The organism is Kocuria sp. CPCC 205231 (assembly GCF_040980965.1).
Lineage (GTDB): Bacteria > Actinomycetota > Actinomycetes > Actinomycetales > Micrococcaceae > Kocuria > Kocuria rosea.
Genome location: NZ_JAVKPP010000020.1, coordinates 1 through 41,764 on the forward strand (window position 1 = coordinate 1; position 41,764 = coordinate 41,764).

The 41,764-nt window shown below is 73.4% G+C and carries 46 protein-coding genes and 1 pseudogene; 25 read left to right on the forward strand and 22 right to left on the reverse strand.

What is annotated here, in order from left to right; translation table 11 throughout:
* Window positions 1–96: 96 nt before the first annotated feature.
* The 3 genes from cynS to rsmI all read right to left on the reverse strand — a co-directional run bounded on the left by cynS (window position 97) and on the right by rsmI (window position 2,458).
* Window positions 97–546: a cyanase gene (gene cynS / locus RF640_RS16740; RefSeq protein ID WP_035926675.1), complete on the reverse strand. Its 450-nt coding sequence runs from the start codon at window positions 544–546 to the stop codon at window positions 97–99.
* Window positions 547–602: 56 nt separating this feature from the next.
* Entirely contained in the window at window positions 603–1,445 is an 843-nt protein-coding gene (locus RF640_RS16745) for a formate/nitrite transporter family protein (protein WP_115162401.1), read from the reverse strand.
* A gap of 185 nt (window positions 1,446–1,630) precedes the next feature.
* On the reverse strand, window positions 1,631–2,458 hold the full coding sequence (gene rsmI, locus RF640_RS16750; protein WP_035926827.1) for a 16S rRNA (cytidine(1402)-2'-O)-methyltransferase: 828 nt from the start codon (window positions 2,456–2,458) through the stop codon (window positions 1,631–1,633).
* Between the two features lie 213 nt (window positions 2,459–2,671).
* Between rsmI and RF640_RS16755 the strand changes: the two genes are divergently transcribed.
* The gene (locus RF640_RS16755) at window positions 2,672–4,315 is read left to right on the forward strand and encodes a phospholipid carrier-dependent glycosyltransferase (RefSeq protein ID WP_323632925.1); all 1,644 of its coding nucleotides are present in this window, start codon (window positions 2,672–2,674) and stop codon (window positions 4,313–4,315) included.
* Window positions 4,316–4,324: 9 nt separating this feature from the next.
* On the opposite strand, the gene RF640_RS16760 is transcribed toward RF640_RS16755, so the two are convergent.
* The 5 genes from RF640_RS16760 to RF640_RS16780 all read right to left on the reverse strand — a co-directional run bounded on the left by RF640_RS16760 (window position 4,325) and on the right by RF640_RS16780 (window position 8,603).
* Entirely contained in the window at window positions 4,325–5,347 is a 1,023-nt protein-coding gene (locus tag RF640_RS16760) for a TIGR01906 family membrane protein (RefSeq protein ID WP_081615703.1), read from the reverse strand.
* A gap of 120 nt (window positions 5,348–5,467) precedes the next feature.
* Window positions 5,468–6,745 (reverse strand): Ig-like domain-containing protein, encoded by a 1,278-nt coding sequence (locus tag RF640_RS16765; protein ID WP_368828427.1) that lies wholly within the window; start codon window positions 6,743–6,745, stop codon window positions 5,468–5,470.
* Window positions 6,746–6,898: 153 nt separating this feature from the next.
* Entirely contained in the window at window positions 6,899–7,243 is a 345-nt protein-coding gene (locus RF640_RS16770) for a hypothetical protein (RefSeq protein ID WP_368828428.1), read from the reverse strand.
* A gap of 116 nt (window positions 7,244–7,359) precedes the next feature.
* The gene (locus RF640_RS16775; protein WP_368828429.1) at window positions 7,360–8,058 is read right to left on the reverse strand and encodes a DUF3499 family protein; all 699 of its coding nucleotides are present in this window, start codon (window positions 8,056–8,058) and stop codon (window positions 7,360–7,362) included.
* 14 nt (window positions 8,059–8,072) lie between these two features.
* Window positions 8,073–8,603: a WhiB family transcriptional regulator gene (locus tag RF640_RS16780; protein WP_095650442.1), complete on the reverse strand. Its 531-nt coding sequence runs from the start codon at window positions 8,601–8,603 to the stop codon at window positions 8,073–8,075.
* Window positions 8,604–8,914: 311 nt separating this feature from the next.
* Here RF640_RS16780 and RF640_RS16785 point away from each other — a divergent pair, with 311 nt between their 5' ends.
* Window positions 8,915–9,706 carry a TIGR03089 family protein gene (locus RF640_RS16785; protein ID WP_126349935.1) on the forward strand — a complete coding sequence of 264 codons (792 nt, stop codon included), beginning with the start codon at window positions 8,915–8,917 and terminating at the stop codon, window positions 9,704–9,706.
* A gap of 10 nt (window positions 9,707–9,716) precedes the next feature.
* On the opposite strand, the gene RF640_RS16790 is transcribed toward RF640_RS16785, so the two are convergent.
* Window positions 9,717–10,373 (reverse strand): GtrA family protein, encoded by a 657-nt coding sequence (locus tag RF640_RS16790; RefSeq protein WP_017832397.1) that lies wholly within the window; start codon window positions 10,371–10,373, stop codon window positions 9,717–9,719.
* Between the two features lie 296 nt (window positions 10,374–10,669).
* On the opposite strand from RF640_RS16790, the gene RF640_RS16795 reads away from it, so the two are divergent.
* The 4 genes from RF640_RS16795 to RF640_RS16810 all read left to right on the forward strand — a co-directional run bounded on the left by RF640_RS16795 (window position 10,670) and on the right by RF640_RS16810 (window position 15,213).
* Window positions 10,670–11,833 carry a 5-(carboxyamino)imidazole ribonucleotide synthase gene (locus RF640_RS16795; RefSeq protein WP_181821156.1) on the forward strand — a complete coding sequence of 388 codons (1,164 nt, stop codon included), beginning with the start codon at window positions 10,670–10,672 and terminating at the stop codon, window positions 11,831–11,833.
* 136 nt (window positions 11,834–11,969) lie between these two features.
* A complete protein-coding gene (gene purE / locus RF640_RS16800) occupies window positions 11,970–12,455 on the forward strand; it encodes a 5-(carboxyamino)imidazole ribonucleotide mutase (RefSeq protein WP_051063721.1) in 486 nt (161 codons plus the stop codon).
* 66 nt (window positions 12,456–12,521) lie between these two features.
* Window positions 12,522–14,138 carry an LCP family protein gene (locus tag RF640_RS16805; RefSeq protein WP_017832400.1) on the forward strand — a complete coding sequence of 539 codons (1,617 nt, stop codon included), beginning with the start codon at window positions 12,522–12,524 and terminating at the stop codon, window positions 14,136–14,138.
* A gap of 55 nt (window positions 14,139–14,193) precedes the next feature.
* Window positions 14,194–15,213 carry a peptidoglycan bridge formation glycyltransferase FemA/FemB family protein gene (locus tag RF640_RS16810; protein WP_109222775.1) on the forward strand — a complete coding sequence of 340 codons (1,020 nt, stop codon included), beginning with the start codon at window positions 14,194–14,196 and terminating at the stop codon, window positions 15,211–15,213.
* 10 nt (window positions 15,214–15,223) lie between these two features.
* Here the strand turns inward: RF640_RS16810 and RF640_RS16815 are convergent, their stop codons facing one another.
* Together RF640_RS16815 and glpX are read right to left on the reverse strand one after the other, a co-directional pair.
* Window positions 15,224–16,399, reverse strand: a complete 1,176-nt coding sequence (locus RF640_RS16815) for a hypothetical protein (RefSeq protein WP_017832402.1) — start codon at window positions 16,397–16,399, stop codon at window positions 15,224–15,226.
* 223 nt (window positions 16,400–16,622) lie between these two features.
* A complete protein-coding gene (glpX, locus tag RF640_RS16820) occupies window positions 16,623–17,570 on the reverse strand; it encodes a class II fructose-bisphosphatase (RefSeq protein ID WP_109222828.1) in 948 nt (315 codons plus the stop codon).
* A gap of 292 nt (window positions 17,571–17,862) precedes the next feature.
* Between glpX and RF640_RS16825 the strand changes: the two genes are divergently transcribed.
* From RF640_RS16825 to RF640_RS16835, 3 genes are all read left to right on the forward strand, one after another.
* Window positions 17,863–18,573: a DUF4245 domain-containing protein gene (locus RF640_RS16825; RefSeq protein ID WP_017832404.1), complete on the forward strand. Its 711-nt coding sequence runs from the start codon at window positions 17,863–17,865 to the stop codon at window positions 18,571–18,573.
* Window positions 18,570–19,220: a carbonic anhydrase gene (locus RF640_RS16830; RefSeq protein ID WP_017832405.1), complete on the forward strand. Its 651-nt coding sequence runs from the start codon at window positions 18,570–18,572 to the stop codon at window positions 19,218–19,220. Before RF640_RS16825 ends, RF640_RS16830 begins: the two co-directional genes overlap by 4 nt.
* 77 nt (window positions 19,221–19,297) lie before the next feature.
* A complete protein-coding gene (locus RF640_RS16835) occupies window positions 19,298–20,719 on the forward strand; it encodes a class II fumarate hydratase (protein ID WP_368828430.1) in 1,422 nt (473 codons plus the stop codon).
* A 121-nt stretch (window positions 20,720–20,840) separates the two neighbouring features.
* Here RF640_RS16835 and RF640_RS16840 read toward each other — a convergent pair whose 3' ends face one another.
* Window positions 20,841–21,311, reverse strand: coding sequence for an NUDIX domain-containing protein (locus RF640_RS16840; protein WP_095650451.1), 471 nt, complete (start codon window positions 21,309–21,311; stop codon window positions 20,841–20,843).
* A gap of 61 nt (window positions 21,312–21,372) precedes the next feature.
* On the reverse strand, window positions 21,373–21,888 hold the full coding sequence (locus RF640_RS16845; protein ID WP_368828431.1) for a prepilin peptidase: 516 nt from the start codon (window positions 21,886–21,888) through the stop codon (window positions 21,373–21,375).
* 75 nt (window positions 21,889–21,963) lie between these two features.
* Here RF640_RS16845 and RF640_RS16850 point away from each other — a divergent pair, with 75 nt between their 5' ends.
* Window positions 21,964–22,719, forward strand: coding sequence for a hypothetical protein (locus RF640_RS16850; protein ID WP_368828432.1), 756 nt, complete (start codon window positions 21,964–21,966; stop codon window positions 22,717–22,719).
* Window positions 22,720–22,729: 10 nt separating this feature from the next.
* Here the strand turns inward: RF640_RS16850 and RF640_RS16855 are convergent, their stop codons facing one another.
* On the reverse strand, window positions 22,730–24,079 hold the full coding sequence (locus RF640_RS16855; RefSeq protein ID WP_109243292.1) for a PhoH family protein: 1,350 nt from the start codon (window positions 24,077–24,079) through the stop codon (window positions 22,730–22,732).
* Window positions 24,080–24,269: 190 nt separating this feature from the next.
* Window positions 24,270–25,031 carry an isoprenyl transferase gene (locus RF640_RS16860; RefSeq protein WP_017832411.1) on the reverse strand — a complete coding sequence of 254 codons (762 nt, stop codon included), beginning with the start codon at window positions 25,029–25,031 and terminating at the stop codon, window positions 24,270–24,272.
* 171 nt (window positions 25,032–25,202) lie between these two features.
* Between RF640_RS16860 and RF640_RS16865 the strand changes: the two genes are divergently transcribed.
* The gene (locus tag RF640_RS16865; protein WP_031282470.1) at window positions 25,203–25,913 is read left to right on the forward strand and encodes a hemolysin III family protein; all 711 of its coding nucleotides are present in this window, start codon (window positions 25,203–25,205) and stop codon (window positions 25,911–25,913) included.
* A gap of 76 nt (window positions 25,914–25,989) precedes the next feature.
* Here the strand turns inward: RF640_RS16865 and RF640_RS16870 are convergent, their stop codons facing one another.
* Window positions 25,990–26,361, reverse strand: a complete 372-nt coding sequence (locus RF640_RS16870) for a hypothetical protein (protein ID WP_017832413.1) — start codon at window positions 26,359–26,361, stop codon at window positions 25,990–25,992.
* A gap of 8 nt (window positions 26,362–26,369) precedes the next feature.
* Window positions 26,370–27,248: a mycothiol conjugate amidase Mca gene (gene mca, locus RF640_RS16875; RefSeq protein WP_031282471.1), complete on the reverse strand. Its 879-nt coding sequence runs from the start codon at window positions 27,246–27,248 to the stop codon at window positions 26,370–26,372.
* 204 nt (window positions 27,249–27,452) lie between these two features.
* Here mca and RF640_RS16880 point away from each other — a divergent pair, with 204 nt between their 5' ends.
* From RF640_RS16880 to RF640_RS16890, 3 genes are all read left to right on the forward strand, one after another.
* Window positions 27,453–27,878 carry a DUF4307 domain-containing protein gene (locus RF640_RS16880; RefSeq protein WP_017832415.1) on the forward strand — a complete coding sequence of 142 codons (426 nt, stop codon included), beginning with the start codon at window positions 27,453–27,455 and terminating at the stop codon, window positions 27,876–27,878.
* Between the two features lie 269 nt (window positions 27,879–28,147).
* Window positions 28,148–28,651 carry a transcription elongation factor GreA gene (greA, locus tag RF640_RS16885; protein ID WP_017832416.1) on the forward strand — a complete coding sequence of 168 codons (504 nt, stop codon included), beginning with the start codon at window positions 28,148–28,150 and terminating at the stop codon, window positions 28,649–28,651.
* A 7-nt stretch (window positions 28,652–28,658) separates the two neighbouring features.
* The gene (locus tag RF640_RS16890) at window positions 28,659–28,868 is read left to right on the forward strand and encodes a hypothetical protein (RefSeq protein ID WP_017832417.1); all 210 of its coding nucleotides are present in this window, start codon (window positions 28,659–28,661) and stop codon (window positions 28,866–28,868) included.
* 78 nt (window positions 28,869–28,946) lie between these two features.
* Here RF640_RS16890 and ilvA read toward each other — a convergent pair whose 3' ends face one another.
* Together ilvA and RF640_RS16900 are read right to left on the reverse strand one after the other, a co-directional pair.
* Window positions 28,947–30,194, reverse strand: a complete 1,248-nt coding sequence (gene ilvA / locus RF640_RS16895) for a threonine ammonia-lyase (RefSeq protein WP_017832418.1) — start codon at window positions 30,192–30,194, stop codon at window positions 28,947–28,949.
* 102 nt (window positions 30,195–30,296) lie between these two features.
* Window positions 30,297–31,709 carry an AI-2E family transporter gene (locus tag RF640_RS16900; protein ID WP_368828434.1) on the reverse strand — a complete coding sequence of 471 codons (1,413 nt, stop codon included), beginning with the start codon at window positions 31,707–31,709 and terminating at the stop codon, window positions 30,297–30,299.
* A gap of 112 nt (window positions 31,710–31,821) precedes the next feature.
* Between RF640_RS16900 and RF640_RS16905 the strand changes: the two genes are divergently transcribed.
* Window positions 31,822–32,424, forward strand: coding sequence for a nitroreductase family protein (locus RF640_RS16905; RefSeq protein WP_109243289.1), 603 nt, complete (start codon window positions 31,822–31,824; stop codon window positions 32,422–32,424).
* Window positions 32,425–32,527: 103 nt separating this feature from the next.
* On the opposite strand, the gene RF640_RS16910 is transcribed toward RF640_RS16905, so the two are convergent.
* Window positions 32,528–33,385 (reverse strand): Bax inhibitor-1/YccA family protein, encoded by an 858-nt coding sequence (locus tag RF640_RS16910; RefSeq protein WP_368828436.1) that lies wholly within the window; start codon window positions 33,383–33,385, stop codon window positions 32,528–32,530.
* 213 nt (window positions 33,386–33,598) lie between these two features.
* Between RF640_RS16910 and RF640_RS16915 the strand changes: the two genes are divergently transcribed.
* The 8 genes from RF640_RS16915 to RF640_RS16950 all read left to right on the forward strand — a co-directional run bounded on the left by RF640_RS16915 (window position 33,599) and on the right by RF640_RS16950 (window position 38,992).
* Complete coding sequence (locus RF640_RS16915) at window positions 33,599–33,865, forward strand: hypothetical protein (protein ID WP_368828437.1); 267 nt, start codon at window positions 33,599–33,601, stop codon at window positions 33,863–33,865.
* Between the two features lie 15 nt (window positions 33,866–33,880).
* Window positions 33,881–34,141: a hypothetical protein gene (locus RF640_RS16920; RefSeq protein ID WP_368828438.1), complete on the forward strand. Its 261-nt coding sequence runs from the start codon at window positions 33,881–33,883 to the stop codon at window positions 34,139–34,141.
* 139 nt (window positions 34,142–34,280) lie between these two features.
* Complete coding sequence (locus tag RF640_RS16925; protein WP_176338029.1) at window positions 34,281–36,704, forward strand: S8 family serine peptidase; 2,424 nt, start codon at window positions 34,281–34,283, stop codon at window positions 36,702–36,704.
* A 160-nt stretch (window positions 36,705–36,864) separates the two neighbouring features.
* Window positions 36,865–37,698 (forward strand): hypothetical protein, encoded by an 834-nt coding sequence (locus RF640_RS16930; RefSeq protein ID WP_115162383.1) that lies wholly within the window; start codon window positions 36,865–36,867, stop codon window positions 37,696–37,698.
* A 60-nt stretch (window positions 37,699–37,758) separates the two neighbouring features.
* Window positions 37,759–37,956: a hypothetical protein gene (locus tag RF640_RS16935; RefSeq protein ID WP_368828439.1), complete on the forward strand. Its 198-nt coding sequence runs from the start codon at window positions 37,759–37,761 to the stop codon at window positions 37,954–37,956.
* A 104-nt stretch (window positions 37,957–38,060) separates the two neighbouring features.
* Window positions 38,061–38,573, forward strand: a complete 513-nt coding sequence (locus RF640_RS16940) for a hypothetical protein (RefSeq protein WP_095650459.1) — start codon at window positions 38,061–38,063, stop codon at window positions 38,571–38,573.
* Between the two features lie 69 nt (window positions 38,574–38,642).
* The gene (locus RF640_RS16945) at window positions 38,643–38,828 is read left to right on the forward strand and encodes a hypothetical protein (protein WP_368828440.1); all 186 of its coding nucleotides are present in this window, start codon (window positions 38,643–38,645) and stop codon (window positions 38,826–38,828) included.
* Window positions 38,825–38,992, forward strand: coding sequence for a hypothetical protein (locus RF640_RS16950; RefSeq protein WP_176475293.1), 168 nt, complete (start codon window positions 38,825–38,827; stop codon window positions 38,990–38,992). Before RF640_RS16945 ends, RF640_RS16950 begins: the two co-directional genes overlap by 4 nt.
* 55 nt (window positions 38,993–39,047) lie before the next feature.
* Here the strand turns inward: RF640_RS16950 and RF640_RS16955 are convergent, their stop codons facing one another.
* Window positions 39,048–39,554: a hypothetical protein gene (locus tag RF640_RS16955; protein ID WP_368828441.1), complete on the reverse strand. Its 507-nt coding sequence runs from the start codon at window positions 39,552–39,554 to the stop codon at window positions 39,048–39,050.
* 311 nt (window positions 39,555–39,865) lie between these two features.
* Here RF640_RS16955 and RF640_RS16960 point away from each other — a divergent pair.
* Window positions 39,866–40,210 (forward strand): annotated as a pseudogene (locus RF640_RS16960) (MBL fold metallo-hydrolase); the annotation flags it as partial.
* Between the two features lies 1 nt (window position 40,211).
* On the forward strand, window positions 40,212–40,625 hold the full coding sequence (locus RF640_RS16965) for an MBL fold metallo-hydrolase (RefSeq protein ID WP_368828444.1): 414 nt from the start codon (window positions 40,212–40,214) through the stop codon (window positions 40,623–40,625).
* Here RF640_RS16965 and RF640_RS16970 read toward each other — a convergent pair.
* Window positions 40,622–41,617: an IS481 family transposase gene (locus RF640_RS16970; RefSeq protein WP_368828442.1), complete on the reverse strand. Its 996-nt coding sequence runs from the start codon at window positions 41,615–41,617 to the stop codon at window positions 40,622–40,624. The genes RF640_RS16965 and RF640_RS16970 overlap by 4 nt on opposite strands.
* Between the last annotated feature and the right edge of the window lie 147 nt (window positions 41,618–41,764).

A 41,764-nucleotide genomic window follows, 5' to 3' on the forward strand; every position in this document is an offset into this window, starting at 1 on the left:
CCGAGTCCCCCCGGTGCTCGCAGTTCCCCCGGATCGATCCGGGGGAACTGCGAGCACCGGGGGGACTCGGCGGGCCAGCAGGTCAGGGGCGGGGCGTCACCACTTGTAGTCGAGGAACTTCCCGTCGAAGGTGACCACCACGCGGTCGCCGTCCGGGTCGGGCCGGCGGGAGACGTCGACCCGGAAGTTGATGGCGCTCATGATCCCGTCGCCGAACTCCTCGTGGATGAGCTCCTTCAGGGCCGGTCCGTACACGGAGAGCGCCTCGACGAAGCGGTAGACCGTGGGGTCCGTCATCCGCGCCGGGTCGCTGCCGCGGGACGGCTGCTGCTGCAGGCTCTCGGCGACCGTCCCGTCCAGGCCCAGCAGGTCGCACACCTGCCGGGCCTGCTCCGGGGTCATCGGGTGCTGGCCCAGCAGCGCGGCGGTCGTCCAGACGTGCGGGGCGCGGATCTCGTCGGCGATCTCGCGCCAGGACAGGCCGCGGCGCACCCGGGCGGCGACCACGAGGTCGGCGGCGTCGGACTTGGTCAGGATCGGGGTCATGCGGGGCTCCTCGGGAGTCGGCGAGCTGGTGGGGGCGGGTCGGCCGGATCCGGCGCTCACGCGACCGGGACGCGGTCCTCCTGCGCCGCCGGCCGGATGCGGGGCGCCCCGGTGCGGGCGTGGGTGGCGTAGAGGGTGAGCCCCACGAAGGTCAGCCCGCCCACCAGGTTGCCGAGCACGGTGGGGATCTCGTTCCACACGAGGTAGTCCATGACCGAGAAGTCGCCGCCGAGGAGCAGACCGGAGGGGAACAGGAACATGTTGACGATCGAGTGCTCGAAGCCCATGTAGAAGAACAGCATGATGGGCATCCACATCGCGATCACCTTGCCGGAGACGCTGGTGGACATCATCGCGGCGACCACCCCGGTGGAGACCATCCAGTTGCACAGGACGGCGCGGACGAACAGCGTCAGCATCCCGGCGGCGCCGAACTCGGCGTAGCCGACGGTCCGGCCCTCGCCGATCTCGCCGATCTGGCGGCCGACCTCGTCCGGGGGCAGGGAGAAGCCGTAGGTGAAGATGATCGCCATCAGCACGGCAACGACGAACGCCCCGGCGAAGTTGCCGGCGAACACCAGGCCCCAGTTGCGCAGCATCGAGCGGACGGTGACGCCGGGGCGCCTGTCGATGAGCGCGAGCGGCACGAGGGTGAACACGCCGGTCAGGAGGTCGAAGCCCAGCAGGTACAGCAGGCAGAACCCGACCGGGAAGAGCACGGCCCCGAGCAGGGGCTCGCCCGTCCGCACGGTGACGGTGACGGCGAAGGCCGCGGCGAGCGCGAGGATCGCACCGGCCATGAACGCACGGATCAGGGTGTCGCGGGTGGACATGGCGACCTTCGCCGCTCCGGCGTCGATCATCTTCGTGACGAAGTCGGCGGGCATCACATAGGACATGGCATGGCTCCGTTGCTGGACGGACAGGAGGATGCCGGGTCCCGCGCGGCACGTGCCCCGCTCCCGGCACGTCCCAGTCTGGACGGGCCGTGTTTCCGCACCGTGTCCCCGTCCGCTCCCGGGGGTCAACTCGGCCTCACCGGGGCGCGGCGAGCCTGTGAGGCGACGCCCGGGCCGGACCGCCCCTATGCCTTGCGGGCCGCCAGCACCGTCTCGTAGAGCTGCCGCTTGCCCACGCCCGTGCGCTCGGCCACGCGGCCGGCGGCGTCCTTGAGCCGGGTCCCGGCGGCCACGAGCGCCTCCACCTCGGCCACGAGGTCCTCGGGTCGCGCGGCCTCGGGGGCGGGGGCACCGGCGACGACGACGGCGATCTCCCCGCGCACCTGCCCCTGCCCGCACCAGTCCACGAGCTCGGTGAGCGAGCCCCGCACGACCTCCTCGTGCAGCTTGGTGAGCTCCCGGGCGACGACCGCCCGGCGGCCCGGGCCGAACGCGTCCCGCAGCGCGGCGAGCATGACCTCGAGCCGGTGCGGGGCCTCGTAGAAGACCATGGTGCGCCGCTCGCCGTCGAGCTCCGCCAGCCGAGCGGCACGCTCCGAGGACTTCCGCGGCAGGAAGCCCTCGAACGTGAACCGGTCCGTGGGCAGGCCGGACACGGCCAGTGCCATGAGCACCGCCGAGGGGCCGGGGATCGCGGTCACGGTCAGGCCCTCGGCGGCCGCGGCCTCCGCGAGCCGGTAGCCGGGGTCGGAGACGGTGGGCATCCCGGCGTCGGAGAGGACCAGCACGGTGCTTCCCGACCGGACGGCGTCGAGCAGCTCGGCGACCCGTCCGGCCTCGTTGTGCTCGTGGTGGGTGAGCACCCGGCCGCGCGTGGTGACCCCGAGCCCGGCGGTGAGCCGGCGCAGCCGCCGGGTGTCCTCCACGGCGAGCACGTCCGCGGTCTCGAGGGCCGCCCGCAGCCGGGGCGGCGCGTCCCCGAGGTTGCCGATCGGGGTGCCCGCCAGGACCACCTGCCCGGGGCCCGCGGCGGCGCCGTCGGAGGCGCCGTTCCGGGCGTCGGCGGCGTCGGTGGGGGCGCCGTTCCGGGCGTCGGCGGCGTCGGTGGGGGCGTCGGCAGGAGTGTCGTCGTGGGGTTCCGTGTGCACGGGTCCACTCTACGGCGCGCCCCGCGGGCCTCCTCCGCGGCTCAGCGGGCGCCGGGACGCGTCCCCTACGATGACACCGTGAGTTCCTCGGTGCGCGCCCCAGTCCTGGCGCCGGAGCCTCGGCCGGCGGCACCGGTGGGCACCCTGCGTCGGTCCCTGGCCCCCGCCGCCCTGCGGGAGCGGCTGCTGCCGGCCCCCGCGGCGGTGGCCCGGTTCGCGTGGCTGGGGCCGCTGCTGGTGGTCCTGCTCGGCGGGCTGCTGCGCTTCCACCGGCTCTCCCACCCGGACGCGATCGTCTTCGACGAGACCTACTACGTGAAGGACTCCTACTCGCTGCTGCTGCACGGCTACGAGCGGCAGTGGCCGGAGGGCGCAGACGAGCTGTTCGTGGCCGGCACCCCGCCGGAGGCCCTGGCCACCCCCTCCTACGTGGTGCACCCGCCGGCCGGGAAGTGGCTCATCGCGTTCGGCATGTGGCTCTTCGGCGCCGAGGACCCGCTGGGCTGGCGCTTCTCCGCGGCCCTGGTCGGGACGCTGTCCATCGCACTGGTGTGCGCCGCCGGGTGGCTGCTCTTCCGCTCGGTCACGGTGGCCACGCTCGCGGGGCTGTTCACCGCGGTGGACGGGCTGCACCTGGTGCAGTCCCGGCTCGCGATGCTGGACGTGTTCCTGATGTTCTTCGTGCTGCTCGCGTTCGTCCTGCTCCTGCTGGACCGGGAGCACGGGCGCCGCCGCCTGGTCGCCCGGCTGGGGGTGGCCCCGGGCCGCGACGTCCCGGAGGCGGAGCTGCGGCGCCGCCTGGAGTGGGGGCCGTGGCTGGGCGTGCGCTGGTGGCGGATCGCGGCGGGCGCGGCCTGCGGGCTCGCGGTGGGCGTGAAGTGGAGCGCCCTGTTCCTGGTGGCCGGGCTGGGCGTGCTCACGGTGCTGTGGGACCTCAACGCCCGCCGGGTGGCCGGGGTGCGGCGCTGGCTGCCCGCCGGGGTGCTCAAGGACGGCGTGCCCGCGTTCGTCGCCGTCGTCGGGACGGGCCTGGTGGTCTACGTGTCCACCTGGGCGGGCTGGTTCGCCTCGACGGACGCCTACGACCGCACCTGGGCGCAGCAGCACCCGGGCGAGGGCCCCCAGTGGCTGCCCGCGCCCCTGCGCTCGCTGTGGGCCTACCACTCCTCCGCCTACGGCTTCCACAGCGGCCTGGGCACCGAGCACGCCTACGAGGCGCTGCCGTGGCTGTGGCTGACCCTGGGCCGGCCCACCTCCTACTTCTACGAGGACCCGGAGCGGGGCAGGTCCGGGTGCGCGGTGGAGCACTGCTCGCAGGCGATCCTCAACATCGGCAACCCGCTCCTGTGGTGGACGGCGATCGCCGCCGTGCTCGTGGCCGCGTGGCTGTGGGCCGTGCGGCGGGACTGGCGCTTCGGGGCGCTGACCGGTGTGTTCGCCGCCGGGTACCTGCCCTGGTTCCTGTACCCCGAGCGCACCATGTACTACTTCTACGCGCTGCCCGTGCAGCCGGCCCTGATGCTCATGCTCGCCGGCATGCTCGGCCTGGTCCTGGGCCGTCCCGGGGACACCGTGCGGCGCCGGCGCGCGGGTCTCGCGGTGGTGGGGGTGTTCACGGCCGCGGTGCTCCTGCTCAGCGCGCACTTCGCCCCCGTCTGGTACGCGGAGACCGTCGAGTACGCCCAGTGGCGAGAGCGGATGTGGTTCACCGCCTGGATCTGACCCGCCGGCTCAGCGACCGGCCAGCCGCCGCTTGAGCTCCTGCCGCCGGCGCACCCGGTCGAGGGCCCGGTGCCGGCGGAAGGCCGTGGGCCAGGTGGCGGCCATGACCGCGAGCGCCCCCAGGAGGGCGAGGCCGGCCACAGCGATCGCGGCGTCCATCCAGAACTGGGTGGGGTACAGCCGGATGAGGGTGTCCGAGGCCCGGAAGGTCCAGGACCCGTCCGCGAAGAACAGGGAGTGGAACAGCGCGAAGAACTGCTGCCAGCCGAGCACCGCGGCGACGGCCAGCGCCACCAGCAGCGCCACGGTCAACCACGAGCCGAAGAACAGGGCGCCGGAGGCGGCCCCCGGGGCCTTCGCCCGCAGGTACAGGCACGAGACGAGGCCGAGCAACGCGAGGACCGCGACCACCGCGAGCGCGGCCTGCAGCACGATCTTCACGTCGGTCATGTGCGCGACCTCGGAGCCCAGGAACAGCGGGGCGCCGTCCGCGTCCTGCAGCCCGCCGAGGAACCCGGCCGGGGCCCAGTTCATGACGTAGTCCAGCCCGTAGGAGCCGAAGACCATCCGCTCCTCGGTGGAGAAGCCGTAGGAGTCCGCCGGGAAGCCCGGGCGGTGGTACTCCGCCCACAGGAACAGCGGCGTGGCCACCACTCGCACGGCCGCGGCGAGCAGCGCGAGCGGGAGCACGAGCGCCAGGAGGACCTGCTGCAGCCGCGGCAGCCGCGGCTCGTCCGCCAGCGCGTCCCGGCGCAGCGCGGACCGGCGGCGCGCCTCCGCGTCCGGGTCCTCGTCCCCCGCGGCTTCGTCGGCCCCGACGGCGCGGGCGCCGCCCCCCGTGCGGCCCGTCCCGGCGCCGCGGCTCCCGCCGCGCCCACCGGGGCGGTCGTCGTCGTGCGCGTCCTCGGACGCGCTCTCCGCGGGGACGACGGCGGGGAGCAGGCCCGTCCACACGGGCTCCTCGCGCTGCCGGTCGTCCGCGGGCGGGTCTGCCTGCTGCCAGGGCGCCTTGTCGTTGCTGGGGGTGGCCACGGGCGGGTCCTTCGGTCGGAGGGGGTCGGTGGTCCGGGGCGGGCGGGTCCGCTCCGGCCGGTCCCGATCCTACCCACCGCCGGCCCCCTCCCTCACCAGCGGGGGCTCACCGGCGGGGGCTCACCAGTCGCCCTTCCACTCCTCGTCCGCGTAGTGCTCGAGCGGGATGTTCCAGTCGCCGTACCCGTCGTCGGGATCGGCCTGCGGGTAGCCGGTGCCCACGACCTCCACGACGTCCCCGGGCCGGAACACGTCGTGGATGAACTTCGCGCCCTCGGGCGGCATGCCCACGCATCCGTGGGAGACGTTGGCGATCCCCAGGACGGGCAGCGCGGAGGGCAGCGCCTGGTGCACGAACTCGCCGCTGGCGGTCAGCCGGGACACGTTGGAGGCCCAGAACGTGTCGTACCAGTGCGGGTCCCCCGGCTCCAGTTCCAGCGAGGAGGCCTTGAACAGGTACGTCGGGGCCTGCTCCATGATGACCTTCTGCCCGGTGGTCGAGGGCCAGTCCGGATTGCCCAGGGTCACGGGGAACGTCCCCGCGACCTCGCCGTCCACCCAGGCGGTCAGCGTCTTGGTCTCGTTGTCCACCCGGGCGTAGTGCTCGGCGCCGGTCGAGAAGCTCCGGCGCAGGTCGTGGTTGCCCACCATGCCGTGGCCCACGTCGAGTCCGAGGAGGTCCAGGGAGACCGTGATCTCCGAGCGCGGCGCCCACTTCTCGGCGGGGCGGTAGCGCAGCGTCGTGTCGGAGTACCACCGGAAGGCGCCCGCCCGGTCGCCGCCGCCGTCCACGGTGACGGCCTCTTCGACCTGCTCCTTGTGCACGACGGGCTCGGAGAAGGTGAACTCCAGGACCTGACCGGTGCCGTAGACCCCGCCCTCGGCCACGTTGAGGCGCGCGTCGACCTCGTTCGCCGCGAGGACGGTCGTGAACGTGCTGGTGCCCGTGGTCGGCTCCGTCCCGGACGCGGCGCTCCAGTGCACGACGTAGGGGGTGTCGAAGGCCAGGACCGCGGTGCTGGTCCAGGTGCGGCCGTCGGCGGAGAGCTCCCCGGGCACCGGATCCCCGCCGGCGGCGGGCACCAGCACGACGTCGGTCAGCTCGCCCCCGTCGGCGCGCACCACGACCGGTTCCACGGGGTTGTGCTCGACCGCCGCGTCCGCGGGGGCGACGGTGACCTCGGCCGGTGCGGCCGTGGCCGGCCCGCTCGGGGACGGCGTGGCCGGGGCAGTGGCCGTCGGGGCGGTGGCGGCCTGCTCTGCCGCGGGGGCCCCGGAGGCCTGGGCGCAGCCGGTGGCGAGCAGGACCGTCACGGCCCCCAGTGCGACCAGGCGCCGGGGGGCCGGCAGCGCTCGCGGGGAGGGGGGCGCGGGAACCGGGCAGGAGGACAGGGGCATGGGAAGCGGCACCTCGGGCGTCTGGGGGGTGGGGGGAACGCTGGGGAACTGCTTCCCACGATAGGTCCGCCGGCCGCGCAGGACCGCACCCGCCGCCCCTCGGTCACGAATGTTAACGCCTTCGTGACCCCCGGCGACGTGGCCGGTGCGTCATCACCCGGGGGTCAGGCAGGCGATGCCGTGGGCGATCGGATAGACCGGGTGCACCCCGTCTCGGAACGGGCGGTCGCTCATCAGCCGGTCGGCGTCCACGGGGATCAGCGTCCCGCCCGTGAGGGGGCACCGCAGGAGCTCGAGCAGACCGGGCGCCAGGGCGACCGCCACGGGGGGCACCGGCTCGGGCTCTGGCACCGGCAGCGCCCAGGGGGCGGGGCGGCGGTCGGCCGGTGTCTCGTGATGCCGCGCCGGCCTGCTCTCGTGGCGGTTCTCGGTGCGGAGACCGGTGTGGAACTCGGTGTGGAGTTCGTGGGCCGGCTGCGTCGTTGCAGGGACAGTCATGGGGGGACTCCTGGTGCTCCGGGGGGAAGAGCCGTCCGCACCGGACAGGTGCGGTCTGCGGCTCATCCTAGGGGCGGAGCACGGGCACGGTGCGGAACCGGCCGGGGACGCGCGGTTCAGGCCTCGGGCCGGGCGGAGCCCCCGGGCACGGCGGGCCGGCGCAGGTGCGCCCGGTGCAGGGCCGCGGGCACCGGGACGTCGTTCCACGGCATCTCGGGGGCCGGCTCCGGGGCCGGCCGCGGAGCGCGCTCGGGCACGGCCGGGCGAGAGATGCCGGTGGCGGGGCCCCGGGGGGCCTCCGCGCCGGCAGCCCGGGGGTTCTCCGGGGCGGGCACCGAGGGGCGCTGCGGGGCCGTCGTCGGGCCGCCCGGTGCGGCACGCTCCGGGGCACCCGCCCGGCCGCCGGTCCGGGGGGTCGTGCGGGAGCCCTCAGGACGCGGCGCGTGCGGTGCCGGGGATGCCGGGGATGCCGGGGAGGAGGGTCGCGGCAGGGAGACGTCGCGCAGCACCGTCCGCGGGCGGTCGCGGACGGGCGCCGGGGGCTCGCCCTCCCGGACCGCCTCCGCCACGGCGCCGATGTCCTCGCGCCGGGCCCTCGCCTCCGGCGGCTCCAGCCGGACCACGCGCCAGCCCCGGGGCACCGTGAGCCGGTCGGCGTGCACGGCGCACAGGTCGTAGGCGTGGGGCTCCGCGTGCCCGGCGAGCGGGCCGACGACGGCGGTCGAGTCCGAGTACACGTAGGTCAGAGTCGTGACGGCGTCCCGCCTGCAGGTCTGGCGGGAGCAGAGGCGGGTGGGACTGCCGGAGGAGCTCATGGCCCGAAACTACCTCAGCGGGCGAGACGGCGCAGGCGGCGGCGCTCGCGCTCGGAGAGCCCGCCCCAGATGCCGAACTTCTCGTCCTTGCTCATCGCGTAGTCGAGGCACTCCGCCTGCACGGGGCAGGCCTCGCACACGCGCTTGGCGTCACGCGTGGACCCGCCCTTCTCGGGGAAGAAGGCCTCCGGGTCGGTCTGGGCGCACAGTGCGTCGGTCTGCCACGCGAGCTCGCCCTCGTCCTCGTCCACGGCGTACAGCCCGGCCACGGCGCTCCAGTCGGAGCCCTCGTCGGCCGCCGGTGCCTCGAGCAGGTCGAGAGCGGGGGCCGCTCCGGCGCCGGAGAGGTTCTGGACGGCCTCGTGGGCCCGGAGGTAGGCCGTGGCCTGGTCCTCCATGCTCCCGGCCGCCCGGCGGACGTGCCGCTCGGCGGCCCGGGGGTCGACGGGATCGACGAACCAGTCCTCTGGCACCGAGCGCATGCTCAGCCGACGGGCCTCGAGGGGGCTGGATTCCACGACCTGCTGTCGTGCGGCCTCTCCCATGACTTTCCTTCCATCCGACACGATTGCTCGGGTGCGGCGCAGTACGGGGGTCGCCGACCCTGTGCATCCCGGAGAACGTATCCTTGCTGATCGTCTGCCGGACTTCCCAATTACACGTGTGTAACTAGTACGGAGTCAACCCGTCCCGGGTGACCGCCCATGCCACGATATCCGGGAAGAATGTCTTTGGGAGTAGACGTTTTTCCACGTCACGGCCCGATTTTCGACAGGAATGCCGCAGAGGGCGAAGAATGCGACTCTACGCATATGCCGAACCGCCGCCGCGGGCACGGCAGCCACGAGGAGGAACCATGGACACCCCGACCCCCCGATCTGTCCCCCGCTTGGTGGACAAGCTGCGCAGCAGCAGCCGCCCGGCCCTGATCTGGTACGGCCGGGACGGCGAGCGCGTGGAGCTCTCGGGGCGGGTCCTCGACAACTGGGTGGCCAAGACCGCGAACCTGTGGGTGGACGAGCTCGACCTCGAGGCGGGCGACGTCGTGGCCGTCGGCGACGAGGTGCACTGGCGCAGTCTCGCGGCCGTCCTCGGCTCGTGGACCATGGGGGCCGCGGTGCGCGTGGTCGATCCCCGCGAGGACGCGGCGGAGCCCGGGGACCGGGCCGTGGTGGGCCTCGTCGACCCGCAGGGGGCGACGCCCCCGCTGCTGGACCGGGTGCCCGCCGGGGCGCGGGCCGTGGTCCTGGACCGGCCGGCGCTCTCGCTCGGCCACCGCGGCGAGCTGCCGGACGGGGACGTCCTCGACTACTGCGCCGAGGTCCGCTCCCACGCGGACGTCTACGACGGCCTCGAGGAGCCGGCGCCGGACGGTGCCGCGCTCCGGGCCGCGGGCACCGACGACGGCTTCCTGCCGCACGACCGGCTGATGCCGGCCGCGGGCGAGCTCGCGGCCGGGCGGGAGGACGTGTGGGGAACGGCGTCGGCCGTGCACGTGCCGGGCCGGCGGATGGACGCCGAGTTCCTGCTGCGCGTGCTGGCCGTGCTGGCCGGGGGCCGGGCCGCGGTCGTCACGGACCGTCCGGCGGACGCGGCCGACGACGGCTGGCGGTCCGTGCTGACGGCCGAGAACGCCGTCGCGTTCTGAGCGGAACGGCTCAGCGCCCCTCCGCCGCCTCCGTGCTCCCGTGGCTCTCGTGGCTCTCGTGGGTGTCCGAGCCGGGGGCCGCCGCACTCCCCGCGCGGTGCCGGGCGCCCTCCCGGTGGGGGTGCTGGTGCGCGCGGTGGGGGTGCTCGGCGCCCTCCGCGGGCTGGTGACCCGTGATCAGGGCGATCTCGAGGGCCGCGGTGTCCGCGAAGTTGGGGTCCTCGTCGAGCTCCTCGGTGAACACCCAGAAGCGGTAGGCGAAGTACCGGAAGACGGTGCCGAGGATGGTCCCGATGATCGTGCCGGACACGAAGGACGCGTAGGCGCTGGTGAGACCCAGCACGTAGTAGCTGAAGCCGAGGCAGCCGAGCTCGATGGCCATGCCGATGCCGTTGGCCACGAGGAACTGGACCAGCTCGCGGCGCTTGTCCGACTGGCGCTTGTGCCGGAAGGTCCACAGCCGGTTGGCGACCCACGCGAAGACGATGGCCACGGCCGTCGCCACGAACTTCGCCTTGAGGTGGCCGTCCTCGAACACCGTGTGCATCAGGATCCAGGTGAGCGACGCGTTGATCACGAACGCGAGGGCGCCCACGACGCCGAACTTCATGAGTTCCTTGACGAAGAGGTGCCACAGGGCATCGAAACGGTCGACGAGGCGGTTCACGCGGCTTCAGGTCTCCCAGGTGGTGAGGCGGTGGGCGCCGGCCGGCGCGGCGGTCGACGCCCACGGACGAGCACCCGGGGCGGACCTCGGCACATCCTACCCCGCCCCTCCTGCACGGCACCGGAGAGTTACAGCACAGTCCCCTGGCCGTCGCGGGGCCCGTGCCGGGCAGGTGCCGGGGCCGAGGCGGGAGCACGACGCCGGAGACCAGGCGGCGGGCGGCCCCGGAGGCAGGGCATCCCGGCCCGCCGAGCGGTCCCGGCGGACCGGGATACCCTGGTCGGGTGAATTCTTCTGTGACCGCCCCTGTCGTCGGCGTCGTCGGAGGCGGGCAGCTCGCCCGCATGATGGCGCCCTCCGCCACCGCCCTGGGGATCGAGCTGCGCGTGCTCGCCGAGGGCCCCGACGTCTCGGCGGTCGCCGCCGTGCCCACCGCCCCCGTGGGCGACTACACCGACCTCGACGTGCTGCGCCGGTTCGCCGCGGGCGTCGACGTGCTGACCTTCGACCACGAGCACGTGCCCACCGAGCACCTGCAGACCCTGCTCGCCGAGGGCGTGGACGTCCGCCCGGGCCCGGACGCGCTGGTGCACGCCCAGGACAAGCTGTGGATGCGCGCGGCCGTGGAGCGCCTCGGACTGCCGAACCCGCGGTGGGAGGCGGTCGCCGACGTCGAGGAGCTGATCGCCTTCGGGGAGCGCACGGGCTGGCCGGTGGTGCTCAAGACCCCGCGCGGCGGCTACGACGGCAAGGGCGTCATGGTGCTCGGCACCGCCGAGGACGCCCGCGGCGCCGAGCCGGCGCAGTGGTTCGCCCGCACGGACGGGCCCCTGCTGGCGGAGGAGAAGGTCGGGTTCTCCCGCGAGCTCTCCGCGCTCGTGGCCCGGACCCCCTCCGGCGAGGTGCGGGCGTGGCCGGTGGTGGAGTCGATCCAGGTGGACGGCGTCTGCGACGAGGTGCTCGCGCCCGCCCCGCAGCTGCGCCCCGAGGTCGCGGCCGCGGCCGCGGACGCCGCCCGGACGCTGGCCACCGAGCTGGGCGTGACCGGCGTGATGGCCGTGGAGCTCTTCGAGACCCCCGGCCGCGGCACCGGGTTCCTGGTGAACGAGCTGGCCATGCGCCCGCACAACTCCGGGCACTGGACCATGGACGGATCCGTGACCAGCCAGTTCGAGCAGCACCTGCGCGCCGTGCTGGACCTCCCGCTCGGAGACACCGGGCTGATCGGCGGGGCCGCGGTGATGAAGAACTACCTGGGCGGGGCGAACCAGGACCTCTTCGGCGCCTACCGGGCGGCCATGGGCGCGGAGCCCCGCGCCAAGATCCACAACTACGGCAAGGCCGTGCGGCCCGGGCGCAAGATCGGCCACGTCAACCTCACCGGCACCGCGGACGAGATCCCGGAGCTGCGCCGGCGGGCCACCCGCGTGGCGGCCGTGCTGCGCGACGGGCAGGCCTGACCCGCGTGCCTCCCACGGCCCGTCCAGCCGGGACGGATAGCGTAGCCCCAGACCGGACCGCGATGGCGGCCCCCACCCGCCGAGCAGCGCAGGAGCACCAGTGAACGAGAAGCAGCAGCCCGTCGTGGGCGTCGTGATGGGCTCGGACTCCGACTGGCCCGTGATGGAGGCCGCCGCCACCGCCCTCGAGGAGTTCGGGATCGCGTACGAGGCCGACGTCGTCTCCGCCCACCGGATGCCCACCGAGATGATCGAGTACGGTCAGCGGGCGCACGAGCGGGGGCTGCGGGTGATCATCGCCGGGGCCGGCGGCGCCGCCCACCTGCCGGGGATGCTCGCCTCGGTGACGCCCCTTCCCGTGATCGGCGTCCCCGTCCCCCTGAAGACCCTCGACGGCATGGACTCGCTGCTGTCGATCGTGCAGATGCCCGCCGGCGTCCCGGTGGCCACCGTGTCCATCGGCGGGGCGCGCAACGCCGGGCTGCTGGCCGCCCGGATCCTCGCCGCCGGCGCGGGCCCGCAGGCCGAGGCCCTGCGCCGGCAGCTCCTGCGCTTCGCCGACGAGCTCCGGGAGACCGCCCACGCCAAGGGCGCCGCCCTGCGCACCCGCCTCGACGGCTGACCCGGGCGCCCGCGCTCCCGCCCTCCCGTCCTTCCCCCTGCCCGCCCTTCCCCGCCGGAGCTGCCCGTGAACAGCCACACCCCCCGCGCTGAGCACGATCCCCGCCCGCCCCACGACCCGTCCGCCGAGGGCTCCCGGTCCCGGGACCTCCCGCCCGACGCCGTGACGGCCGTGCGGGGCGTCGACGACGACGCGGCGAGCCCGCCCCGGCTCACGGATCCGCTGCGCCACCCGCAGCACGCCGGGGACGGCACCCGGGCCCGGCGCGCGTGGACGCTGCTGCTGTCCACGCTCGTGGTCCCCGGCAGCGCGCAGCTCGTCGCGGGCCGGCGGGCCGTCGGTCGGGCGGTCCTCAAGGTCGACGTGGTGGTCTGGGCCGCGGCGGCGCTGGCGCTCCTGTCCCTGGTGCTGTGGCGCACTCCCCTGGTCTGGTTCCTGACGAACTCGTTCACGTCCCTGCTCCTGATCGCCGGGCTCGTGGCCCTGGCGGTGGGATGGGCGCTGCTCTTCTTCGACACCCTCCGGCTCATCCGGCCCGGCCTCCTCGTGCAGCGGACCCGCCGCGCGGTGGCCGCGGCCACCGTGGCGCTCATGCTCGTCACCTCCGGCGGACTGGCCTGGTCCGCCTACCTGCTGTCCGTGACGCGCGGTGCGGTCTCGGACGTCTTCGGGGGCGGGCTTCCCTTCCGGCCCGCGGACGGGCGGTACAACATCCTGCTCATGGGCACCGACTCCGGGGAGGACCGCTCGGGCCGCCGCCCCGACTCGATGACGGTGCTCAGCGTGGACGCCGACTCCGGGCGGACCGTGACCGTCTCCCTGCCGCGCAACCTGCAGAACGCGCCCTTCCCTTCAGACTCGCCGCTGGCCGACGTCTATCCGGAGGGCTTCGACTGCGGCGACGAGTGCATCCTCAACGCCCTCTACACCGACGTCACGAACAACCACGCCGAGCTCTACCCGGACGCCGCGGACCCCGGCGCCGAGGCCATGAAGGACGCCGCCTCGGGCGTCCTCGGCATCGAGGTCCAGGCCTACGCGATCGTCGAGATGAACGGTTTCGAGCAGCTCGTCGACGCCCTCGGCGGGATCACCATCGACGTCGGCGGGCGCGTCCCGATCGGCGGCGGCACCGACCTGGTGACGGGCCTGCCGAACGAGATCTTCGGGTACATCGAGCCTGGCGTGCAGCGCCTGGACGGCTACCACGCCCTCTGGTACGCCCGGTCCCGCGAGGGGGCCACGGACTACGACCGCCAGGCGCGCCAGCGCTGCGTGCAGGCCGCGATGCTCAAGCAGCTCAACCCCGTCAACGTGCTGACCCGGTTCGAGGACCTCGCGAACTCGGGCACACAGGTCGTCGAGACCGACATCCCGCAGAGCCAGATCGGCTCGTTCGTGGACGTGGCGCTGAAGGCCAAGGAGCACGAGCTCGTGCAGTACGCCGCCGGCCCGCCGTACTACGACCCGTCCTTCCCCACCTACCCGGACTTCGACCTGCTGCACGAGGACCTCGACCGGGTGCTCGAAGAGGCCACGGACCGCGGCGCGCGGGACGCGGAGGCCCTGCCGGCCGGCACCCCGGTGGGCTCCGGGATCGCGATGGCCGCCCCCCTCGCGGCGGCGAAGCCTCTCGTGGGGACGCAGGAGCTCACGCCCAACGGCACCTGCTCGGTGCCCTGACCGGCCCGGACCGCGGGGCACCGGCGGCGCCCTGACGCCCCGGTACAGTGGGGGCGTGGCGAACATACTGCAGTCGAACGCATGGGCCGGATTCCAGCGGAACCTGGGGCACAAGGTGTTCCAGGCCTCCGGGGACGGATGGCGCTACCTCGCGATCCTCGAGGGCGGCCGGACGGGCCGCTACCTCTACTGCCCGTACGGCCCCGAGGCGCTGACCCCGCAGGCCTTCGAGGCCGCGCTCGAGGACCTCGCCCGCACGGCCCGGTCCGAGCGCTGCTGGTTCGTGCGGGTGGAGCCCGTCGACGCCGCGGTGACGGACGGGCTCGAGACGCCGGAGGCCTCGCTGCGCCGGCGCGGAATGCGCCCGGCCCCCCGGCAGGTGCAGCCGGGGCACACCCAGGTCATCGACCTCACCCAGGACGAGGACGCGATCCTCAAGGACATGAAGTCCACCAACCGCAACCTGCACCGCAACATCGCCAAGAAGGGCGTGACCTTCACGACCTCGACCGACCCCGAGGACGTCGACGTGCTGCTGGGCTTCCTCGAGGCCACGGCCGAGCGCAAGGACTTCGCCCGGCAGCAGGACGCCTATCTGCGCGAGGCCGCCCGCAGCCTCATGCCCGTGGGCGCGGCGGCCCTCTACGTGGCCCGGCTGGACGGGGAGCCCATCGGCGCCTCCCTCGTCTACGACTCCGACGACACCCGCACCTACGCCCACGCCGCGATGGACTTCGAGCACCGCAGGCTCTCGGCGGGGATCCCCCTGGTCGTGCGGATGGTCCTGGACGCCAAGCAGAAGGGCCTGAGCCGTTTCGACCTCTTCGGCACCGCGCCCGAGGACGCCGGCCCGGACCACCCGTGGCACGGCTTCACGAAGTTCAAGAAGTCCTTCGGCGGCCGCCCGGAGTCCTATCCCGGGACCTGGGACCTGCCGCTGAGCCGCGGGACGTACGCCGCGTACACCGGTGTGCGCGCCGCCCGGGAGGCCGCCGTCTCGGCCCGCAAGAGCCTCCCGGGCCTGACCGGCCGGCTCCGGGAGTCCGTCGCCGGGATGCGCCGCCGGGAGTCCTGAGCGCCCGGTCTCAGCGCCCCGCCGCGTCCCGGAGGGCGGAGATGCTCTCGCCGACCACGCGGCGGGTGAGGTCCCGGGCCCGCCGGGCACGCCCCCGGACGGGACGGGACGCGCCGTCGTCGTCCTCGGGCACGTCGTCCGGCTCCCCGAGGTCGGGGGACCACGCCGGGGCCGGTTCGCCCAGGCCCAGCTCCGCGGCGACCGCGGTCCCCGAGGCCTCGGCGGCGGCCTCGGCCACGTCCTCCGAGAACTCCCCCGCCGGGCCACGGCCCAGGGCCTTCTCCCAGGGGCCCAGCACCGGGCGCTCCGTCGCCGCCAGCTCGCGGACCACGAGCGGCACCTCCGTCTCGTCCGGGTCGCCGCCGTCGAGTCGCTGCACGCGCCGCTTCTGCAGCTCGACGATCCCGGTCAGCAGCAGGGCGTCGTCCACGCCCAGGTCCCGGCCCCGGCGGGTGAAGCCGAGCCGGTAGATCATCGCCAGACCGCGCGTGTGCACGAACCACAGGTAGCCCAGGGCGGCCTCGCGGCCGTCCTCGGCGGCCTCGGTGGCCACGAGCAGCAGCGAGTCCTCGCCCAGGTCCTCCAGCAGCTGGGTGATGAGCCGGGTCCGCAGCCCGATGTTCGCGAGGACCCGGCTGCCCGCCGTGACCTCCCGCACCGTCACGCCCGGGGTGCGCAGTGCCGTGCGGCAGCGGTCCAGGGTGGCCTCCGAGAGCCGCCGCGAGAGGTCCCGCTCGGTCTCCCCGAGCACCACCTCCAGCCGCCGGGGCTCCTCCGGCCCGGCGCCCGCGGCGGGCCTGGTGAACCCGGCGGCCTCCAGCGCCTCCGGGGTGCCGGGCGCGCGCAGGGTGTCGGCCTGGAAGCGCAGCAGGACGGCCGAGTGCTCCTCCCGGGCCCAGTCGGCGAGGGCGGCGGCGACCACGGGCAGGTCCTCGGGCCGGTGGACGTGGCAGTGCACGGTCCCGGCGACCACGCGCTCAGCCTCGGAGCGCAGGTAGAGCTGCGCGTAGCCCACGGTGCGCTGCTCGGCGTCGTGGACCATGACGCGGTCGACCCGGAGACCGGGGCCCTCGGCGGAGACCTGGGCCTCGCCGATGCCCCACAGCTGCTGCGGGTGCCCGCCGGTCACCCGGACGGTGGCGTCCCAGGTCTTGCGGTTGGGACAGGGGCTGACCGTGGTGCTCACGTGGGGATCCTCCTCGTCACCCGGGCGCTCCGCCCCGGCTGGGGGACCGCGGTCGGCGCCCGCAGTTCGGCCTCCAGTCTAGGGCCGGGAGGGGCTGGGAGAGGGGCCGGACACGGTGCGACGGGGACGGGAGGACCCCCGCACCGGAGGTCGGTGCGGGGGTCCTGTCACGGCCGTGCCGGCCGGGCCCGGCGACGGCCCGGTGTCAGGCTCAGCGTCAGGCTCAGTGGCGCGCGTACTTCTCCCACTTGGAGGCCAGGTGCTCGGCCTCGACCATCCGCACGGTCCCGGAGCGGGAGCGCATCACGATGGACTGGGTGGTGATGCGGCGGCCGCGGTAGCGCACGCCGCGCAGCAGGTCCCCGTCGGTGATGCCCGTGGCGGAGAAGAAGCAGTTGTCCGAGGTGACGAGGTCGTCGGTGGTCAGCACCGCGTCCAGGTCCAGTCCGGCGTCGAGGGCCTTCTGGCGCTCGTCGTCGTCGACCGGGGCGAGCCGGCCCTGGATGATGCCGCCGGTGGCCTTGACGGCGCACGCGGTGACGATGCCCTCCGGGGTGCCGCCGATGCCCATCATGACGTCCACGCCGGTGCCCTCGCGGCAGGCCGCGATCGCGCCGGCCACGTCCCCGTCGAGGATCATCCGGGTGCGGGCGCCGGTGGCGCGGATCTCGTCGACGAGCTGCTGGTGGCGAGGGCGGTCCAGCACGCACACGGTGAGCTGGTTGATGTTGACGCCCTTGGCCCTGGCCACGAGGTGCAGGTTCTGCTTGACGGGCAGGCGCAGGTCCACGAAGTCCGCGGCCTCCGGGCCCACCACGAGCTTGTCCATGTAGAAGACGGCGGAGGGGTCGAACATCGACCCGCCGTCGGCCACCGCGATGACGGCCAGGGCGTTGTTCATGCCCAGCGCGGTGAGGCGGGTGCCGTCGATCGGGTCCACGGCGACGTCGGAGGCCGGCCCGGAGCCGTCACCCACCTGCTCCCCGTTAAAGAGCATCGGGGCCTCGTCCTTCTCGCCCTCGCCGATGACCACGGTGCCGTTGAAGTGCACGGTGGAGAGCAGGGACCGCATGGCGTCGACCGCCGCCCCGTCCGCGGCGTTCTTGTCGCCGGCGCCGACCCACTGGCCGCCGGCGATCGCCGCCGCCTCGGTGGTCCGCACCAGCTCCATCGCCAGGTTGCGGTCGGCCACGTTGTTGGTGCGCGCGGGGATCGTTCCGGTGGATTCTTCGGCCACGTTGTTCCTCACCTTCGAGTTCACGTTCTTCGGGACCCCCGGGCCGGGCTCGGCCGCGGGCGCGGTCCACGTCCCGCCCAGCATATCGCCCACGCCTCCGCGGACCGCGACCTGGGCCACATTGCGGCCGGGTGCGTCCGGGCGGGCCCGGCGCGGAGGGAGCGGGGGCGGCGGACGGAGGGCGGACGCGGCGGACAGGGGCCGGCGGACAGGGCACAATGGACGGGTGAGCTCCTCGACCCCCGACCGTCCCGCAGAGCACCCCTCGGCAGAGCACCCCGCGGCCGCCGGCCCCGGCACCGCGCCCGGCTCCGAGGCCGCCGAGGCCCCGGAGCAGCCGCTCCCGCAGATCACGGAGAAGCAGGCCCGGCGGCTCAACGCCCCGGTGCAGGGGATGATCATCTCCATGGCGGTCCTCCTCCTGCTGGTCCTGCCGTTCGTGTGGCTCCAGCCCCGCCCCGACGCCCAGCCGTACCGCCCCGACGTCGACGTCGCCCAGGAGGCGGACTTCGTGGCGGACGAGGCGCCCTTCACCCCGGTCGTGCCGGAGCCGGGCGAGGACTGGACCGCCAACTACGCCCGGTGGAACGGCGGCGCCGCCGAGGGGGTGCCCTTCTGGGAGATCGGCTGGGCCACCCCGCAGGGCAGCTTCATCGGCCTGGTGCAGACGTCCATGGCCAACCCCACGTGGCTGGCCCAGCAGGCCGAGGCCGTCCCCGCCACCGCGACGGTCGACGTGGGCGGCGTGCCGTGGGACGTCCACGTCCGGGAGGAGTCCCGGAACCAGGACGCGCTGACCGTGTACACCGGTGAGGTCAACGGCTCCACCGTGGTGCTCAAGGGCGACGCGTCCGGCGCCGAGCTGGACCGGTTGGCCGCCGCCGTCGCCGAGGACCTCACCGACGCCCCTGCCCCGCGAACCACGGAGATGCCATGACCCCGGACACCCGCCCCGACGACACCTCGCCCCGCACCCCGGCCGCCGCCTGGCAGCGTCTGCGCGAGGGCAACGCCCGCTTCGTGGCGGGCGAGTCCATGCACCCCAACCAGGACGCCTCCCGGCGGCAGTCCGTGGCCGGCGGGCAGAACCCGTTCGCCGTGATCTTCGGCTGCTCGGACTCGAGGCTGGCCGCCGAGATCATCTTCGACCTCGGCCTGGGCGACGCGTTCGTGGTGCGCACCGCCGGGCAGGTCATCGACGACGCCGTGCTCGGCTCGATCGAGTACTCGGTCGCGAACCTCGGCACGCCGCTGATCATGGTCCTCGGCCACGACTCGTGCGGGGCCGTGACCGCCGCGCACAGCGTCGCCGGCTCCGGGCAGATGCCCCGCGGCTTCCAGCGGGACCTCATCGAGCGGATCATGCCCTCCGTGCTCGAGACCCAGCGCCACGGCCACCAGGACGTCAACGCGGCGGTCGTGGAGCACACCAAGCAGACGGCGTCCCGCCTCATGGAGCAGTCCCGGGTGATCGCGGACGCGGTCTCCAACGGCGAGGTCGCCGTGGTCGGCGTCTTCTACCACCTCGAGGACGGCGAGGCGGAGCTCGTCCACGGGCACGGCACCTGGCTTCCGGGCCGCTGAACCGGGCGCCCGGCACGGCGGCCGTCACCCCGGGTCGCCGTGCCGGGCGTCACCCGGCGCTGTCCTAGACTGGCGCCATGGCTGATACCACCGCAGAGACCACCGAGTACCGCATCGAGCACGACACCATGGGCGAGGTCCGCGTTCCCGCGAACGCCCTGTACCGCGCTCAGACCCAGCGTGCGGTCGAGAACTTCCCCATCTCGGGCAAGCCCCTCGAGCCCCAGCACATCGTCGCGCTGGCACAGATCAAGAAGGCCGCCGCCAAGGCGAACGCGGAGCTGGGGGTGCTCGATGACGAGCGCGCCCGGGCCATCGCGGACGCCGCGGACAAGGTCGCCACGGGGCAGTACGACGAGCACTTCCCGATCGACGTCTTCCAGACCGGCTCCGGGACGTCCTCCAACATGAACACCAACGAGGTGCTGGCGACCCTCGCCAACCAGGCGCTCGAGGGCACGGACGTCGAGGTCCACCCCAACGACCACGTCAACGCCTCCCAGTCCTCCAACGACGTCTTCCCGACCTCCGTGCACGTCGCCGTCACGGGCGCGCTGATCAACGACCTGGTCCCGGCCATGACGCAGCTCGCCGAGTCGCTCGAGCGGAAGGCCTCGGAGTTCCAGGATGTCGTGAAGTCCGGGCGCACCCACCTCATGGACGCCACGCCGGTGACCCTGGGCCAGGAGTTCGGCGGCTACGCCGCGCAGGTCCGCTACGGCATCGAGCGGGTCGAGTCCTCGCTGCCGCGGGTGGCCGAGGTCCCCCTGGGCGGCACCGCCGTGGGCACCGGCATCAACACCCCCGCCGGCTTCTCCGCCCGCGTCATCGAGCTGCTCGCCGAGGAGACCGGGCTGCCGATCACCGAGGCCCGCAACCACTTCGAGGCCCAGGCCAACCGGGACGGCCTGGTCGAGGCCTCCGGGCAGCTGCGCAACGTCGCCTACAGCTACATGAAGATCAACAACGACCTGCGCTGGATGGGCTCCGGCCCCAACACCGGCCTCGGCGAGATCCTCATCCCCGACCTCCAGCCCGGCTCCTCGATCATGCCCGGCAAGGTCAACCCGGTGATCTGCGAGTCCACGATCCAGGTCTGCGCGCAGGTGATCGGCAACGACACCACCGTCTCGCTGTCCTCCACCAACGGGGCGTTCGAGCTCAACGTGGGCATCCCGGTCATGGCCTCGGCCCTGCTGGAGTCCATCCGCCTGCTCGCGAACTCCTCGCGCGTGATGGCGGAGAAGATGATCGACGGGCTCGAGGCAAACACGGAGCGCTGCCGCTTCCTCGCCGAGGCGTCCCCGTCCATCGTGACCCCGCTGAACAAGGCCATCGGCTACGAGGCCGCCGCGAAGATCGCCAAGCACTCCGTGGCGAACAAGATGACAGTGCGCGAGGCGACCATCGCCCTCGGCTACGTCGAGAACGGCCAGCTCACCGAGGAGCAGCTGGACCGGGCGCTGGACGTCACCACCATGACGGGCCCCAACGTCTGACCCTGCGCTCCCGGCGCACCGAGGGGTCGCGTCCGCACGGCAATGCTGCGTCATTGCGTGCGGACGCGACCCCTCGCCGTGTCCGGGCACAGTTCGCGACCCCTCGCGGCATCCGGGGGGCTCAGACCACGAAGCGGGGCGGGCCGCTGTGCGCCCGCGCGGCCCGCAGCCGCTCGAGCTGGTGGGGCGGCATCGGCGGGAGCTCGTCCATGGCGTACCAGCCGACCTCGAGCGACTCGTCGTCGTTGACGCGGGCCTCGCCGGAGACCCAGCGGCAGCGGAAGGTGTGGTCCAGGAACTGGCAGCGGTCCCCGTTGGGGTACCGCACGGGCTCCCCCGCCCTGACCGCCACGAGCTCCTCCACGACGGCGACGACGCCGGTCTCCTCCAGGCACTCGCGCACCGCCGTGACCGCCGGCTCCTCGCCGGGCTCCACGATCCCGCTCACCAGTCCCCAGTTGCCGTTGTCGCTGCGCCGGGCCAGCAGCACCCGGCCGTCCTCGCGCAGCACCACGGCGGTGACGGCAGGCAGCCACAGGAGATCGTGGCCGATCTTCTCCCGCAGGGACAGGACGAACTCGGGGGTGGGCATGCGGGCTCCTCGTGCAGTGTCTTGGGGTGGGGTCCGGCCCATTCTGACAGGCCGGCGCGCGTCACAGCAGCAGGAGGACCCCGAGGGCCCCGGTGATCATGGCGGGACCGAACGCCACCCGGGAGCGGGCGTCGACCCGACCGAGCACCACGAGCACCGCCCCGGCCAGACCGCCGAGCACGAACCCGGCCGCCGCCCCCAGCACGGCGTGCCAGACGGAGACGAAGCCCAGGCACATGCCGAGCAGACCGGAGAGCCGGACGTCGCCCATGCCCATCCCGGCCGGGTGGAGCATGCGGAGCAGGACGTAGAGCCCGCCCACGACCACCAGGCCCCACAGCATCCACAGCAGCCGGACCGGCTCGCCGGCCACCACCGCCGCCCCGCCCAGCAGCACCCCGCACCCGGGGTACAGCGGGCGCACCACGCGGCCGGGCAGCCGGTGCTCCCGCACGTCGGTGCGCCACAGCCACGCGCACGCGACCACGAGCACGGCGGTGCCGAGCAGCGCGAGCGCCCCGGCGGCCCACCCGGCGACGTCCCCGCGGGTGAACTGCTCGATCAGGAAGGTGCCCACACCGGGCATCGTAGCCCCGGCCCCCGCCGGGACGGGGCGCCTGTGGACGCGCGGGGCCCTCCCTAGACTGGGGTCATGCACCGCTCCCCCGTCCCCGCGCCCACCGATCAGGACGAGTTCTGCGCGCTCAGCCGCTCCTCCCCGTGGCGCTGGGACACCCTGCGGTTCGTGCTGTCCTGGCCGGCCCCCGCGGACGCCGCGCCCCGCCGGCCCGTCCGGGCCTGGGTCCGCCGCCCGGACGGCCTGCGCGTCGAGGCCCTGGACGGCACCCCCCTCTACACGGCCACCACGCGGGAGCAGTCGCGCGACGACTTCTACGTCGCCTCGACCTCGGCCTCGTGGCTGCTCGCGCCGCAGCTGGTGGCCCCGGTGTTCACGGACTCCGGGCTCGTCGAGCGCAGGCCCGAGGCGGCCTACGGGGACCCCGTCTTCGGCGGCGGCCGCTGGCAGGCCATCCTCGACCCCGTCGAGCTGGCCGGGGACGCCCCCGTGCCGCCCTACCTGCCGGAGCGGCGGCCCTGCACGGTCGAGGACGTCCGCACCGGCACCCACCACGGGCGGCCCGTGCGCGGCGCCGTGGTGGTCCCCGGCCACGCCTACACCCCGACGACGCCGGGGCACCCCCTGGCCCCGGCCCGCACCCGGGTGCTCCTGGACGAGCGGACGGCCGTCTGCGTCCGCTCCGAGGTGCTCCAGGGCCCACTGGCCGGCACGGGCCACGACCTGCGGATCGAGGCGGTGGACGAGTACTTCATCGACGACCTCTTCCGCTCGGTGCCCCTGGACCTCACGGACGTGAGCAGGCACCTGCCCTGGCCCGTCGGCCCCTGAGGCCCCCGGCTCAGCTGTCCAGGTCGCCCAGGACCTCCGTGACCAGGGCGGCGATCGGTGAGCGCTCCGAACGGGTCAGCGTGACGTGGCCGAAGAGCGGGTGGCCCTTGAGCGCCTCGACCACGGCGGTCACGCCGTCGTGGCGGCCGACCCGGAGGTTGTCGCGCTGGGCGACGTCGTGGGTCATGACCACCTTGGAGTTCTGCCCGATCCGCGACAGCACGGTGAGCAGCACGTTCTTCTCGAGGGACTGCGCCTCGTCCACGATCACGAAGGCGTCGTGCAGGGACCGGCCGCGGATGTGCGTCAGGGGCAGCACCTCGAGCATGCCCCGGTCGAGCACCTCCTCGACGACCTCCTGCGAGACCAGCGCCCCGAGGGTGTCGAACACCGCCTGGCCCCACGGGTTCATCTTCTCCTCCTCGGAGCCGGGCAGGTAGCCGAGCTCCTGGCCGCCCACGGCGTAGAGGGGACGGAAGACCATGACCTTGCGGTGCTCCCGGCGCTCCATCACCGTCTCCAGGCCCGCGCACAGGGCCAGGGCGGACTTGCCGGTGCCGGCGCGCCCGCCCAGCGACACGATGCCGACCTCGGGGTCCAGCAGGAGGTCGATGGCGAGCCGCTGCTCGGCGGAGCGCCCGTGCACGCCGAAGACGTCCCGGTCCCCGCGCACCACCCGGGCGGAGCCGTCGGCGCGGACCCGGGCCAGGGCGCTGCCGCGCACGGAGTGCAGGGTCAGGCCCGTGTTGGCCGGCAGCCCCTCGGCGCCGGGGACCACGACGGCCTCGCCGCCGTAGAGCCGGTCCACCACGTCTTCGGGGACCTCGAGGGCCGCGGTCCCGGACCACTCGACGTCGGAGCCGACCCACTCGGCCCGGTACTCCTCGGCCTCCAGGCCCAGGGCGGAGGCCTTGACCCGCATGGGCAGGTCCTTGGAGACGATGCACACGTCCTTGCCCTCGTTGGCGAGGCTCAGCGCCACCGCCAGGATCAGGGAGTCGTTGTCCTTGAGCCGGAAGCTCACCGGCAGGACGGTGTCCGAGACGTGGTTGAGCTCCACCACCAGGCTCCCGCCCTGGTCCCCGAGGGGCACGGGCCGGTTGAGCCCGCCGTGCTCCACGCGCAGGTCGTCGAGCAGCCGCAGGGCCTGCCGGGCGAAGTAGCCCAGCTCCGGGTCGTGCCGCTTGCCCTCCAGCTCGGTGATGACGATGACGGGCAGCACCACCTGGTGCTCGGCGAAGCGCAGGATCGCCCGGGGGTCCGACAGCAGCACCGAGGTGTCGATCACGTAGGAGCGCACCCCGGCGCCCAGGGGGGCGGAGATGTCGGTGATGCGCTCCTGCTTCTTGGAGATGCTCATGGTGGCCCTTCCTCCTCGGTCCGGCGGGCGGCGTCAGCGCCGTCCGCCTGAGGACAACGTATGCGGACCGGACCCGCCGCGCGAGCAGAAACGGTGAACGGCGCACAAATTGCCAGCGACCGCCCCGGACGTGCCCGGCGCCGCGACCGGGGACGGCGTCCGGGACGACGACGGGCGGGGTCCGGTGGGCTCAGCCGCCGAAGCGCCGCTGCCGCGAGGCGTAGTCCCGCAGCGCCCGCAGGAAGTCGACGCGCCGGAAGTCCGGCCACAGCGCCTCGCAGAAGTAGTACTCGCTGTAGGCGGACTGCCACATGAGGAACCCGGACAGCCGCTGCTCGCCCGAGGTGCGGATCAGCAGGTCCGGGTCCGGCTGCCCGCGCGTGTAGAGGTGCTGGGAGATGTCCTCCACGGACAGGCTCTGCGCGAGCTCCCGGACGTCCGCGCCGGCGTCGAGGGCATCGGTGAGGACCTCCCGCACCGCGTCCACGATCTCCTGCCGGCCCCCGTAGCCGACCGCGATGTTCAGGTGCGGGCCGGCGTTGCCCGCGGTGCGCTCCGTGAGGTCGGCCAGGCACGCCGCGAGCTGCGGCGGCAGCATCTCGAGGGCGCCGACGGGCTGGACCCGGCAGATGCCCGTCTCGGTGAGCGTGTCCATGAGATCGGAGATGATCTCGAGCAGGGGTTCCAGCTCCGCGGCCGGGCGCTTGAGGTTCTCGGTCGAGAGGATGTAGAGGGTGACCACCTCGATGTCCAGCTCCCGGCACCAGCCGAGGAACTCGACGATCTTCTGAGCGCCCGCCTTGTGCCCGTCCGCGGTCGAGGCGCCGAACTGCTTGGCCCACCGCCGGTTGCCGTCCACGAGGACGCCGACGTGCTTGGGCAGCCGCCGCGGGTCGAGCTCGGCGGAGAGCCGGCGCTCGTAGAACCGGTAGAGCGGCCGTGGCTTGGGCATCTGTGCTTCCTCCCGGGTTCTCGCGCACGGTGTCGGGGGTCGGGCCGGACGTGGTGGGGGCCACGGTGCCGGGCGTGGTGGTGGTCACGGACCCGGCCGGCTCTCGGCGACGCCTCCTAAACTACCCGGTGGGAGACCGGACGGACTCACGCACAGCACGCCGGGAGGAACATGATGGAGCACACGCACAGCGCCGCCCGCCGGGCCGCCGGCCGCGTCGAGGAGGCGGTCGAGCACGGGATCGAGGGACTCGTGGAGCGCAAGCCCGCGTGGCGGGGCTGGATCCACGCGAGTTTCACGCCCGTCGTCGTCGCCCTGGGTCTCGTGGCGATCCTGCTGGCGCCCAGCACCGAGCTGCGGATCGCGTGCGCCGTGTACGGCGTGACGGGCATCCTGCTGTTCGGCGTGTCGGCGATCTACCACCGCGCCTACTGGCCCCGTCGGCTGCACATGGTCCTGCGCCGGATGGACCACTCGAACATCGCGCTGCTGATCGCCGGCACCTACACCCCGCTGGCGGTCGCGCTGCTGGACCCGCCGCAGTCCCGGCTGCTACTGGTCGTGATCTGGTCCTGCGCCGCCGGTCTGGTGCTCTTCCGGCTGCTGTGGACCCTGGCGCCCCGCTGGCTGTACACGCCGCTGTACGTGGTGATGGGCTGCCTGGCCCTCTTCTACCTGCCGCAGTTCTGGCAGATCAGCCCCCCGGCGGCCGCGCTGACCGCCGCCGGCGGCATCGCCTACATCACCGGCGCCGTGGTCTACGGCACCCGGCGGCCGCGCCTGCTCCCCGAGGTGTTCAGCTTCCACGAGGTCTTCCACGCCTTCACGGTGCTGGGCTTCGTGCTGCACTACGTGGCGATCATGCTCGCGATGCTCCGCTGAGCGGCTCCGCCCCGCCCACCCGCTCACCGGGCTCCGCGGGCCCCGGGGGCCGCGCCTGCGGGGCCGGGCTCTTGCCTCAGCCGCGCGGGGCGGGCCCCTCCGGCTCCTCGGCCCGCGCCGCCGGCCCTCCCCCGGCCCGGTCGCCGTCGGCGCCGGTCCTGGCGTCGGCGCCGTCCGTCCCGGCGCTGTCGGTCCCGGCGGGGCCGCCGGCCCGCTCCTCCGCGGCGCGGCGCTCGGCGTACTCCGCGCGGTAGCGCAGCCGCCGGTTGCGGCGGTTGAAGTCGCGCACGAGGAAGATGACGGCCACGGCCAGCAGCAGCGTCATGAGGAACCCCAGCATCCCGGGGGTCACCTGGCTCGGGTCCAGGCCGGGGCGCAGCGTGCCCTCGTCGATCGGGTTGGGCGCCATCGCCGGCAGCAGGGCGAGCACGTTCAGCACGGTGGTCATCCCGGCGCTCAGCCCACGATCCCGGCGAACAGGTCGTGCTCCGGCAGGTCGGTCGGCACCCGGGACTCCGCCAGGACGTAGTCCTCCCACGGCCACACCTGGGACTGCAGCTCGGCGGAGACGGCGAAGAACATCCCGTCCGGCGCCACCTGGGTCCGGTGGCTGCGCAGCGCCTCGTCCCGCAGCGCGAACGTGTCCGGGCAGCGCACCTTGGTGGTGGTCTCGTGCCGGGGGGCCGGCGGGCGGTGGCCCTCCGGGTCGCTCTCCTGCAGCATCGCGATCCGGGCCGCGTACGGGGACTGCAGGCCGCGCTCCTCGAGGGCCTCGTGCAGGGCCACGAAGCGCTCCAGGTTGAAGGCCCGGTCGTAGTAGAGCTTCTGCGGGGTCCACGGCTCGCCGAGGCCGGGGTACCGCTCGGGGTCGCCGGCGGCGCGGAACGCCTCGACGGAGACGTTGTGCGTCTGGATGTGGTCCGGGTGCGGGTAGCCGCCGTTCTCGTCGTAGGTCAGGATCACGTGCGGGCGGAACCGGCGCACGAGCCGGACCAGGGGCGCGGCGGCGCGCTCGAGCGGCTGCAGGGCGAAGCAGCCCCACGGCAGCGGCGGCAGCGGGTCCCCCTCGGGCAGCCCCGAGTCCATGAAGCCGAGCCAGCGGTGGTCGACGTCCAGCGCGGCGGCCGCCTGCGCCATCTCGTGCCGGCGCAGACCGGTCAGGTCCCGCTCGGCGTGCGGGTGGCCCTCCATCTCGGCGTTGAGGATCGAGCCCCGCTCCCCACCGGTGCACGTGGCCACCATGACCTCGACCCCCTGCCGGACGTAGTGGGCCATGGTCGCGGCGCCCTTGCTCGACTCGTCGTCGGGGTGGGCGTGGACGGCCAGCAGGCGCATCTCTGACAGGGAGGTCACTCGGGAGGTCCTCTCGGGAACGGTCGGGGAGTCGGGGAAGCGGCCGGTGCGGGCACGGGCCGCCGCCCATTTTACGCGTTCGCCGGGCGGTCCTGCGCCCGGGGTGCTCCCAGGGGCCTCGGCTACAGTGGTCGGGCGGTCGCCGGGCCCGGCGCCGCCCCCTTGCCCCCGAGACCCGAGGCCGCCGTGTCCACCGACTCCCCAGACCTGCTCCGCGACCGCTACGGAGCGCCCCGCCGCGAGCGCCGGATCGGGACGCGCGGCTGGATCGGTCTCGCGCTGGCGGCCACCCTGGTCACCGCCGTCTTCGTCGTCTGGGTGGTCACGGCGCGGCAGAGCGCCCCCACGTTCAAGGACATCGGCTTCGAGGTGGTCTCGGAGGCGCGGGCCACGGCGGACTTCGAGCTCACCAAGCGTCCCGAGGACGTCGTCACGTGCGCGGTGCAGGCCCTCAACCAGGAGTACGCCGTGGTGGGCTGGTCCGAGGTGACCATCGGGGCCGTGCCCGAGGACCGGCTGGGCGACGGCGGGACGAGCTCCCACCGCGCGGCCGTGCGCACCACCAACCTGGCGACCACCGCGGTCGTGGACTCCTGCTGGCTCGAGGACTGAGCCCCCGGCGGTCGTCCCGCCCGTGTGTCGCCGCCGCCGTCGAGCCTTTGGGCTTGTCCGCCCGCCCCGCCTAGACTGGGCAGCAGGACTCCCCGTCCCCGGCAGCCGGACACCGTCCGAAACGGACGACCCGCACCGGGGCGGGGTCTTTGCGTAGCGGACCCCCGCACCGCCGGCGGCCCCCACGCCGTCGTCCCGGTCCGCCGCGGACCCGCCCGGACCCCGGGAGGACTGCCGCGGCCCGACCGCCCGTTCACCGAGGAGAGATTGTGACCACCACGAACAAGACCGGCGCCTGGCTGACCCAGGAGGCCTACGACCGCCTGAAGAAGGAGCTCGACCACATCTCCGGCCCGTACCGGCACGAGATCGTGGAGCGCATCGACCAGGCGCGCTCGGAGGGCGACCTCAAGGAGAACGGCGGCTACCACGCCGCCCGCGAGGAGCAGAGCAAGAACGAGGGGCGCATCGTCCACCTCAAGAACCTGCTCGAGAACGCCCAGGTCGGCGAGGCCCCTGCCGACGACGGGGTCGTCGAGGCCGGCATGGTCGTCACCGCGGAGATCGCCGGCGAGGCGATGACCTTCCTCATCGGCTCCCGCGAGGTGGCCGAGGACCTGGCCGCCGGCAGCGAGCTGGAGGTCTTCTCCGAGAAGTCCCCGATGGGCTCCGCGATCTCCGGCCACCGGGTCGGGGACGAGCTGTCCTACACCGCTCCCAACGGCAAGGAGATCCCGGTCAAGATCCTGGACGCCAAGCCGTTCAAGGTCTGAGGCTCCCGTGACGACCCACTGGTTGCGCAGCCCCGGCCCCGGCACCAAGGCCCTGATGGTCCTGACGGCGGTGCTCGGGGTCGTGGCCGTGGTGCTGCACTTCGCGGGTCAGGGCGACCCCGCCGCGAGCGCCCCCGGCAGCCTGCGCAACGTCTTCGTCTTCGCGACGTTCGTCAGCGCGTTCGTCACCTACCTCACCGGCCGGCGCCGCACCTGACGCCGCCCCCGCCGACACCGGCGCCGGTCCCCGCGGGGACCGGCGCCGTCGTCGTCCGGGGCCGGTGCCCGGCGGCGGTCAGTGCACGACGACGGGGTGGTAGCCCTCCGCCTCGAGCGCCCGGAGGATCTGACGGCAGTGCTCGTGCCCCTTGGTCTCCATGTCGATGGTGATGGACACGTCGCCCAGGCTGAGCGAGCCGCCGATCCGGGTGTGGTCCACGCCGGTGACGTTGGCGTCCTGGACGGCGATGAGCTCGGAGATGCGGGCGAGCTCGCCCGGGCGGTCGGTGAGCATCATCTTGATGGTCATGTACCGGCCGGCGGCGGAGAGCCCCCGCTGGATGACCTTGAGCATGAGCATGGGGTCCACGTTGCCGCCCGAGAGCACCACCACGGTGTTGCCGAGGTCCGGGTACGCGGCCTGCAGGCGGCCATCCAGAAGGGCCGCGACGCCGACGGCGCCGGCGGGCTCCACCACGAGCTTGTTGCGCTCGAGCAGGAAGATCAGCGCCTGGGCGAGGGAGTCCTCCGAGACCGTCACGACGTCGTCGGTGAGCTCCTTGATGATGCTGAACGGCAGCTGCCCGGGTTTGCCCACGGCGATGCCGTCGGCAATGGTCGAGACCCGGTCGAGGGTCACGAGCGCGTCCCCCGCGAGGGACGGCGGGTAGGCGGCGGCGTTCTCCGCCTGCACGCCGATGAGCCGGATCGGCCGGCCGAGCTGCTCGGCGCGGGCCTTGACCGCCACGGCCATGCCGGCGAGCAGCCCCCCGCCGCCCACCCCGGTGATGACGGTGTCGACGTCGGGCACCTGCTCGAGCACCTCGAGGCCGAGCGTGCCCTGCCCGGCCACGATGTCCGGGTGGTCGAAGGGGTGGACGAACACCGCCCCGGTCGCGGTGGCGTGGCGCTGGGCCTCGGCGAGGGCCTCGTCCACGCTGGTGCCGTGCAGGATCACCTCGGCGCCGTGGTCCTGGGTCGCGGCGATCTTGGGCAGGGCAGCGCCCAGCGGCATGTAGATGCGGGCGGTGATGCCCAGCTTGGCGGCGGCGAGGGCGACCCCCTGCGCGTGGTTGCCGGCGGAGGCCGCCACGACACCGCGGGCCTTCTCCTCGTCGGTGAGCTTGGCCATCCGCACGTAGGCGCCGCGGACCTTGAAGGAGCCCGCGCGCTGCAGGTTCTCGGCCTTGAGGTTGACCTCGGAGCCGATGAGCCGCGAGAGCGCCCGGGAGTGGGTCACCGGGGTCCGGTCGATCACGCCCTCGAGGAGCGTGGCGGCGTCCTGGATGTCGGCGAGACGGACGGGCAGTTCGGCCAGGCTCACGGTGCGTCTTCTTTCCCGGTCGGTGCGTCGGTGCGGGGCCGTGCGGGACCCGCTGGGTCGTGCCACGGTGAGCGCCCGCCGGCGGCGGGCGCGGTCCTCATCCTAGTCGCTGCCCGGTGTGCACTCCGGCGAGGCGGGAGCACCGGAACCCGCCCCCTGGCCGACCCCCTGCTCGTCGCTGCGGCCGCGGCCCTGACCCGTGCCGGCGGCGGCCCGGGCGCGGTCGTCCCGTCGGCCGCGCTTGAGCGCGGCCTGCAGCCGTTCCTTCGCGCGGGTCCGGCGGAAGCGCTGGAGCTGGGCCATGACCTGGTCGCGGGTGAGATCGTTCTTGCGCGCGTGCTTCTTGATCTCCCACGGGAAGTAGTACGGCTCCCACGGGATCTCGTCGTCCGCCTTCCACGTCCCGCCCACGAGGTAGCGCACCACCGTGTTGAGGAAGGCCATCACGGGCACCGCGAACAGGGCGCCCGCGATGCCGAAGAGGATGGTGCCGGACGCGACGGCGAGGAAGACCGCGAGGGGGTGCAGGGACACGGCCCGGCCCATCACGAGCGGCTGCAGGACGTTGGACTCGATCTGCTGCACCAGCAGCACCACGGCGAGCATGGCCAGGGCGGTGCCGAAGCCGTTGGCCACGAGGGCGACGAGCACGGCGACCGCGCCGGTGAGCACGGCGCCCACGATCGGGATGAAGGAGCCCAGGAACACGAGGATGCCGATGGGCAGGGCGAGGGGGACGCCGAGCAGCGCCGCGCCGAGCCCGATGCCCACGGCGTCCACGAACGCCACGAAGCCCTGGATGCGGGCGTACTGCACGAGCGAGGTCCAACCCCGGCGGCCGGCGCCGTTGACGGCCCGCCGCGCGCTGACCGGGAACAGCCGGACGAGGAAGAGCCAGATCCGCTCGCCGTCCATGAGGAAGAACAGCAGGGTGAAGAGCATGATGATGATGCCGGTCAGCACGTTGCCCGCCGTCGAGCCGAAGGACATGGCGCCCGAGAGGATGGCCTCGCTGTTGTCCTGGATCGTGGTGCCGAGGTCGTCGATCCAGTCGTTCACGCTGTCGGCGCTGAGGTTCAGCGGCCCGTCCTCGAGCCAGCCCAGCAGCTGCTGGGTGCCGACCACCACGTTCTCGGACAGCTGCGCGAAGCCCAGCACGATCTGCCGGCCGGCGAGCACGAGCAGACCCGTCACGAGGCCGATGAGCACGAGCACCGCGGTGCCCGAGGCCAGGCCCGCCGGCACGTGCTGTCCGCGCAACCACTTCACCAGCGGGAACAGGAGCCCGGCGAGCAGGCCGGCGATGAGCACGGGGATGATGACCACCGTGATCGTCGACAGCATGTACCCGAGCAGCCCCACGGCCGCGAGGATGATGATGAGCCGCCACGACCACGCCGCGGCCACCCGCACCGAGACCGCGACGCCACCCGCGGCGTTGCCGTGCAGCGGGGGGAGCTCGGTGCCGGGTCCCGGCCGCAGCGGCCGCTCGGCGTCGTGCGATGTCGAAGGCATGGAGCCATCTTGGCACGGCGGTCCGACCGCCGGGCGCCCCCCGGCCGGGGCCGGACGACGATTCCGCGGGCCGGTCCGGCACGCGGGGCGCGCGCGGTGGAAGACTGGCGGGATGTCACGCACTTTCCTCCGCGTTCTCGCCCAGCGCCGGCCGGCTCCCGGCCTGACCCCGGACGCTCCGCCGCGGGAGGAGCTGGAGGCCGTGCTCCGCGCCGCCGCGGGGACCGCGGCGGCCGATCCGGGCCTGAGCTGGCGGGTGGCCGTGACCACCCGCCGCTCCGCGCCGGAGCTCGCGGCCGCGCTGGCGGGGCTGACCCGGGTGCCCAACATGTCGGCGCCCTTCCCCCGGCTCAAGGGCAAGCAGCTGCGCCGGCTCGCGGCCTTCCGGGGCGCCCTGAAGTGGGCGAGCACGGGCGGCCTGGGGTGCGCGCTCGTCTTCAGCCCCGACGGCACCCTGGGCGTCCCGCGGAAGGAGCAGCTGAACGCGGCGCACGGGGCCCGCCCCCTGCTCGAGGCCGCGTTCTGGGCCGCCGGCTGGGGCACCGTGTGGGCCCACCGGGACGGCGAGGGCGAGGACGCGGTCCGCGCGTTCTACGGGCTGACGGAGGAGGAGAAGCTGCTCGGCTGGCTGTTCGTGGGCCGCCCGCCCCGCGCCGTGGCCGCCGAGCACACGGCCACCCGCCCCACGCCCGGGCCCCGGATCTCGTACCACTGAGCCCCTCCTCCGCGTCCGCCCGCGGGTCGCGGCACGACGACGGCCCGGGACCCGCGGTGCGCGGGTGCCGGGCCGTCGTGGGTGGTGCAGCCGGGGCCTGGACCTAGTTCGAGGTCATCTCCCGGATGATCGCCAGGATGCGCAGGATCTCGACGTAGGTCCAGATCAGCGTGACCGTCAGGCCGAAGGCCGCGGACCAGGCCATCTTCTCGGGGACGCCGACCTCGACACCGCGCTTGATGTTGTCGAAGTCCAGCACGAAGCTGTAGGCCGCGAGCAGGATGGCCACGGCGCCGATGAGCAGGCCCAGCCAGGGGCCGAGCGGGCTGTCCGTGCGGATGTTGAAGCCGAACAGCAGCACCGCGCCCAGGTTGACCAGCGCGAAGACGGCGTAGGCCATGAGCGCGACCATGAAGATCTTGGTGGCGCGCGGGGAGGCCCGGACCTTGCCGGAGCGGAAGAGCACGAGCACCGAGACGAACACGGCGATGGTGCCGATGACGGCCTGCACCACGATGCCCGGGTACATGGCCTCGAACATCCCCGAGATGCCGCCCAGGAACATGCCCTGGAACAGGCCGTAGGCGAGGATCAGCGCGGGCGAGGGCTCGCGCTTGAAGGCGTTGACCAGGCCGAGGACGAGACCGACGAGGGCGCCGGGGATGGTGAGGATCGGCATGATCCAGCCGGCGAGCGCGCCGACGACCACGGCACCGAGCACCGTGGCGGTGCGCATGATGACGTCGTCGTAGGTCATCCGGCCGGTCTGGTTCGTCCCGGCGGCCGGGGCGTTGTACATCGAGTCCAGGCGCTCGGCCGAGTACGGGGCGCCCTGCTGGTAGCCGGGCTGCTGCTGGTAGGGGGTTCCGTAGGAGGTCTGTCCGTACTGGTTCCCGTGGGACTGGGCGCTGCCTGCGCCCGGCTTCGAGAGATCGCGGAGAAGCGGGTTACCGCCGGCCATTGAGGGGTCCTTCCGTGGCACTGATGTGCGAGATGTGCGACCAGCGTAGCAAGGCCTGCCTGACGAAAGCATGAGAACTGCTGTGCTTAAGCCGAGGGCGTGCGGGCGGCCCGGCCGGCGCAGGTCCCGGCCCCCAGGAGAGCGGACAGACAGGTCTTTGCAGGTGCACACATGCTGGGGAGAACGACCGCTGTCCCGATCCGGAGGCCCCTCATGCCCGAGTCCCCCGCCCACTGGGTGCCGCTGGCCGCGATCCCGGTGCTGCTCGCCGTCGGGGCCCTGGCCGTCCTGCACTGGAGCCGCTACCTCGGGGCGATCGGCCGGCTGGAGCGCGCGCGGACCTCTCCGGACGCCGCCCCGGCGACCGCCGCCTGGCTCGAGCTCCGCAGCGAGGAGCACTACCGCCGGGCCTACAGGCTCACCTGGGCGGTGGCCGCGGTGCTCGCCGCGGGCCTGACCGCCGCCGTCCTCGCGGGCTGAGCGGCGGCACGCCCCGTGGTCCCGCTGCCCGGAGCCGTCATCCTCTACGGCTGCCTCGTCGTCGCCGGGGCGGGCGCCACTGCCCTGTGGAGCCTCGTCCAGGTCGCGCTCGACCTGGCCCCGGCCGCCCGCCGCCGGTCCCGCGGCGCCCGCGCCTCCGCGCGGAGGCACCTGGGCCGCGCGACGTCCGCGACCGCCGTGGCCCTGCTGACCGCGGGCGTCCCCTCGCTGCTGCGCCATCTCGAGTGGCTCGCCGTGCTGGTGGGGACGGCCTGAACCGCCCCGACGGGACCGTGGGCCGACGGGGCTGGCGTCACACTTCGTGATGAAGCCGTGATCTTGTTTTAGATCTGTTCGCATTGATTTGCATGTGAGAACCTTTTCCGGGATCCCCCCAGCCCCCAGGAGTTCGCCCATGCAACGATCCATGCTCGCCCCCACCCTGTCCGCCCTCTCCCTGGCCCTCGTGCTGGCTCCTCTCACGCCCGCGACCGCCGCCCCCGCCGAGAACGCCACGACCCTGTCCGCCCAGCAGGTCAGCGCCGAGGCCCCGCCCGAGATCACCGACCGGATGATCGTCAAGTACCGCACCCCCGTGACCGACGCCGAGTCGGAGCAGGTCGTCGAGGACGCCGCCGCCGAGGCCCACGTCCCGGAGGCCGAGGACACCACCGAGGTCCGGACCACCGGCGACGGTGCGGCCGTCGTCGAGCTGGCCGGCGAGGTCTCGACCGACCAGGCCGAGAAGCTGGCCGAGGAGCTCACCAAGGACCCGGCCGTGGCCTACGCCGAGCCCGACCGGCTCGTCTCGACCGCCCGGATCCCGGGCTCGGACGAGGGGGAACCGGAGGACATGGGCTCCGTCGCCGCGACCGCCGCGGACCCGGACGTCCCGTCCCTGTGGGCACTCACCAACCTGCGCGCCTTCGAGGCGTGGGACACCGCCACCGGCAAGGGCGTGACCGTCGGGGTCGTCGACACCGGCTTCGCCAACCACCCCGACCTGGACTCCCAGACCATCGGCGGCTACGACTTCGTCTCCACGGCCGCCCTCGGCAACGACGGCAACGGCCGGGACTCGGACCCGCGGGACCCGGGCACCTACTCCACGGCCGGCCAGTGCTACGCCGGCTCCGCGGCCACCAACTCCATCTGGCACGGCACGCACGTGGCCGGCACCGTCGCAGCCAAGCGGGACAGCTACGGCACCGTGGGCATCGCCCCCGACGCCACCCTGCTCAACGCCCGGGCCCTGGGCGCGTGCGGCTTCGGCTACGTCTCCGACATGGCCGACGCCGTGCGCTGGCTGGCCGGCGACGCCGTGGCCGGGGCCCCCGCCCCGCGCAAGCGCGCCGACGTGATCAACATGTCCCTGTCCATGGGCGGGGGGTGCCCGGCCACGCTGCAGAACGCCATCAACACCGCCTGGTTCCGGAACATCCCGGTGGCCGTGGCCGCGGGCAACAGCGGCCGCCCGGCGATCGAGTACGCCCCGGGCAACTGCTACAACGTCATCACGGTCGGGGCCATCGGCTCGGACCGGGTGCGGGCCAGCTACTCCAACCACGGCGGCGCCGTGGACATCTACGCCCCGGGCCACCACATCCTGTCCGCGGGCAACACGGGCACCCGGGGACCGGTCGCGCCCAACAGCCGCTTCGACTACGGCACGTCGATGGCCACCCCGCACGTGGCCGGGACCCTGGCCCTGCTCAAGCAGAAGAACCCGACGCTGAGCTCCGACCAGTACAAGCAGCTGATCCTCGACTCCGGGGACGCCTGGGACAGCCTCCCCGGGGGCAAGACGCTGAACTCCCACGACGCGCTGTGGATCACGAAGGCCGCCGACACCGCCGCACCGGCCGCGCCCACCCCGACCTACACCACCAAGGGCGCGATCGGGGCCCTGTACCAGCGGATCAAGAGCCAGACCGGGGCCCCGACCTCCCACGAGCAGGCCGTCGCCGGCGGGGTCCGCCAGAGCTTCGCCAAGGGCACCATCTACTGGTCCTCGGCCACCGGCGCCTACTGGGTGCGGGGCGGCGTCGAGACCGCCTACAAGCGCAACGGCACCGCCGCCGGCGTCCTGCGCTTCCCCCGTTCGGACGAGAAGTCCAACGGCATCGGCGGGGCCTACCAGCTGTTCCAGAACGGCCGGATCCTCTGGTCCTCCCGCACCGGGGCCCACGCTTTGACCGGGGACATCGAGACGGTCTTCGCCGCGGCGGGCAACGAGAAGGGCGCCCTGGGCTACCCCACCGCGGACCGGCGGAGCAACGGCATCGGGGGGTTCTACCAGACCTTCCAGAAGGGCCGCATCCTCTGGAGCTCCGCCCACGGCGCCCACCCGATCACCGGCGCCACCAGCGCGGCCTACTCACGGGCCGGCAGCGAGCGCGGGTCGCTGGGCTACCCCACGTCCGGGGCCGTCGCCGACGGACGGGGTGGCACCTCCCAGTCCTTCCAGAAGGGCCGGATCGTCTGGAGCGCCGCCGGCGGGGCGCACGCCCTCAAGGGCTCGATCGGCGCCCAGCACAACCGCTCCGGCGGCACGGCCGGTGCCCTGGGCTACCCCACCACCGACGAGGCGTCCACCGGCACGGGCGGCGTCTACCAGGTGTTCCAGAAGGGCCGGATCTACTGGAGCCCCAGGACCTACGCCCAGGAGACCAAGGGCTCGATCGGCAACGCCTACGTGGCGCTCGGCGGCACGAAGAGCCGCCTGGGCTTCCCCCGGACGGGTGAGATCACCCGCGCCGACCGCTCCGTGGTGCAGTACTACCAGGGCGGTTCCATCACCTGGCGCCCGGGAGGATCCATCCGGATCGACTACCGCTGACCCGGCACCGGTCCCGCCGCGGCCCCGCTCCGTCCTGTCGGAGCGGGGCCGCGGCGCGTCCGGCGCCCTGCTGGGCACCGTACGCGCCGAGGTCCCGGAGTCCACGGGCCGGCCGCCCCACCGGTCCCGCCACCGGCGTCCCCGCAGTAGAGTCACGCCCATGGGGACTCTGCTGTACGAGTGGATGACGGCGCGCCAGGCCGCGGACGCGCTCGACACGTACCTCGCCGAGCGCGGTCCGGCACTCGAGCGCCTGCGCGCGGCACTGGCCGAGCACGGCCTGGAGCCCGACGAGATGCTCGACGGCTCCCTCTACTCCTTGTCCCCGCTGTGGGCCTGGATCAGCGCCCGGACCTCCGAGCTCGGCGTGGACCCGCGTCCGCTCGCCGAGGACCCCACCCGCCCCGCGTGGCCGAGCTGGGCCCGGCACGGCAAGCTCGTGGACCCGCACCCGCCGGCCGCCACCATCGCGCTGCTGGACGGCTTCGTCTCCTACCTCGGGCAGCTCGTCGGCGACGCGGCACCGGAGGCGACCTGGCAGGTCGGCGAGCACCTGATCGCCGACCACCCGCTGCTCAACTACCCGGTGCTGGGCTCGGACCACCACCAGGTCTTCCTCCCCGGCATCCCGCTCTACAGCGCCTACCAGTCCGCCCACGGGCGCGCCCCGATGACCGGGACCGAGATGCTCGCCCACATCCGCCGGACCGTGGACGCCCTCCACGGCGGGGGCCCGGAGGCCGCCGCCGTCGAAGAGCCGCTGGTGACGGTGGTCGCCGAGGTCGACTGCTTCGACGTGGGGCTGCGCGAGGACATCCCGACCCTGCACCCGCAGGTCGTGGAGCAGCTGATCGACGAGCTGTGCGACCGCGACGGCGTCGAGTCGGTGCACCGGTACGGGCCCGCCGCGCTGGTCGTGGACGTCTCCGGCTGGGACGAGCTGCGGCTGAAGCTGTGGTGCACGCTGTGGCTGCAGCGCCACCTGCCGCGCTGAGACACACCTCCGAGCAGGGACTCGGCCGCCTGGACCGCCCGTTCCCCCTACCGTGGCGAGGTGGACCCGCTGACGCAGCACACCCCGTGGCGGCCGGTGCTGCTCATCGAGTTCCTGGTCGCCCGGCTCCTGGTGCCGCAGCCGCCGTGGGCGGCGTTCGCCGTCGTCACCGGTGCCCTGGCTGTCACCCAGGTCGTGCGGGCGCGGCACGCCTGGGCCTGCCTCCGCGCGCTGCACACCACCGGCCGCACCGGCTGAGGATCCGTGCGCCACGCCTGGCTCACCACTCATGTGTGCGGAGACGGCACCGGCGCTGCTGACTACGCTGTCCCCACGGGTGGTCCGAGGGCGGGGGGTGGCGCGTGAGCACGGAGGGGATCGGCGACGCCGGCAGTGCCGGTGCGCCGCGCGAGCGGTGGGCGTTCCGGTGGTGGTGGATCCCGGCGTACTTCGCCACCACCTTCGTCCTCGACACGGTAGGCACGGCGGTGTGGGACTGGGTGCTCGCCACCGGCGGGTACGGACTGTCCAATGCCGTCGCCGGGCTGATCACTCTGACGGTGTGCTTCGTGATGCACTCCCGCACCCGGGCCAGGCACCAGAAGCTCGAGGAAGAGGGCGACCCGGAGGTGCTGCCGCGGACCACCGACTACGTGACCACGGCGACACCGACGGTGGTGCTGTGCTGGATGGCCGGGGTGGTGGCCTGGGCGGTGACCGTGCTGCTGCTCGTCGTGGCCGGATTCTCCTCGGCCTGGGTGATCGGACCCATCATCGGGACGGCGTTCATCCTGGGTGCTCGGACGGAGTCCGCTCACGCCAGGACGATGGACGCCCTCCGCGGGATCCCGCCGGCGCCGGCCGCCCCCGAATGAGGGGTCAGACCGTCCTGGTTGCTGCGTGGCACGATGCGAGGACCACGACGGCGATCCGGGAGGTCCACTTTGTCGAGACGGGCCAGGCTGCTGACGCTGGACGTCGTCATCCTCATCGCCTGGGTCATCGGGATCCGTCTCATTCTCGGGGAGTGGGACTGGTTCATCACGGGCATCGGCGCCGTGTTCCTGGGGACCCGGATGGCCTGGGACGCCCGGCCCCGCCGCGACCCGGGGATGGAGGCGTCCCGATGACGCAGGACCGGCGAGGTCGCCGCGGCGGAGTGTTTCCGGCGCATGGTGCGGCGGCGGCGTCGAGCCCAGCACGCGCGCAGGAGCAAGGAAGCGTCGTGACCGCATCCGAGGACCGGCCCGACGAGGAGCCCGACGACGAAGACGTCGGCGAAGGCGTGCTGTGAGAGGCGTCGCGCTCGGGATCTGCGCCGGAACCACCAGGACGGGGAAGAATAGCGCTCATTCCAGCAGCATCCCGGCCGGCATCTGCCCGACATCGCCCAGCGCCCCGAAGAAGAACACCCTGGCCAGCAGCACCAGCACCGGACCGATCAGTCCCAGGGCCAGGATCCAGGACCGTGCACGGAACACCTCGGCGTAGATCTCCGCGGTCTCACCGCGAGCCGCACCGATCCGCCAGCTGCGATGGACGCTGCGTGCCATCTTCTCCGACATGAAGCGTGCCTGAGCGTAGAAGATCGCGAACAGGGCCAGTGCCCCAACAGGGGCTACGGTCGCGAAGACCGACGGATTGGCGTAGAGCACCTGGAGCATCAGCATCACGGTGAACACCACGCTCATCGCCAGGATCGCGACGTGGAAGGACGTCACCGCCAGCGAGGCGGCCACCTTCGGGACCTGCCGCGGGGTGGACGACAGACGTGCCGCGATCGGTCTGCGCGCGAGGGTGAGCACGATGTTGGCGGTCACCACGAGGAACAGCGGAGCCATGACGGCGATGCCCACGTGAGGCTCCCTCCAGGTCGGCCCGGCAGTGCTCTCCACCGGCACTCCTCAGCCTAGGAGTTGCAGTTGTGAACCGCTGTCCGCACTGCTGCGGTCTACCCGATCGGTCCCCGAGGATTCCTCGGAGATCTTCGCCGGCGAGCCCGGCGCACTCCGGCCCGGGTCGGTAGCCGCCGGTGGTGAGTTCTCGAAGGATCGGCTTGGTGGCGTACTTTCGGGCCCGTTGCGCGTCCCCATCGGATGAGCTGGGCCGGCTTCCGTGACACCCTGTACATCACTGCCTTCAACCTCGCCCAGGAGCTTCGAGCCGCATGACCCGATGGACCACCGCGGAGAACCTGCACGACCTGGGCTCCGGCACCACCCTGGTGACCGGCCCCGCCGCCAACTGGCTGATCCTGCGCGAAGGCAGCAGCTGCACCCTGATCGACTGCGGCTACCCCGGTGACCGCACGCTCGTCGACGCCTCCCTGCGGGCGGCCGGGGTGCCCGGCCTGCCCGACGCCGTGGTCATCACCCACGCCCACGCCGACCACATCGGCACCCTGGGCCGCTTCGTCGCCGCCGGCGTCCCGGTGCACTGCTCGGCCGCCGAGGTGCCGAACATGGCCGGCACCGCCCGCGAGCAGATCGGGCCCAAGGAGTCCCTCCCCCGCGCTGCCCGCTCGTGGAAGTGGCTCACCTGGAGCATCCACGCCATCCGGGTCGGCGGCCTCAAGGACGTCACCGTGGACCCCGAGGCGCTCACTCCTTGCACCCCCCGACGCGACCGCCCTGGACGTCCCCGGGAGCCCGCGCCCGGTGGCGACCACCGGACACACCTCCGGGCACACCTCCTACCTCATCGGTGGCACCGGGGTGCTCGCCTCCGGCGACGCGGTGATCACCGACCACATGGTCGCCGAGAAGCACGGTGTCCCGCAGCTTCTCGCCGACCCGTTCCACCACGATCTGCCGACCGCATCGCGGACCGCGGTCCGGCTGCTCTCCGACACGGACTTCGACGTCCTGGCACCGGGCCACGGCCCGCCCCTGCGCGTGCCGGCCGGCCGGCGTCTGTCGATCCACTAGATGTGATGTCCAGGGAGGTTGGTCAGGCGGGTGACCGGTGGCTGGCCTCCAAGTGCGGAGTGGGCTCGATGATGATTGTAGAAGTGCAGCCAGCCCGGTAGGGCATCGTCGCGCTCTGCCGTGGAGGGGTAGAACCGGGCGTAGGCCCAGCCATCGGCCAGGGTGCGGTGGAAGCGTTCGATCTTGCCGTTGGTCTGGGGCCGGTAGGGGCGGGTGCGTTTGGTCTTGATGCTCAGCTCGGCGCAGACCTGGGCCCAGGCATGGGAGCGGTAGCAGGACCCGTTGTCCGAGAGCACCCGCTCCACGGTGACGCCCTGGTCGGCGAACCACGCCCTGGCTCGGTGCAGCACCCCGATCGCGGTGGCAGCCTTCTCATCGGTGCAGATCTCCGCGTACGCCATCCGGGAGTGGTCATCGATCACGGTATGCACGAAGGCGGTCCCGATCAGGGGGCCACGTACTGGGCCTTTGCGGCGTTGAGTATCGGTGGTGGCGCGGTTGCGGTTGCCTTGCTGCTTACCGAGGTAGCGCCAGCCACCTCCGTCGGGGATGTTGCCGAACTTGGTGACGTCGACGTGGATCAGTGATCCGGGATGGTCGTGTTCGTAGCGGCGCAGGGGTTCGCCGGTGACCCGGTCGATGCGGGAGAGCCGGTTGATCCGGCAGCGCACCAGCACCGCATGCACGGTCGAGGCCGGCATTCCGAGTCGGCCGGCGATCTGCACTGGGCCCAGTCGGTGTCGCCACCGCAGGGCCACGATCCTCCGGACCACCCCGGGGGCGGTCTTGGTCGGGCTGGTGCGCGGGCGAGAGCTGCGATCAGCCATCCCGGCTTGGCCTTCGGCCCGGTAGCGGTCGGCCCATTTCTTGGCCGTGCGGGCAGAGACCATGAACATCTTGGCCGCCGCGGCGTAGGTCCACTGATCCTCGATGATCAGCCGGGCCAGGCGTAGGCGTGTACGAGGGGTCAGGACGGCGTTAACGTGGGACATGAAGGCCTCCGGTGGGTGAAGCGGTGAACTAGACAGCTCCACTTCACTACCGGAGGCCTTCCCGTGTCAGCCCGACTCTGTCAACGACGGTCGAAAAGTGAGCAGTAGCGACGGCCCAAAAGTGAGCAGTGGATGTCGCTAGTTGGC

Coding starts and splice junctions, on each gene's coding strand:
- RF640_RS16865 (WP_031282470.1), top strand. CDS start 25,203: ATGATGGAGCACACGCACAGCGCCGCCCGCCGGGCCGCCGGCCGCGTC.
- RF640_RS16970 (WP_368828442.1), bottom strand. CDS start 41,617: ATGTCCCACGTTAACGCCGTCCTGACCCCTCGTACACGCCTACGCCTG.
- RF640_RS16775 (WP_368828429.1), bottom strand. CDS start 8,058: ATGAGCTCCTCCGGCAGTCCCACCCGCCTCTGCTCCCGCCAGACCTGC.
- RF640_RS16785 (WP_126349935.1), top strand. CDS start 8,915: ATGGACACCCCGACCCCCCGATCTGTCCCCCGCTTGGTGGACAAGCTG.
- RF640_RS16915 (WP_368828437.1), top strand. CDS start 33,599: ATGCCCGAGTCCCCCGCCCACTGGGTGCCGCTGGCCGCGATCCCGGTG.
- RF640_RS16930 (WP_115162383.1), top strand. CDS start 36,865: ATGGGGACTCTGCTGTACGAGTGGATGACGGCGCGCCAGGCCGCGGAC.
- RF640_RS16900 (WP_368828434.1), bottom strand. CDS start 31,709: ATGCCTTCGACATCGCACGACGCCGAGCGGCCGCTGCGGCCGGGACCC.
- RF640_RS16830 (WP_017832405.1), top strand. CDS start 18,570: ATGACCCCGGACACCCGCCCCGACGACACCTCGCCCCGCACCCCGGCC.
- purE (WP_051063721.1), top strand. CDS start 11,970: ATGGGCTCGGACTCCGACTGGCCCGTGATGGAGGCCGCCGCCACCGCC.
- mca (WP_031282471.1), bottom strand. CDS start 27,248: ATGCGCCTGCTGGCCGTCCACGCCCACCCCGACGACGAGTCGAGCAAG.
- RF640_RS16780 (WP_095650442.1), bottom strand. CDS start 8,603: ATGGGAGAGGCCGCACGACAGCAGGTCGTGGAATCCAGCCCCCTCGAG.
- cynS (WP_035926675.1), bottom strand. CDS start 546: ATGACCCCGATCCTGACCAAGTCCGACGCCGCCGACCTCGTGGTCGCC.
- RF640_RS16950 (WP_176475293.1), top strand. CDS start 38,825: ATGACGCAGGACCGGCGAGGTCGCCGCGGCGGAGTGTTTCCGGCGCAT.
- RF640_RS16770 (WP_368828428.1), bottom strand. CDS start 7,243: ATGACTGTCCCTGCAACGACGCAGCCGGCCCACGAACTCCACACCGAG.
- RF640_RS16870 (WP_017832413.1), bottom strand. CDS start 26,361: ATGACCACCGTGCTGAACGTGCTCGCCCTGCTGCCGGCGATGGCGCCC.
- RF640_RS16850 (WP_368828432.1), top strand. CDS start 21,964: ATGCACCGCTCCCCCGTCCCCGCGCCCACCGATCAGGACGAGTTCTGC.
- RF640_RS16765 (WP_368828427.1), bottom strand. CDS start 6,745: ATGCCCCTGTCCTCCTGCCCGGTTCCCGCGCCCCCCTCCCCGCGAGCG.
- RF640_RS16855 (WP_109243292.1), bottom strand. CDS start 24,079: ATGAGCATCTCCAAGAAGCAGGAGCGCATCACCGACATCTCCGCCCCC.
- RF640_RS16840 (WP_095650451.1), bottom strand. CDS start 21,311: ATGCCCACCCCCGAGTTCGTCCTGTCCCTGCGGGAGAAGATCGGCCAC.
- RF640_RS16925 (WP_176338029.1), top strand. CDS start 34,281: ATGCAACGATCCATGCTCGCCCCCACCCTGTCCGCCCTCTCCCTGGCC.
- RF640_RS16860 (WP_017832411.1), bottom strand. CDS start 25,031: ATGCCCAAGCCACGGCCGCTCTACCGGTTCTACGAGCGCCGGCTCTCC.
- glpX (WP_109222828.1), bottom strand. CDS start 17,570: ATGGAGCTGGTGCGGACCACCGAGGCGGCGGCGATCGCCGGCGGCCAG.
- RF640_RS16745 (WP_115162401.1), bottom strand. CDS start 1,445: ATGTCCTATGTGATGCCCGCCGACTTCGTCACGAAGATGATCGACGCC.
- RF640_RS16835 (WP_368828430.1), top strand. CDS start 19,298: ATGGCTGATACCACCGCAGAGACCACCGAGTACCGCATCGAGCACGAC.
- RF640_RS16905 (WP_109243289.1), top strand. CDS start 31,822: ATGTCACGCACTTTCCTCCGCGTTCTCGCCCAGCGCCGGCCGGCTCCC.
- RF640_RS16910 (WP_368828436.1), bottom strand. CDS start 33,385: ATGGCCGGCGGTAACCCGCTTCTCCGCGATCTCTCGAAGCCGGGCGCA.